This is a genomic window from Micromonospora sp. B11E3, from assembly GCF_039871625.1.
Taxonomy (GTDB): Bacteria; Actinomycetota; Actinomycetes; order Mycobacteriales; family Micromonosporaceae; genus Micromonospora.
In genome coordinates, this window is the sequence record NZ_JBDPMC010000001.1 from 1 (window position 1) to 57,397 (window position 57,397).

General features: G+C 74.0%; 49 protein-coding genes and 1 tRNA gene (1 of these 50 cut by a window edge). 20 read left to right on the top strand and 30 right to left on the bottom strand.

Annotated elements, in window-relative coordinates:
• Positions 1-189 (bottom strand): hypothetical protein (locus ABGB16_RS00005; protein WP_347665829.1); only part of this gene is annotated, 189 nt, incomplete at its 3' end.
• Between the two features lie 218 nt (positions 190-407).
• On the opposite strand from ABGB16_RS00005, the gene ABGB16_RS00010 reads away from it, so the two are divergent.
• Entirely contained in the window at positions 408-1,754 is a 1,347-nt protein-coding gene (locus ABGB16_RS00010) for an aspartate aminotransferase family protein (RefSeq protein ID WP_347665830.1), read from the top strand.
• A gap of 48 nt (positions 1,755-1,802) precedes the next feature.
• Here the strand turns inward: ABGB16_RS00010 and ABGB16_RS00015 are convergent, their stop codons facing one another.
• Positions 1,803-2,168, bottom strand: coding sequence for a DUF3499 domain-containing protein (locus ABGB16_RS00015; RefSeq protein WP_347665831.1), 366 nt, complete (start codon positions 2,166-2,168; stop codon positions 1,803-1,805).
• 174 nt (positions 2,169-2,342) lie between these two features.
• On the opposite strand from ABGB16_RS00015, the gene ABGB16_RS00020 reads away from it, so the two are divergent.
• Positions 2,343-2,792, top strand: a complete 450-nt coding sequence (locus tag ABGB16_RS00020) for a metallopeptidase family protein (protein ID WP_145775288.1) — start codon at positions 2,343-2,345, stop codon at positions 2,790-2,792.
• Positions 2,793-2,836: 44 nt separating this feature from the next.
• Here ABGB16_RS00020 and ABGB16_RS00025 read toward each other — a convergent pair whose 3' ends face one another.
• Positions 2,837-3,094: a WhiB family transcriptional regulator gene (locus ABGB16_RS00025; RefSeq protein ID WP_007074725.1), complete on the bottom strand. Its 258-nt coding sequence runs from the start codon at positions 3,092-3,094 to the stop codon at positions 2,837-2,839.
• Between the two features lie 741 nt (positions 3,095-3,835).
• On the opposite strand from ABGB16_RS00025, the gene ABGB16_RS00030 reads away from it, so the two are divergent.
• Positions 3,836-4,057: a hypothetical protein gene (locus tag ABGB16_RS00030; protein WP_347665832.1), complete on the top strand. Its 222-nt coding sequence runs from the start codon at positions 3,836-3,838 to the stop codon at positions 4,055-4,057.
• Positions 4,058-4,151: 94 nt separating this feature from the next.
• On the opposite strand, the gene ABGB16_RS00035 is transcribed toward ABGB16_RS00030, so the two are convergent.
• Together ABGB16_RS00035 and ABGB16_RS00040 are read right to left on the bottom strand one after the other, a co-directional pair.
• Complete coding sequence (locus ABGB16_RS00035; RefSeq protein WP_347665833.1) at positions 4,152-6,713, bottom strand: bifunctional FO biosynthesis protein CofGH; 2,562 nt, start codon at positions 6,711-6,713, stop codon at positions 4,152-4,154.
• Between the two features lie 175 nt (positions 6,714-6,888).
• Positions 6,889-7,845: a hypothetical protein gene (locus ABGB16_RS00040; protein WP_347665834.1), complete on the bottom strand. Its 957-nt coding sequence runs from the start codon at positions 7,843-7,845 to the stop codon at positions 6,889-6,891.
• A gap of 101 nt (positions 7,846-7,946) precedes the next feature.
• On the opposite strand from ABGB16_RS00040, the gene cofD reads away from it, so the two are divergent.
• Together cofD and ABGB16_RS00050 are read left to right on the top strand one after the other, a co-directional pair.
• The gene (gene cofD / locus ABGB16_RS00045) at positions 7,947-8,900 is read left to right on the top strand and encodes a 2-phospho-L-lactate transferase (RefSeq protein WP_347665835.1); all 954 of its coding nucleotides are present in this window, start codon (positions 7,947-7,949) and stop codon (positions 8,898-8,900) included.
• Positions 8,897-9,985 carry a coenzyme F420-0:L-glutamate ligase gene (locus tag ABGB16_RS00050; protein WP_347665836.1) on the top strand — a complete coding sequence of 363 codons (1,089 nt, stop codon included), beginning with the start codon at positions 8,897-8,899 and terminating at the stop codon, positions 9,983-9,985. The genes cofD and ABGB16_RS00050 overlap by 4 nt, the downstream gene beginning before the upstream one ends.
• 12 nt (positions 9,986-9,997) lie before the next feature.
• Here the strand turns inward: ABGB16_RS00050 and ABGB16_RS00055 are convergent, their stop codons facing one another.
• The 4 genes from ABGB16_RS00055 to ABGB16_RS00070 all read right to left on the bottom strand — a co-directional run bounded on the left by ABGB16_RS00055 (position 9,998) and on the right by ABGB16_RS00070 (position 14,767).
• Positions 9,998-11,002 carry a winged helix-turn-helix domain-containing protein gene (locus tag ABGB16_RS00055; protein ID WP_347665837.1) on the bottom strand — a complete coding sequence of 335 codons (1,005 nt, stop codon included), beginning with the start codon at positions 11,000-11,002 and terminating at the stop codon, positions 9,998-10,000.
• A gap of 337 nt (positions 11,003-11,339) precedes the next feature.
• Positions 11,340-12,374, bottom strand: a complete 1,035-nt coding sequence (locus ABGB16_RS00060) for a hypothetical protein (RefSeq protein WP_347665838.1) — start codon at positions 12,372-12,374, stop codon at positions 11,340-11,342.
• A 92-nt stretch (positions 12,375-12,466) separates the two neighbouring features.
• Positions 12,467-13,558, bottom strand: coding sequence for a sugar phosphate nucleotidyltransferase (locus ABGB16_RS00065; RefSeq protein WP_347665839.1), 1,092 nt, complete (start codon positions 13,556-13,558; stop codon positions 12,467-12,469).
• Between the two features lie 63 nt (positions 13,559-13,621).
• Positions 13,622-14,767 (bottom strand): glycosyltransferase family 1 protein, encoded by a 1,146-nt coding sequence (locus ABGB16_RS00070; RefSeq protein WP_347665840.1) that lies wholly within the window; start codon positions 14,765-14,767, stop codon positions 13,622-13,624.
• A gap of 151 nt (positions 14,768-14,918) precedes the next feature.
• Here ABGB16_RS00070 and ABGB16_RS00075 point away from each other — a divergent pair, with 151 nt between their 5' ends.
• Positions 14,919-15,608 (top strand): TIGR03089 family protein, encoded by a 690-nt coding sequence (locus ABGB16_RS00075; RefSeq protein WP_347665841.1) that lies wholly within the window; start codon positions 14,919-14,921, stop codon positions 15,606-15,608.
• Between the two features lie 30 nt (positions 15,609-15,638).
• Here ABGB16_RS00075 and ABGB16_RS00080 read toward each other — a convergent pair whose 3' ends face one another.
• Both ABGB16_RS00080 and ABGB16_RS00085 read right to left on the bottom strand, forming a co-directional pair.
• On the bottom strand, positions 15,639-17,627 hold the full coding sequence (locus ABGB16_RS00080; RefSeq protein WP_347665842.1) for an acetoacetate--CoA ligase: 1,989 nt from the start codon (positions 17,625-17,627) through the stop codon (positions 15,639-15,641).
• Between the two features lie 172 nt (positions 17,628-17,799).
• The gene (locus ABGB16_RS00085) at positions 17,800-18,324 is read right to left on the bottom strand and encodes a hotdog domain-containing protein (RefSeq protein WP_347665843.1); all 525 of its coding nucleotides are present in this window, start codon (positions 18,322-18,324) and stop codon (positions 17,800-17,802) included.
• Positions 18,325-18,347: 23 nt separating this feature from the next.
• Between ABGB16_RS00085 and ABGB16_RS00090 the strand changes: the two genes are divergently transcribed.
• The gene (locus ABGB16_RS00090) at positions 18,348-19,016 is read left to right on the top strand and encodes a hypothetical protein (RefSeq protein ID WP_347665844.1); all 669 of its coding nucleotides are present in this window, start codon (positions 18,348-18,350) and stop codon (positions 19,014-19,016) included.
• Positions 19,017-19,068: 52 nt separating this feature from the next.
• Here the strand turns inward: ABGB16_RS00090 and ABGB16_RS00095 are convergent, their stop codons facing one another.
• A complete protein-coding gene (locus ABGB16_RS00095) occupies positions 19,069-20,232 on the bottom strand; it encodes an acyl-CoA dehydrogenase family protein (RefSeq protein WP_347665845.1) in 1,164 nt (387 codons plus the stop codon).
• A 250-nt stretch (positions 20,233-20,482) separates the two neighbouring features.
• On the opposite strand from ABGB16_RS00095, the gene ABGB16_RS00100 reads away from it, so the two are divergent.
• Together ABGB16_RS00100 and ABGB16_RS00105 are read left to right on the top strand one after the other, a co-directional pair.
• Positions 20,483-21,910 carry a UDP-glucose/GDP-mannose dehydrogenase family protein gene (locus tag ABGB16_RS00100; protein ID WP_347665846.1) on the top strand — a complete coding sequence of 476 codons (1,428 nt, stop codon included), beginning with the start codon at positions 20,483-20,485 and terminating at the stop codon, positions 21,908-21,910.
• A 188-nt stretch (positions 21,911-22,098) separates the two neighbouring features.
• Complete coding sequence (locus ABGB16_RS00105; RefSeq protein ID WP_347665847.1) at positions 22,099-27,042, top strand: permease; 4,944 nt, start codon at positions 22,099-22,101, stop codon at positions 27,040-27,042.
• Between the two features lie 8 nt (positions 27,043-27,050).
• On the opposite strand, the gene purE is transcribed toward ABGB16_RS00105, so the two are convergent.
• From purE to mca, 8 genes are all read right to left on the bottom strand, one after another.
• Positions 27,051-27,542, bottom strand: a complete 492-nt coding sequence (gene purE, locus ABGB16_RS00110) for a 5-(carboxyamino)imidazole ribonucleotide mutase (RefSeq protein ID WP_347665848.1) — start codon at positions 27,540-27,542, stop codon at positions 27,051-27,053.
• On the bottom strand, positions 27,539-28,699 hold the full coding sequence (locus ABGB16_RS00115; protein WP_347665849.1) for a 5-(carboxyamino)imidazole ribonucleotide synthase: 1,161 nt from the start codon (positions 28,697-28,699) through the stop codon (positions 27,539-27,541). The genes purE and ABGB16_RS00115 overlap by 4 nt, the downstream gene beginning before the upstream one ends.
• Positions 28,700-29,374: 675 nt before the next feature.
• Entirely contained in the window at positions 29,375-31,441 is a 2,067-nt protein-coding gene (locus ABGB16_RS00120) for a thioredoxin domain-containing protein (RefSeq protein WP_347665850.1), read from the bottom strand.
• 118 nt (positions 31,442-31,559) lie between these two features.
• Complete coding sequence (locus ABGB16_RS00125) at positions 31,560-33,857, bottom strand: N-6 DNA methylase (RefSeq protein ID WP_347665851.1); 2,298 nt, start codon at positions 33,855-33,857, stop codon at positions 31,560-31,562.
• Positions 33,858-33,908: 51 nt separating this feature from the next.
• Entirely contained in the window at positions 33,909-34,625 is a 717-nt protein-coding gene (locus ABGB16_RS00130; protein ID WP_347665852.1) for a hypothetical protein, read from the bottom strand.
• A 248-nt stretch (positions 34,626-34,873) separates the two neighbouring features.
• Complete coding sequence (locus tag ABGB16_RS00135) at positions 34,874-37,402, bottom strand: bifunctional diguanylate cyclase/phosphodiesterase (protein WP_347665853.1); 2,529 nt, start codon at positions 37,400-37,402, stop codon at positions 34,874-34,876.
• A gap of 177 nt (positions 37,403-37,579) precedes the next feature.
• Positions 37,580-37,873, bottom strand: coding sequence for a hypothetical protein (locus ABGB16_RS00140; RefSeq protein ID WP_347665854.1), 294 nt, complete (start codon positions 37,871-37,873; stop codon positions 37,580-37,582).
• Positions 37,874-37,921: 48 nt separating this feature from the next.
• A complete protein-coding gene (gene mca, locus ABGB16_RS00145; protein ID WP_347665855.1) occupies positions 37,922-38,803 on the bottom strand; it encodes a mycothiol conjugate amidase Mca in 882 nt (293 codons plus the stop codon).
• Between the two features lie 206 nt (positions 38,804-39,009).
• Here mca and ABGB16_RS00150 point away from each other — a divergent pair, with 206 nt between their 5' ends.
• The 3 genes from ABGB16_RS00150 (at position 39,010) to ABGB16_RS00160 (ending at position 41,585) form a co-directional block, all read left to right on the top strand.
• Positions 39,010-39,444 (top strand): DUF4307 domain-containing protein, encoded by a 435-nt coding sequence (locus ABGB16_RS00150; RefSeq protein WP_347665856.1) that lies wholly within the window; start codon positions 39,010-39,012, stop codon positions 39,442-39,444.
• A gap of 178 nt (positions 39,445-39,622) precedes the next feature.
• Entirely contained in the window at positions 39,623-40,123 is a 501-nt protein-coding gene (gene greA / locus ABGB16_RS00155) for a transcription elongation factor GreA (RefSeq protein ID WP_347665857.1), read from the top strand.
• Between the two features lie 97 nt (positions 40,124-40,220).
• Complete coding sequence (locus ABGB16_RS00160; protein ID WP_347665858.1) at positions 40,221-41,585, top strand: acyltransferase; 1,365 nt, start codon at positions 40,221-40,223, stop codon at positions 41,583-41,585.
• Here ABGB16_RS00160 and ilvA read toward each other — a convergent pair.
• From ilvA to ABGB16_RS00175, 3 genes are all read right to left on the bottom strand, one after another.
• Positions 41,558-42,778 carry a threonine ammonia-lyase gene (ilvA, locus tag ABGB16_RS00165; protein ID WP_347665859.1) on the bottom strand — a complete coding sequence of 407 codons (1,221 nt, stop codon included), beginning with the start codon at positions 42,776-42,778 and terminating at the stop codon, positions 41,558-41,560. The two genes, ABGB16_RS00160 and ilvA, sit on opposite strands and share 28 nt — an antisense overlap.
• A 114-nt stretch (positions 42,779-42,892) precedes the next feature.
• The gene (locus ABGB16_RS00170; protein ID WP_347665860.1) at positions 42,893-44,302 is read right to left on the bottom strand and encodes an amidase; all 1,410 of its coding nucleotides are present in this window, start codon (positions 44,300-44,302) and stop codon (positions 42,893-42,895) included.
• A gap of 17 nt (positions 44,303-44,319) precedes the next feature.
• Positions 44,320-45,462 carry a cystathionine gamma-synthase gene (locus tag ABGB16_RS00175; RefSeq protein ID WP_347665861.1) on the bottom strand — a complete coding sequence of 381 codons (1,143 nt, stop codon included), beginning with the start codon at positions 45,460-45,462 and terminating at the stop codon, positions 44,320-44,322.
• Positions 45,463-45,557: 95 nt separating this feature from the next.
• On the opposite strand from ABGB16_RS00175, the gene ABGB16_RS00180 reads away from it, so the two are divergent.
• Together ABGB16_RS00180 and msrA are read left to right on the top strand one after the other, a co-directional pair.
• On the top strand, positions 45,558-45,968 hold the full coding sequence (locus tag ABGB16_RS00180; RefSeq protein ID WP_347665862.1) for an HIT family protein: 411 nt from the start codon (positions 45,558-45,560) through the stop codon (positions 45,966-45,968).
• Positions 45,969-46,110: 142 nt separating this feature from the next.
• A complete protein-coding gene (gene msrA, locus ABGB16_RS00185) occupies positions 46,111-46,770 on the top strand; it encodes a peptide-methionine (S)-S-oxide reductase MsrA (RefSeq protein WP_347665863.1) in 660 nt (219 codons plus the stop codon).
• A 37-nt stretch (positions 46,771-46,807) separates the two neighbouring features.
• On the opposite strand, the gene ABGB16_RS00190 is transcribed toward msrA, so the two are convergent.
• Positions 46,808-47,080 carry a hypothetical protein gene (locus ABGB16_RS00190; RefSeq protein ID WP_347665864.1) on the bottom strand — a complete coding sequence of 91 codons (273 nt, stop codon included), beginning with the start codon at positions 47,078-47,080 and terminating at the stop codon, positions 46,808-46,810.
• A gap of 465 nt (positions 47,081-47,545) precedes the next feature.
• Here ABGB16_RS00190 and ABGB16_RS00195 point away from each other — a divergent pair, with 465 nt between their 5' ends.
• Both ABGB16_RS00195 and ABGB16_RS00200 read left to right on the top strand, forming a co-directional pair.
• Complete coding sequence (locus ABGB16_RS00195) at positions 47,546-48,475, top strand: ribonuclease Z (protein WP_347665865.1); 930 nt, start codon at positions 47,546-47,548, stop codon at positions 48,473-48,475.
• Positions 48,472-48,999, top strand: a complete 528-nt coding sequence (locus ABGB16_RS00200; RefSeq protein WP_347665866.1) for a GNAT family N-acetyltransferase — start codon at positions 48,472-48,474, stop codon at positions 48,997-48,999. Before ABGB16_RS00195 ends, ABGB16_RS00200 begins: the two co-directional genes overlap by 4 nt.
• A 44-nt stretch (positions 49,000-49,043) precedes the next feature.
• Here ABGB16_RS00200 and ABGB16_RS00205 read toward each other — a convergent pair whose 3' ends face one another.
• Positions 49,044-50,414, bottom strand: coding sequence for a cystathionine beta-synthase (locus ABGB16_RS00205; RefSeq protein WP_347665867.1), 1,371 nt, complete (start codon positions 50,412-50,414; stop codon positions 49,044-49,046).
• A 76-nt stretch (positions 50,415-50,490) separates the two neighbouring features.
• Positions 50,491-50,847, bottom strand: a complete 357-nt coding sequence (locus ABGB16_RS00210; RefSeq protein WP_347665868.1) for a YkvA family protein — start codon at positions 50,845-50,847, stop codon at positions 50,491-50,493.
• A 129-nt stretch (positions 50,848-50,976) separates the two neighbouring features.
• Here ABGB16_RS00210 and ABGB16_RS00215 point away from each other — a divergent pair, with 129 nt between their 5' ends.
• The 3 genes from ABGB16_RS00215 to ABGB16_RS00225 all read left to right on the top strand — a co-directional run bounded on the left by ABGB16_RS00215 (position 50,977) and on the right by ABGB16_RS00225 (position 54,326).
• Positions 50,977-52,029 carry an SGNH/GDSL hydrolase family protein gene (locus ABGB16_RS00215; RefSeq protein ID WP_347665869.1) on the top strand — a complete coding sequence of 351 codons (1,053 nt, stop codon included), beginning with the start codon at positions 50,977-50,979 and terminating at the stop codon, positions 52,027-52,029.
• Positions 52,026-52,856 (top strand): SGNH/GDSL hydrolase family protein, encoded by an 831-nt coding sequence (locus tag ABGB16_RS00220; protein WP_347665870.1) that lies wholly within the window; start codon positions 52,026-52,028, stop codon positions 52,854-52,856. The genes ABGB16_RS00215 and ABGB16_RS00220 overlap by 4 nt, the downstream gene beginning before the upstream one ends.
• Positions 52,857-53,063: 207 nt before the next feature.
• The gene (locus tag ABGB16_RS00225) at positions 53,064-54,326 is read left to right on the top strand and encodes an acetyl-CoA C-acetyltransferase (protein ID WP_347665871.1); all 1,263 of its coding nucleotides are present in this window, start codon (positions 53,064-53,066) and stop codon (positions 54,324-54,326) included.
• Between the two features lie 174 nt (positions 54,327-54,500).
• On the opposite strand, the gene ABGB16_RS00230 is transcribed toward ABGB16_RS00225, so the two are convergent.
• From ABGB16_RS00230 to ABGB16_RS00245, 4 genes are all read right to left on the bottom strand, one after another.
• A complete protein-coding gene (locus ABGB16_RS00230) occupies positions 54,501-54,821 on the bottom strand; it encodes a hypothetical protein (protein ID WP_347666041.1) in 321 nt (106 codons plus the stop codon).
• Positions 54,822-55,001: 180 nt separating this feature from the next.
• Entirely contained in the window at positions 55,002-55,802 is an 801-nt protein-coding gene (locus ABGB16_RS00235; protein WP_347665872.1) for a Bax inhibitor-1/YccA family protein, read from the bottom strand.
• 257 nt (positions 55,803-56,059) lie between these two features.
• Complete coding sequence (locus tag ABGB16_RS00240) at positions 56,060-56,872, bottom strand: Bax inhibitor-1/YccA family protein (protein ID WP_347665873.1); 813 nt, start codon at positions 56,870-56,872, stop codon at positions 56,060-56,062.
• A gap of 106 nt (positions 56,873-56,978) precedes the next feature.
• Positions 56,979-57,062, bottom strand: a tRNA-Leu gene (locus tag ABGB16_RS00245).
• Positions 57,063-57,199: 137 nt separating this feature from the next.
• On the opposite strand from ABGB16_RS00245, the gene ABGB16_RS00250 reads away from it, so the two are divergent.
• Positions 57,200-57,397, top strand: partial view of a hypothetical protein gene (locus ABGB16_RS00250; protein ID WP_347665874.1) — the beginning only. It continues 1,665 nt past the right edge of the window; only the first 198 of its 1,863 coding nucleotides appear in the window; it begins with the start codon at positions 57,200-57,202; the stop codon falls past the right edge of the window.

The window sequence follows — 57,397 nt, forward strand, 5'->3', positions numbered from 1 at the left end:
GCGCAGAGCCAAGCCGGCGCGCAGAGCCAAGCCGGCGCGCAGAGCCAAGCCGGCGCGCAGAGCCAAGCCGGCGCGCAGAGCCAAGCCGGCGCGCAGAGCCAAGCCGGCGCGCAGAGCCAAGCCGGCGCGCAGAGCCAAGCCGGCGGGGCGATAGCACAGACGGGGCAGCTCCACAGCGTCCGCGCCCACCCACTGCGCCCCGCCGCGACCCGCCGGACGGCAGGGCCTCCACACGGCTGGCCGTCGATGCGAAATCCGTTGCCATCGCCGTAAGCACTCGCTGATTCCGTCGCTGTAGGCGGCATACGCCACCGATACCACTTGATTTTCCCCTTACGGCTGTGCGATAACCGTGGGCAGAGCGGCCGATGTCACCCCTGACCGGCCCGAGACCCGATGGGGCTGACATGGCCAACGCCACCGACCACCTCTGGATGCACTTCACCCGGATGGCCAGCTACTCGGCCGGCGAGGTGCCGACAATCGTCCGCGGCGAGGGCGCGTACGTCTGGGACGCCCGGGGCCGCCGCTACCTGGACGGGCTCGCCGGGCTCTTCGTCGTCAACGCCGGCCACGGCCGCACGGAACTGGCCGAGGCGGCCGCCAAGCAGGGCGCCGAGCTGGCGTACTTCCCGCTCTGGTCGTACGCCCACCCGAAGGCCATCGAGCTGGCCGAGAAGGTGGCGTCGTTGGCCCCGGGCGACCTGAACCGGGTCTTCTTCACCACCGGGGGCTCGGAGGCCGTCGAGTCGGCGTGGAAGCTGGCCCGGGCGTACTTCAAGCGCGTCGGCAAGCCCACGAAGTTCAAGGTGGTCAGCCGGTACATCGCATACCACGGCACCTCCATGGGGGCGCTGTCGATCACCGGGCTGCCGGCCATCAAGACCGACTTCGAGCCGCTGGTGCCGGGCGCGGTGAAGGTGCCGAACACGAACTTCTACCGGGCGCCGGAGCACGGTGACTCCCCCGAGGCGTTCGGCCGCTGGGCCGCCGACGAGATCGGCCGGGCCATCGAGCGGGAGGGGCCGGACACCGTCGCGGCGGTGTTCCTGGAGCCGGTGCAGAACTCCGGCGGCTGCTTCCCGCCGCCGCCCGGCTACTTCGAGCGGGTACGCGAGATCTGCGACGCGTACGACGTGCTGCTCGTCTCTGACGAGGTGATCTGCTCGTGGGGCCGGCTCGGCGAGTACTTCGGCGCCACCCGGTACGGCTACCAGCCGGACATCATCACCACCGCCAAGGGCATCACCTCCGGGTACGCCCCGCTCGGCGCGATGATCGCCAGCGACCGGCTGATCGAGCCGTTCCTCACCGAGACGGGCATGTTCGCCCACGGGGTGACCTTCGGCGGCCACCCGGTCTCCTGCGCCGTGGCCCTGGCCAACCTGGAGGTGTTCGCCCGGGAGGACCTGCTCGGGCACGTCCGCGCCAACGAGGACGCGTTCCGGGCCACCCTGGAGAAGCTGCGCGACCTGCCGATCGTCGGCGACGTCCGGGGCGACGGGTACTTCTACGGCATCGAGCTGGTCAGGGACAGGGCGACGCGGCAGACGTTCAACGAGGCCGAGTCCGAGCGGCTGCTGCGCGGGTTCCTCTCCACGGCCCTGTTCCAGGCCGGGCTGTACTGCCGGGCCGACGACCGGGGCGACCCCGTGGTGCAGCTCGCCCCGCCGCTGGTCGCCGAGCAGCAGCAGTTCGACGAGATGGAGCAGATCCTGCGCGCGGTGCTCACCGAGGCGTGGGCCCGGCTGTAGCGACGGGCCACCCTCTTCGCCCGCTACCTGGGCCACTGACCCCGCGGGTCAGTGGCTGGGGGGAATGACGCGCAGGTGGCCCCGGCGGCCCGTCTGCGGGTTCTGCGGGGCGGCCTCGTCGTCCGGGGGGCGCGGGGGCGCGGGGCGGGCGGCCTCGCGGACCGCCTCGGCGAGCGCGACCAGGTCGTCGGTGGTGGGCGGCGGGGGCTCGAACTCGCCCTCGTGGCGCACCACGTTCCAGCCCCGGGGGGCCGTCAGGCTGCGGGCGTGCGGCTCGCAGAGGTCGTACGTGTGCGGCTCGGCGAAGGCCGCGAGCGGCCCGACGACCGCCGTTGACTCGTTATAGACATAGGTCAACGTGGCGACCGCTTGCCGGGGGCAGCCGTTTCGGGAGCAGCGCCGTGGTGACCTCACGGCGGGAGGGTATCTCCAATACCGGGTCCGGCGCACCGGTTCGCGTTGCGACACGCCCATCGCGGAGATCACAATTCGCAGCATCCGACGGAAGCGGGGCGGTCCGGCCCGCCCGGCACGCCGCAGGGCGGGCACAGCCGCTGCCCGGGCGGCGACGGGGCTACCCTGTGCTGCATGACGAGTCCGGAACACCGCCGCCCCGGCGCAGGCCGGCGCGCCCACCGTGACCGGCACGGGCGGGGCCTGCGCGGGCGGCTGGTCCCGGCGACCGTGCCGCTGGCCCGGACCAAGGCCGAGGTCTTCGACGACCTGGTGCTGGACACCGTCGAGTCGCTGGAGCGGCGGTTCGCCAAGGAGTTGGCCGGCGTCGAGTTCGCGGTGGAGGACGTGCCGCCGGACCTGAACGTCTACGACTCCGACGTGCTGGAGGACGGCGAGGTGCCGCTGGCCCGGCTCCTGCCCGGGCGGCCCGGCCGGCAGGAGGTGCCGCCGCGGATCGTGCTCTACCGGCGGCCGCTGGAGTTCCGCGCCATGGATCGGGAGGATCTGGCCGACCTGGTCCACGACGTGATCATCGAACAGGTGGCGAACCTGCTCGGGGTCGACCCGGACGAGCTGGCCTGAGCCGCCGGGCCCGGGCGGCCCCCACCGCCCAGACCCGGCAACGCTCAGGCGGCCCGCCGCTTGAGCTTGCGGCGCTCCCGCTCCGAGAGCCCGCCCCAGATCCCAAACCGCTCGTCGTGGCCGAGAGCGTATTCCAGGCATTCGGTCTTGACCTCGCACCGCGAGCAGATCCGCTTCGCCTCGCGGGTCGAGCCGCCCTTCTCGGGGAAGAACGCCTCCGGATCGGTCTGGGAGCAGAGTGCCTGCTCCTGCCACTCCGGCGCGTTTCCGAGCAGGTCGGCCACCTCGAGCTGGCCGTCCATCTAAAGATGCCTCCTTGTCGCGCACCGGCGTCGTCGCCGCTGCAACCCCCCACGCGAAAGGCGTGCTTGTCCGTCCGGTCCGAATTTGTTGCGTTCGGTGCGAACAACCCCATTCAAATTACACGCGCGTAATGCGTGCGGCGTCAAGCCAAACTTGATAATGGAGTCGCCCTCCCGACACGCCACGGACGACCACTCCGGCCGCCCGGCCTCGCAACCTGCCATATCGATTCAGACCCCGGACGAGTAACGCCCTCCTCGGCGAGTTGCCCGACTTTTCTGCCGTGGCGGGCCACCGACCGACGCCGCCGGACGCGCCGGCGACGGCCCCGACGGAGGCGCCCACCACCATGCTGATCTTGGTGGGACAGGTTAACGCGACTTGGCCGTGATCGCCCGTCAGGCCGGAGACGGGGGCGATCGTCCGGCTCACATTGTGGACGGAACGCTGCGGGCGAGCCGATCCGCGGGCACGCCTCGACGCGTACGCGGCGCTGGTCGCCGCGTGGTCCGGCGGCCCGGCCGCAGGCGACGGACGCCACGCCGGCGGCTGTGCTCCCGTCCCACCAGACGGTATGAGCCCGCGGGGCGAGCCCTGGACGGGACGCGCCGCGGAGGGCCACGTGCCGCACCCGGCGCACCCGCCCAGCCGGGTGATCCGGGGCGTCACCTGAGCGACCGGGCCGGGCCCCGATCCGTGGCCGTGCGCGCACCGTCCGGCGTGGAGGCGACCACCCCGTCGTGACCGCCGGCACGCGGATCGACGGTCCGACCCCGTCGCCGTGGAGCACCGCGAGCCGGTCCGGGGCCATGGCCGCCGGCACCCACGTGGCCGGGCGGCGCGGCGCGGAGAAAACTGTTCGGATTCACGATCCCGGTCGCGAATTCGAATCCGGTACGTCGTCTGACGAACACGAAGAAGTTCGGTCCGCCGACGGACAGTTGCGGCGCCTGACGAATTGACACCCATCGTCAGAAGGTCCGGAAAACGGACCCACCCCGCTGGAGGCGGCCCCGTCTCGACTCGCTGCCGGCGAGAAGCGGAAAGGCCCGACGGTTACGGGCGCGCGTCGCCGTACGCGGTCGTGCGCCTGCGGGCGGGCCGCCCGGCCGCCGCCGCGATCGCCCGCAACTGCTCCTCGGTCCGCGCCGAGCCGTTGCCCGAGCCGGCCATCCGGGAGATCGTCTCCTCCATCAGGGTGCCCCCGAGGTCGTTGCAGCCGCCGCCGAGCATCGCCACCGTGCCGGCGTCGCCCAGCTTCACCCACGAACACTGGATGTTGTCGATCCGCCCGTGCAGCAGCAGCCGGGCCATCGCGTGCACCACCCGGTTCTCCCGCCACGTCGGCCCCGGCCGGGCGATGCCGGCGAGGTAGATCGGGGCGTTGGTGTGCACGAACGGCAGCGCCACGAACTCGGTGAACCCGCCCGTGCGGTCCTGCACCCCCGCCAGCACCCGGAAGTGGGCCAGCCACTGCCCCGGGTGGTCGACGTGGCCGTACATCATCGTGGAGCTGGACCGGATGCCCAGCTCGTGGGCCGTGCCGACCACCTCGACCCAGGCGGCGGCCGGCAGCTTGCCCTTGGTGAGCACCCAGCGCACCTCGTCGTCGAGGATCTCCGCCGCCGTGCCCGGGATGGTGTCCAGACCGGCCTCGCGCAGCGCCGTCAGCCACTCCCGCACCGACACCCCGGCCTTCGCCGCCGCCGTCGCGATCTCCATCGGGGAGAACGCGTGCACGTGCATCCCCGGCACCCGGGCCTTGATCGCCCGGATCAGGTCGGCGTACCCGGTGACCGGCAGCTTCGGGTCGATGCCGCCCTGCAGGCAGACCTCCGTGGCGCCGGCCGCCCACGCCTCCTCGGCCCGGTCGGCGACCTGGTCGACGGAGAGCCGGTACGCGTCGGCGTCCCGCTCGCGCTGCGCGAAGGCGCAGAACCGGCAGCCGACGTAACAGACGTTGCTGAAGTTGATGTTGCGGTTCACCACGTAGGTGACGTCGTCGCCGACGGCGTCGCGGCGGACGTCGTCGGCGATCCGGCAGAGCTGGTCCAGCGCGGGCCCGTCGGCGGCGAACAGGGCCAACGCCGCGTCGGTGTGCCGCGGTTCGAGCAGGGCCGCCGGATCGTCGGCGGCCAGGCGCAGCCCGGTACGCAGGTCCCGGTCGCCGGCGCCGACGGTCGACCCGGCCGCCGCCACCGCCGTGGCGGGCCCGGATGGCCGCGCGCCCACCCGGCTGGCATCGACCTGGGCGGCGACCTCGGACCAGTCACCGTAGACACTGTCGAAGTCGCCGCGGCGGTCCCCGGTGCGTCCGGTGGTGTCGATGGTGGCGTGCAGGTCCGTCCGGCCGCCGAAGACCTCCTCGGGCTCCTGCCAGGGACGACCCACCGGACGGGCCGCCTCGACCGCGAGGCCCGTCGCCGGGTCGGCGAGCGCCGTGACGTGCGGCAGTACGCGCGGATCCAGCCACGGGTCGCCGGCCCGGACGTACTCGGGGTAGATCGTCAGCCGCTCGCGCAGGGTGAAACCGGCCTTCTCCGTGTGCCGGGCCAGCTCGTCCAGCCGCGGCCAGGGGCGCTCCGGGTTGACGTGGTCCGGGGTCACCGGCGAGACCCCGCCCCAGTCGTCGATGCCGGCGCGCAACAGCAGGCCGTACTCGCCGGCGATGAGGTTCGGCGGGGCCTGGATGCGGGCCTTCGGGCCGAGCAGCACGCGGGCCACCGCCACGGTCGCGGCGAGGTCGTGCAGCTCGGCGTCGGGCATGCCGCGCATCGCGGTGTCCGGCTTCGCACGGAAGTTCTGCACGATCACCTCCTGGAGGTGGCCGTACCCGCGCTGGGCCCGCCGGATCGCGAAGAGCGCGTCGACCCGCTCGGCGAGGGTCTCCCCGATGCCGATCAGGATGCCGGTGGTGAACGGCACCCCGACCCGGCCGGCGTCGTCCAGCACCCGCAGCCGGACGGCCGGCTCCTTGTCGGGCGAGCCGAAGTGCGGGCCGCCCGGGGTCGACCAGAGCCGCGTCGCCGTGGTCTCCAGCATCATCCCCATGCTCGGCGCGACGGGCTTGAGCCGTTGCAGCTCCGACCAGGAGAGCACCCCCGGGTTGAGGTGCGGCAGCAGCCCCGTCTCCTCCAGCACGGCCACCGCGCAGGCGCGCAGGTAGTCCAGCGTTGAGTCGTAGCCGCGCGCGTCCAGCCACTCCCGGGCCGCCGGCCAGCGCTCCTCGGGCCGGTCGCCGAGGGTGAACAGCGCCTCCTTGCAGCCCTGGGCGGCGCCCTCGCGGGCGATCGCCAGCACCTCGTCCCGGTCGAGGAACGCGGCCGGGAGCCGGTGCGGCACGGTGGCGAAGGTGCAGTAGTGGCAGCGGTCGCGGCAGAGCCGGGTCAACGGGACGAAGACCTTCTTGGAGAAGGTGACCACGCCGGGGCGCCCGGCCTCGCGCAGGCCGGCGTCGCGGATGTCGCCGGCCACCCGGAGCAGCTCGTCCAGGGCGGCGCCCCGGGCGGTCAGAAGGGCGGCGGCCTCGTCGACGTCCAGCGCCCGGCCGGACGCGGCCCGGCGCAGCGCCCGTTCCACGGCCGCCGCGGTGGGGTGGGACTCGGTGCGATCAAGCATTCGCCCAGCCTATGCGCTGCGCCGCCCGTCCCGGCCCGCCGGTGTTCCGGCGCGGAACGGACCTCGAGTGGACGGGCGGCGCGCGACAGGCCTGGGGTGGACGGGCGGCGCGCGACGGACCTGGAGTGGACGGGCGGCGCGCGACAGGCCTGGGGTGGACGGGCGGCGGCGCGGGTCAGTGCGGCTGGTTCGGGTCGTCCCGGTTGAAGCGCTGGGTCCGGTCGCTGTCGTCGGCCTGCTGACCGGCGCCCCGGCCCGGCTCGGGGAACTGGCCCGGTTCTCCGAACTGGCGCGGGATGGCCTGGGTCGGCTCGGCCGACGGCGGCTGCCCGAACGGCGGCGCGGGCTGCGCCGGCACGAACGGGGGCACGGACTGCGGCGCCGGGGACGGCGGGGCCGACTGCGGCGCGACCGGGTACGGGGGCGCCGACGCCACGTTCGGCTGGCCGTACTGGCCGGCGGCCGGGCCGGGCCGGCCGACGACCGGGTACCCGCCGGGCTGGGGCGGGACGGACCAGCCGGCCGGCTGCCCGGCGGGCCAGCCGCCCTGCTGGCCCGGCTGACCGGCTTGCTGCTGCGGCCAGCCCGGCTGCGGCTGGCCGTACACGCCGGGCTGCGGCTTCGGTTTGGGGGTGTGGTAGAGCGTGCTCCAGACCTTGAACACGACGAACCCGGCCGCGGCGAAGATCGCGAGCATGGCCAGGCGGGTCAACAGGCCGAGGAACGCGTCGAGCACCTCCCCGTCCGCCAGCCGGCCGACGGTCGAGACCAGGAAGGTCAGCCCGCCGAAGAGCGCGCCGAAGGCGTACTCGCCGAGCGCCACCTGGGTGATCAGCTTCGCCCGCGGCGTCACCGGGGCCAGGTGCGTGACGAGCAGCACGGCCAGCACGGGCAGGACGCTCGCCTCGATGCCGGCGAACGTGGAGAAGGTGATCGCCGCCCGGCCGTCGAAGCTGCTGTACTCGGTCGGCGCCAGCAGCCGGATCAGGCCGGTGAAGAGCAGCACGGCGTTCGCGCCGAGCAGGACGAGCGCGATCAGTTCGCGCAGGGGCCCGGTGAGCTGGGCCGCAGGCGTGGCAGCGTGGGACGCGGGCGCCGCGTCGGGCGACGCGGGCTCGGCGGGGCTGGTCACGAACTCCCCCTTGGTGGCGTTGTCGGACGGTTTGCCGACGTGAGCCTAGTCTCCCGGGCCACCGCCGCCCCGACGGCGTCGGGTGGGGAAGGATGGACGCCATGCGCATCGTGGTTCTGGCCGGCGGCATCGGGGGCGCCCGGTTCCTGCTCGGCGTCCGGGCGTACGCCCGGGAGGTGGGGGCCGAGGTGACCGCGGTGGTCAACGTCGGCGACGACCTGTACCTGCACGGGCTCAAGGTCTGCCCCGACCTGGACAGTGTCATGTACACCCTGGGCGGCGGGGCCGACCCGGAGCGGGGCTGGGGCCGGGTCGGGGAGACCTGGACGGTGAAGTCGGAGCTGGCGGCGTACGGCGCGGAGCCGAGCTGGTTCGGCCTGGGCGACCGGGACCTCGCCACCCACCTGGTGCGCACCACCATGCTGAGCGGCGGTTATCCGCTGTCGGCGGTCACCGAGGCGCTGGCCACCCGCTGGCAGCCCGGCGTACGCCTGCTGCCGGCGACCGACGACCGGCTGGAGACGCACGTGGTGGTGAGCGACCCGGGCGGCGGCGACCAGCGGGCGATCCACTTCCAGGAGTGGTGGGTGCGGCACCGGGCCGAGATACCCACCCACCGGTTCGTCTTCGTCGGCGCGGAGAGCGCGAAGCCGGCCCCCGGGGTGCTGGACGCGGTCGGCGCGGCCGACGTGGTGCTGCTGGCCCCGAGCAACCCGGTGGTCAGCATCGCGCCGATACTGGCCGTGCCCGGGCTGCGGGAGGCGGTCGGGGACGGGTCGGCCCCGGTCGTGGGGATCTCCCCGATCATCGGCGGCGCGGCGGTACGCGGCATGGCCGACCGGTGCCTGGCCGTGCTCGGGGTGGAGTGCAGCGCCGCCGGGGTGGGCGGGCTCTACGGCGGCCGGGCGGCCGGTGGGTTGCTGGACGGCTGGCTGGTGGCGCCCGAGGACGAGGAGACGGTGGTGCCGGACGTGACCGTACGGGCGGTGCCGCTGCGGATGACGGACGAGGCGGCGACGGCGGCGATGGTCCGCGCCGCGTTGGAGCTGACATGAGGCTGGAGATCCGGCCGGTGCTGGGCATCGGCGACGTGACCGAGGGTGACGACCTGGCGGCCCTGATCGCCACCGCCGCGCCGTGGCTGCGTGACGGCGACGTGCTGGTGGTGACCAGCAAGATCGTGTCGAAGGCGGAGGGTCGGCTGGTCGACGTGCCGGCCGACGGCCCGGAGCGGCTCGTCGCCCGCGACGAGGTGCTGGCCGCCGAGACCGCCCGGGTGGTGGCCACCCGGGGTGCGACCCGGATCGTGCAGACCCACCACGGTTTCGTGCTGGCCTCCGCCGGCATCGACGCCTCGAACGTGGACAAGACCCGTCTCGTGCTGCTGCCCAAGGACCCGGACGCCTCGGCCCGGGCCCTGCGGGCCACGCTGCGCGAGCGTCACGACCTGGACGTCGCGGTGATCGTCAGCGACACCATGGGCCGGCCGTGGCGCAACGGGCTGACCGACGTCGCGCTCGGGGTGGCCGGCATGCCGGCGATCCGCGACCACCGGGGCGAGGTCGACCCGTACGGCAACGAGCTGCAGCTCACCCAGATGGCCGTGGTGGACGAGCTGGCCGGCGCGGGCGAGCTGGTCAAGGGCAAGTGCGACCAGGTGCCGGTGGCGGTGGTGCGCGGCTACCTCACGGCCGCCGGCCCGGAGGACGGCCACGGCGCGGCCGTCCTCGTGCGTGACGCGGAGCTGGACCTGTTCTCGCTCGGCACGGCCGAGGCGCGGGCGGCCGAGCTGGCCGCCGGCGCGGTGCTGCCCGACGGGCCGGGCGACGCCCCGGCCGATCCGGCGGCGGTGCGCCGGGCGATCGCCGCCGTGGCCGATGTGATCGCCCCCGGCACGGTCCTCACCCACGTCACCGACGACGAGGTACGCGCCACGCTGGTCGTCACGGTTCCCGGCTGGCCGGAGCGGGCCACGGGCCTGATCCTCGGCGAGCCGGCCGCCCCGGTCGACCCCGCCGACCTGGTACGTCTCGGCGCCGACCTGCAGCGGCTGCGCACCGCGCTGGCCGCCGAGGGTGTTCCGTCGGCGCTGCTGCCGCCGCCCGCCGGCAGCACGGCCAGCGCCTGCCTGGCGATCTGACACCCGGGCGGATCAGGCGGCGTCGAGGACGGCGCGGCCGAGCGGCGTGAGCGTGTGCAGGACCCGGTTGCGTTCCCGCCGGCTGACCAGCAGCCCGGCGCCGCGCAGCACGGTGGCGTGCTGGCTGGCGGCGGCCGGCGAGATGCCCAGCCGGCGGGCCACCTCGCCCGTGGTGCAGCCACCGTCGGCGGCCTCCAGCACGGCGGCCCGGGTCCGGCCGAGCAGTGCGGCCAGCGCCTCCCGGCCGGCCGGCCCCGCGCGGCCGCCGCCGTCGCCCTGCGGCGGGCCGAGGCCGCCCAGCCGGTCCACGGGGTAGACCAGCACCTGCGGCAGGGCCGGATCGAGCAGCGCCACCGGGGTACGCGCGCAGAAGAAGGACGGCACGAGCAGCAGGCCCCGCCCGGCCAGGTGCAACTCCCGGCTGTCCGGGTAGCCGTCGACCTCCAGCGCCCCCGCCTCCCAGCGGGCGTGCGGGCGGAGGCTGGACAGCAGCCCCTCCACGCCCCCGTCCAGCAGGGCCCGCGCGCGGCGCGTCCGGTCCGCCTCCACGGCCGCCTGGATGCGCGGCCAGTACGGCGTCAGCGCCAGCGTCCGGTACTGCTCCATCGACTCGGTCAGCCGGCGCAGCATCTCGGTCTCGCCCCGGGCCAGCCCGGACGCGCAGCCGGGCAGCGTGTGCTCCTCCGCCAGCACGGCCAGGTCACGGCGCAGCCGCGGGACCGGGGTGCTCCGGATCGCCTCCAGGCCGGCCTCCGGGCCCTGCGCGCTCTGCTGGGGGGTGAGGAAGTCGGGGAAGTATCCCCGGCTCGGGTTCAGCGCGAAGAGCAGCCGGAGCTGGTCCCGGTCGACCTGCTGGTGCAGGTCCCGCGTGACCTCCCGGCGCCAGCCGGCGGTCAGCGGATCGTGGCTGTGCAGGCGGAGCAGGTGGACGCTGAGGACGAGTTCCCAGAACGGGTCGGCCCCCGGGGCCACCCGGGTGCGGAGAAGGTCGTCGGCAGAAAAGTGGATCTTCAGCATGGAGCGCTCCCGTGCCGGCGGACAGAGGGCGTGCCACTGACCGTTCGCACTGTACCTGGCTGGCGAAAATCTCCACTTTTCAGCGTGGGCTGAAAAACCTCGACGGCCGGGGCGGTCTTCGGCAAGCTCAGGGGTGCCCCGCGCCGGGTCGCCATCCTCGGCGCCCGTCCCGCGGTGCCCGAGGGGCCCGGGAAGGGTCCGGCGGGCGGGTGGCACCACGAGGGTCTGCGGCTCCATTCCGCAGAGGTGCCGCCCGCCGCCAGCGGGGTAGGGAAGGGCGCTGCTCAACGCCTGCGGCAGAGCGGGACTCCCTCCTCACGGCCCGCGGCAGGGCCGCTCAGCCGAGCCAGAGCGCCACCCGGTGGTCCTCGTCCGTGACGTACCAGCAGCGGCCGTCCACCTCGGCCAGCCCCTCCACGTGGTGGAACGGCGCCAGGTCGGCCACCAACTCGGCCGGCACGAGATGCCCCGACGCCTTCTCCGGCCAGAACCGGACGTGCCGCGACGTCACCTCGCCGCCCTGCGGGTGCTCGTCGAGCAGCACCGAGCCCTTGCCCAGCGCGTCGATCGAGCCGACGATGGCGGCGTACCCGCCGGTCGCCAGCGGCGCCACCGCCCGGAAGCCGGTGAGGGTGCCCGATGGGGTGACCCCGGTCAGGGCGTACGCCCCGACAGCGCGCGGCCAGCCGCCCCCGGTGAACATCTCCGGCACCCCGGTCAGCTCCACCAGGATCGGCTCGCCGGCGGCGGTCACCGGGAACCGGAGGCCGAGCAGCACCGTGCCGTGCGGGGTGAACGCGGCGGCCTCGACGTTGACCGGCAGGTCCCCCTCGGCCAGCCGGCTCACCCAACTCTTGGCCCGGGCGGCGCCCCGGGCCACCGTCTCGACGATGAACCGCTGCCGCACCCGCTCCCCCGGCGGTAGGGTGCTCAGCTCGGCCCCGGCCAGCGCGTCGTTGATCGCCCGGTGCAGCCGGAACCGGTTGCGCACCACCCGCACCGGCAGTCGTCCCCCGACGGCGTCGTCCTCGCGGAACCGGGCCACGAACGCCCGGCGTGGACGCAGCGGGCCGCGCTTCGAGCCGAAGTGCGAGCCGAAGACGTACACCCAGCCGTCGTGGTGGGCCAGCGCCTCGCCGTCCTCGGTGCGGCCGTTCTCCGCGCCGGCGTCGGCGTCGACGTGCTGGGCGGTCCACTCGCCGTCCTCGCGTTCCAGCAGCAGGGCCAGGCACTGTTCGACCGGCCCCTCGTCCAGCACGGTCCAGAAGCCGCGCCGGGCCCGGTGGGCGGCGAGCAGAGCCGGCGAGCGTACGGGCAGCAGGTCGCTGGCCTCGTTGCCGGCGACGACGAACTCGACCAGTCGCAGCGTCACCCGGCCAGCGTACGGAGCCGGTGCACCTGGAGTGGGCGGCGGGAAGGGTCCCCTGTTGACGCTGTGCGCCGACAAGGGACCCTTCCTTCCAATCAGATGTAGCCCTCCTCGCCGCGGCTCTTCAGCTCGTCGACCAGGGCTTTGACGTCCTGGGCCCGGTCGCGCGGGCAGACCAGCAGCGCGTCGGCGGTGTCCACCACGATCAGGTCGCGCACGCCGAGCACGGCGACCAGCCGGCCGGACTGCGGCACCACCACCAGGTTGCTGACGTCCCGCAGCAGCACGCCCGGCTTGGCGTCCGCGCCGAGGACCACGTTGCCGTCCGGGTCGGCCGGGAGCACCTCGCCGAGGGTGTGGAAGTCGCCGACGTCGTTCCAGCCGAAGTTGCCGGGCACCGTCGCCACCCGGCCGGCCGCGGCCGCCCCCTCCATCACCGCGTAGTCGACGGAGATCTTCGGCAGGGTCGGCCAGACCGTGCCGAGGACCTCGTCCTGCTCGCGGCCGCCCCAGGCGGCGGCGATCGCGGTCACCCCGGCGTGCAGGGCCGGCTGCTGCCGGGCCAGCTCGGCCAGGAACACGTCGACCCGCCAGACGAACATGCTGGCGTTCCAGAGATGGTGCCCGGATCGCAGGTACGTCTCGGCCACCTCGGCGACCGGCTTCTCCTTGAACTCCAGCACCGGGCGCAGCGGCCCGTCGCCGACCGGCTCACCGGTGTGCAGGTAGCCGTAGCCGGTCTCCGCCCGCGTCGGGGTGATCCCCACCGTCATGAGCAGCCCCTGCTCGGCGCCGCGCACCGCCTCGCGGACCGTCGCCACCCAGGCGTCGGCGTCGCGGATCAGGTGGTCCGCGGCGAAGGAGCCCATCACCGCCTCCGGCTCGCGCAGCGCGATCACCGCCGCGGCGAGCGCGATGGCGGCGCAGGAGTCCCGGGGTGAGGGTTCGACCAGGATGTTCTCCTCCGGCAGGCCGGCCAGTTGCCGCGCCACCGCCGCGACGTGCGCGGCTCCGGTGACCACCAGGGTGCGGTCCGGTGTGGTCAGCGGCCCCAGCCGGTCCACCGTCGCCTGGAGCAGCGACGCGGGGGTTCCGGTGAGCGGGTGGAGGAACTTGGGATGGCCCGCGCGGGACAACGGCCACAACCTTGTGCCGCTGCCGCCCGCCGGGATGACGGCGTAGAGCATCAGCACATCATGCCCGAACCACCACGGTACGGACGGGGGTCCGCCCGTACCCGGGGCGGAGCGTCAGGCGCGGGCGCGCCCCCACGCCGCGAGGTGCACCTCGGCGCTGGACTCCCACGTGAACTCCTTGGCCCGGTCGAAGCCGGCCTTCGCCAGCGTCAGCCGACGGTGCTCGTCGTCGAGCAGCGCCGCCAGGTCGGCGGCGATCTGGGCCGGGTCCTCGCTGGTGTAGGCCACCGCGTCGCCGCCGACCTCCGGCAGCGACAGCCGCGGGGTGGTCAGCACCGGGGCGGCGCAGGCCATCGCCTCCAGGATCGGCAGCCCGAAGCCCTCGCCGTACGAGGGGTAGGCGGCGACCAGGGCGCCGCCGAGGAAGCCGGGCAGGTCGGCGTAGCGGAGGTAGCCGGGGCGCAGCAGCCGCAGGTGGGACGGGACCTCGGCGACCGCGCGGTCGATGTCGTCGTCGTGGCCCTGGCCACCCGCGACGACCAGCGCGGGCGGGTCGGCCCGGTCGGCCACCGCCCGGGCCCAGCCGCGGATCAGGTTGGGTACGTTCTTGCGCGGCTCCTTGGCCCCGAGGAAGGCGACGTAGCTGCTGTCGCCCAGCCCCAGCCGGGCCCGGACGCGGGCCTTCTCCTCCTCGCCGGGGGCGTGGAAGGCGGCGTGGTCGACCCCGTGGTACGCGACGTCGATGCGGGTCGGGTCGGCGTCGAGCAGCCGGATCAGCTCGTCCCGGGTGGCCTTGCTCGGCACGATCACCCGGTCGGCCCGGCGCAGCGACGTCTTGATCGCGCTGCGGAAGAACGTCCGCCGGGACTTGTCGTAGTGCTCCGGCTCGGTGAAGAACGTCGCGTCGTGCACGGTCACGGTGACCGGGCAGCCGGCCCGCAGCGGGCAGGTGTAGAAGGGCGAGTGCAGCACCTGCGCGCCGACCTGCTGGGCCAGCATTGGCAGGCCGGTCTGCTCCCAGGCGAGCCGGGCGGGGCGGTGGGCCACCGCGGCCGGCGCGGCGATCACCTCCGCGTTCGGCAGCATCCGGGCGTAGCGCTCCTGGTCGGTGCGCAGGCTCACCACGACCAGGTCCACCCCCTGGCCGCACACCTTGCCGAGGGCGCCGAGCAGACCGTCGACGTATCGACCGACACCGCCTCGGTCGGCGGGGACACTCGTGGCGTCGATGAGCACGCGGGGCGGGCGACCGGCGGTCACGGGGCGACTCCTTGCGATGGTGGATCTGTGGGGAACAACACTCCGGGCAAGACTACGCCCGTGCCGGCCCGGGACGCTGACTGCGACCCGACCGTACGTCGACTTGTCGCCGTCATCGGGTGCGGGCGCCGGGGGCGTATCGTTCGCGTCGATGGCTGACAACATTGCCCGGGTGTTCGCCGACGCGATCGCACCCGATCCCGCCCGCCCCCTGCTGACCTGGTACGACGACGCCACGGGCGAACGCACCGAGCTCTCCGGCGCCACGCTGGCCAACTGGGTGGCCAAGACCGCGAACCTGCTGGTGGACGAGGTGTCCGCCGGCCCCGGCGAGGCGGCCGGGGTGCTGCTGCCGCCGCACTGGCAGACCGCCGCGGTGCTGCTGGGCTGCTGGTCGGCGAGGCTGGCCGTGGCCGACCGGCCGGGCCCGGTGGAGGTGCTGTTCGCCGCCGCCGACCGGGCGGCCGAGGCGGACGCGTGGCCGGCCGGGGAGCGGTACGCCCTGGCGCTCGCCCCGTTCGCCCTGCCGCTGCGGGAGGTGCCGCCCGGCTTCGCCGACTACGTGGTCGAGGTGCGGCGGCACGGGGACTACTTCAGCCCGTACGCCCAGGGCGGGCCGCAGGACGCGGAGCTGCTGGCCCGCGCGGCCGCCCGCGCGGCGGAGCTGGGGATGAGCGCCGGCGACCGCCTGCTGCTCGACGCGACGGTCCACCCCGACCCGGTCGACTGGCTGCTGGCGCCCCTGACGATCGGCGCGACGATCGTGCTCTGCGGCAACCTCGACCGCGCCCGCCTTGAGTCACGGGCAACCTCGGAAAAGACCACCCGCACCCTGACCTGACCGTCACCCCGCTCCCGCCCCCGCCTCGACTCAGGCCGGGGCTGGGTCGGCCGTGTGGGACCGGCGCTGGGCGAAGGCGGCAAAGGCGGTCAGGGACTCGGGGTTGGCCAGGGCGCCCTTGGCCGCCGCGTCGTCGACCGGGGTGCCGGTGAGGATCTTCTTCACCGGCACCTCCAGCTTCTTGGCCGACAGGGTGCGCGGCACGGCGCGGACCTGGTGGATCTCGTCGGGTACGTGCCGGGGCGACAGCGCCGTACGCAGCTCCCGGCAGATCTTCGCGCGCAGCGCGTCGTCCAGCTCCAGGCCCTCGGCGAGCACCACGAACAGCAGCAGCTCGCCCGCGCCGCCCTCCGCGTCCTCCAGGTGCACCACGACGGAGTCGACGACCTCGTCCAGGCCCTCCACGACCGAGTAGAACTCGGCCGTGCCCAGCCGGACCCCGCCCCGGTTCAGGGTGGCGTCGGAGCGGCCGGTGATCACGCAGCCGCCCCGGGAGTTGACCGTGATCCAGTCGCCGTGCCGCCAGACGCCCGGGTAGACGTCGAAGTACGCCTCCCGGTAGCGCACGCCGTCCGGGTCGTTCCAGAAGCCGACCGGCATGCTCGGCATCGGCGCGGTGATCACCAGCTCGCCGAGCTCGCCGACGACGGGGGTGCCGTCGGCGGAGCGGGCCTCCACCTTCGCGCCGAGCGCCCGGCAGGCGATCTCCCCGGCGTGCACCGGCAGCAGCGGCACGCCGCCCACGAACCCGGTGCAGACGTCCGTGCCGCCGGAGAGCGACTGGAGCTGCACGTGGTCACCGACGGTCTCGTACACCCAGGTGAAGCCCTCGGCGGGCAGCGGCGCGCCGGTCGAGCCGACCCCACGCAGCGCGGACAGGTCGGCGATCTCCCTCGGCACCAGGCCCGCCTTGCGGCAGGCCAGCAGGAACGGCGCGGAGGTGCCGAGGTACGTGGTGCCGGTCTCCTCGGCCAGCCGCCACAACGCGCCCAGGTCGGGGTGGCCCGGGTTGCCGTCGAAGAGCACGATCGCCGCGCCGACCGCCGGCCCGGAGACCAGGAAGTTCCACATCATCCAGCCGGTGGTGGTGAACCAGAAGAACCGGTCGCCGTGGCCGAGGTCGTGGTGCAGGGCGAGCATCTTCAGGTGCTCCAGCAGGATGCCCCCGTGGCCGTGCACGATCGGCTTGGGCAGCCCGGTGGTCCCGGAGGAGTACAGCACGTAGAGCGGGTGGTCGAACGGCACCGGCGCGAACGTCAGCGGCTCGTCGGTCTCGGCGGCCAACTCGTCCCAGGCGATGGCACCCTGGGGCGCGGCGCCTTCCGGGTCGAGGTACGGGATGGCGACGGTGTGCTCCAGCGACGGCAGGGCGGCACGGATGGCGGCCACCTCGCCGCGGCGGTCCACCGGCTTGTCGCCGTACCGGTAGCCGTCGACGGCCACCAGGACCTTCGGCTCGGTCTGCCGCCACCGGTCGGTGACGCTGCGGGTGCCGAACTCCGGGGCGCAGGAGGAGAAGATCGCGCCGAGGCTGGCGGTGGCCAGCAGCAGCACGTACGTCTCCGGGATGTTCGGCGCGTACGCGGCGACCCGGTCGCCGGGGCCGACGCCCAGCCGGCGCAGCCCGGCGGCCACCCGGCGGACCCGCTCGCGCAGCTGCGCCGCGGTCAGCGTCTCGGGCGCGCGGGTCTGGCCGTGGGCGATCACCACCGGGTCGTCGTCGCCCAGCCCCGGCATCCGCAGCACGTTCTCCGCGTAGTTGAGGGTGGTCCCGGGGAACCACCGGGTGCCCGGCATGGCCGGGTCGGTCAGCGTGGCCGTCGGCGGGGTGTGCGCGACGACGCCGAACCAGTCCCAGATCGACCGCCAGAACGCGTCGAGGTCGGTGACCGACCAGCGCCACAGCGCGTCGTAGTCGGGGAAGTCCAGCCCGCGGTGCTCGCCCAGCCAGCGCAGGTAGTCACCGATCCGGGACCGCTCCCGTACGTCCGCCGGCGGCGTCCACAGCACGTCACCCACTGATCCACCCTCCCTGTGGCCCCGCACGACACTGTGCAATCGGGCCGTGGCGCCATCTTGCCCTATCTCGCAGCGCCATTCTCCGCACCAGGTACCGGCGTCGGGGCGTGCCCGCCCCACACCCCGCGCCCCCTGCCTGTGTGGGACACCCGGCGTCGGGCGGGCGCGGGCGTCAGACGGGGCCCGCGCGGTGGGCCTGGATCGCCCGGCGGCGCGCCAGCCGGTGGGCGCGGCGGATCTCCGCCTCCCGGAAGCGGCGCTCGTCCTCCAGCGTCTCGGGCAGCACCGGACGCACCGGGCGCGGCGCGCCGCCGACGTCCACCCCCACGAAGACCAGGTACGCCGTGGCCACCCGGACCGGCTCGTCCTCGGCCGAGTCCCAGCGCTCGGCCACCACCCGGACGCCGACCTCCATCGAGGTGTGCCCGGTCCAGTTGACCTGGGCGTGCGCGTGCACCAGGTCGCCGACCCGGACCGCCTCGGAGAAGACGATCTCGTCGATCGCGGCGGTCACCGCGGTGCCGCCGCTGTGCCGGGCCGCCGCCGCGCCCGCCACGTCGTCGACGAACTTCATCAACACCCCTCCGTGCACGGTCCCGTACAGATTGACGTCGACGGCGGTCATGATCCGGCTGAGCGTCACCCGGGAGTACGACGTGGGCTTGCCTGTCGGGGGCGAGGAGGGGTGATCTGTCATGCCGGAAACGGTACGGTGCGCGGATGCGACATCTCTGGAGCTTCCTCGCCGGGTTGGTGGTGGCGCCCGTCACCTGGGTGCTGGTCACCCTCGGTCAGGACGGGTCGGCGCGCACGATCACCCGCTGGGTGGAGATCGGCACGTTCAACACGGCCAACCTGATCGAGCCGGCCGTCTACCTGGCCGTCGCGGGCATCCTGCTCGGCCTGCTCGGCACCCTGCGTGTCTCGCCGCTCGGCCCACTGGTCGCCGGGCTGCTGCTGGTCGCCCCGTACGTCGGGATGTTCGTCGCGCCGTTCACGGTGCGCGACCGGATCCCGGAGGACTGGAAGGTCCTGGGCGACCCACTGCCGTTGGCCCTGCCGGTGCAGAACGGCACCCTCTTCCTGATCGGCGCGCTGCTGCTGATTGCGACGTTCAGCCGGCAGCGCTGGCGGCGCTGGCCCGGCCCGGCGGCCGAGCCCGCGACGGTGCCGGCCGACCGGCCGGACGACGTCGGCCTGCCGCTCACCGACTGGCCGCCGGCCGGTGGCGGCGGCCAGGACCGGGACACCGCCCCGCTCACCCTCGGCTACCCGGACCCGACCCCGACCGAGCCGCTGCCCCGCCGTACGGGTGGGGAGTCGCCGTGGTCCCAGCCGCCGCGTCCGCCGGGCGGGTCGGACGACGCGACCACCACCGAGATCAAGTGAGCGACGGCGGGCGGGCCGGCCTCCGACCCGCCCGCCGTTCGGCGGGTCCCCGTCAGCCGCGCAGCAGCTGGCGGGCCATCACGATGCGCTGGACCTGGTTGGTGCCCTCGTAGATCTGGGTGATCTTGGCGTCCCGCATCATCCGCTCGACCGGGTAGTCCTTGGTGTAGCCGTAGCCACCGAGCAACTGCACCGCGTCCGTGGTGATCTCCATGGCCGCGTCGGAGGCGAAGCACTTGGCCGCGGCGCCGAAGTACGTCAGGTCGGCGTCGCCCCGCTCCGACTTGCCGGCGGCGGCGTACGTGAGCTGGCGGGCCGCCTCCAGCTTCATGCCCATGTCGGCGAGCATGAACTGGACGCCCTGGAACTCGGCCACGGGCTTGCCGAACTGCCTGCGCTCCTGGACGTACCCCCTGGCGTAGTCGAGCGCGCCCTGAGCGACGCCGACAGCCTGCGCGGCGATGGTGACCCGGGTGTGGTCCAGGGTCCGCATCGCGGTCGCGAAGCCGGTCCCCTCGGCGCCGATCATCCGGTCCGCCGGGGTCCGGACGTTGTCGAGATAGACCTCCCGGGTCGGCGAGCCCTTGATGCCGAGCTTCTTCTCCGGGGCGCCGAAGCTGACGCCCGGGTCGGACTTCTCGACCACGAACGCCGAGATGCCCCTGGACCGGGCTGTGGGGTCCGTCACGGCGAAGACGGTGTAGTACTCCGAGACACCCGCGTTGGTGATCCACCGCTTGACGCCGTTGAGCACCCAGTGATCGCCGTCACGGACCGCCCGGGTGGTCATCGAGGCGGCGTCGCTGCCCGCCTCCGGCTCCGACAGGCAGTACGAGAACATCGCGTCGCCGCTGGCGACCGGGGTCAGGTAGCGGCGCTTGAGCTCCTCGGAGCCGGCCAGCAGCAGCGGCATGGTGCCGAGCTTGTTGACCGCCGGGATCAGCGAGGACGCGGTGCAGGCCCGGGCCACCTCCTCGATCACGATGGCCGTGGCCAGGGCGTCCGCCCCCGCGCCGCCGTACTCGACGGGGATGTGCGGGGCGTGGAAGTCGGCCGACCGCAGCGCGTCGTACGACGACTTCGGGAACTCACCGGTCTCGTCCGCCTCGGCGGCGTGCGGGGCCACCTTCGCCGCACAGACCTCACGGACCGCCTCCCGGACCGCCTCGTGCTCCTCGGGTAACCGGTAGACGTCGAACGGCTGTTCTGCGGCCATGTCGGCCCCTCCCCTTCACCGCTATCATGCGCAGTCTGGAGCGTCTCGGAACCGCCGGCCGCGCAGACCTGAAGGATAGCGACCATGGCTCGGGAGATCCTTACCGCCGCGTAGGCTCGGCATGATAGGGCGGCGGCACGGTTCGACGCCCGCAAAGCGACAGAATTCCCCTTCGGTGTCCGGCCCGGCCCGGCGCCGCGGCCGAACGCGACGCAACGAAGCGCCGCCAACGCGAGCGGAGAAGACAGGCGTGACGATCCCGTACCCGAACACCCAACCGATGCCGGCCATCGCCGCGGTCACGCCGCCCTCGGGCGCGGCCCGACCCCGGGTCACCTTCCTCGGCACCGGGTACCTCGGTGCGACGTACGCCATCTGCTACGCCGAGCTGGGCTACGAGGTGCTCGGCTTCGACGTCGACGCGGACAAGATCGCCAAGCTGAACGCCGGCGAGGTCCCGATCCACGAGCCCGGCCTGGACGAGCTGCTGCGGCGCAACCTGTCGGCCGGTCGGCTGCGCTTCAGCACCGACATCGCCGAGGTCGCCGAGTTCGGCGACGTGCACTTCATCTGCGTCGGCACCCCCCAGCGGGCCGACGGGATGGGCGCCGACCTGTCGTACGTCGAGGCCGCGGTGACCAGCCTCGCCCAGCACCTGACCCGCAAGTGCCTGATCGTCGGCAAGTCGACCGTCCCGGTCGGCACCGCCGAGTGGGTGGAGCAGCTCGTCAGCAAGCACAGCCCGACCGACCTGGGCGTGGAGGTGGCCTGGAGCCCCGAGTTCCTCCAGGAGGGCTTCGCGGTCGACGACGTGCTGCGCCCCAACCGGATCGTGGTCGGCGTCAAGAGCGAGTGGGCCAACGGCATGCTCTACGCCGCCCACAAGGGCGTCTTCGACCTCGCCGCCACGGAGGACCGCGAGGTTCCGCTGGTGGTCACCGACTTCGCCACCGCCGAGCTGGTCAAGGTCGCCGCGAACGCCTTCCTGGCCACCAAGATCTCCTTCATCAACGCCATGGCCGAGGTCTGCGAGGCCGCCGGCGGCGACGTCACCCAGCTGGCCCGGGCCATCGGGTACGACCCCCGCATCGGCAACCGGTTCCTCCAGGCCGGCCTCGGCTTCGGTGGCGCCTGCCTGCCGAAGGACATCCGCGCCTTCCAGGCCCGGGCGCAGGAACTGGGCGCGGGCGAGGCGCTGCGCTTCCTGCACGAGGTCGACCTGATCAACCAGCGCCGCCGGGCCCGGGTCGTCCAGCTCGCCGCCGAACTCCTCGGCCGCCGCTCCGGGCCGGCGGGGCCGGACCTCTCCGGCACCCGGATCGCCGTGCTCGGCGCCACCTTCAAGCCCAACACCGACGACGTACGCGACGCCCCGGCGCTCGCCGTCGCCGGGCTGCTCGGCAAGGCCGGCGCGGACGTGCACGTGTTCGACCCGGAGGGCACCGAGAACGCCCGCCGGGTGGCCCCCGAGCTGACGTACGAGCCGAGCATGGCCGACGCGGTGACCGGCGCCGACCTGGTCTGCGTGCTCACCGAGTGGGCGGACTTCCGCAACGCCGACCCGGTCGCCCTCGGCGAGCTGGTCGCCGGCCGCCGCGTGGTCGACGGCCGCAACTGCCTCGACTCCACACTGTGGACGCAGGCGGGCTGGGAGTACCGGGGCATGGGACGTCCCTGACCCTGGTCGACACCGGCGCGGCCGGTCGCGGAGTTCCTCCGCGGCCGGCCGCGCGCCCTTTTCTGGGCCGCCGTGCGCCGCCGGGCTGCTTTTCGTTCCCGCCGAACCGCCGACAGGTGTCGAAATCCGCGCCGGCTCGCGGCATGCTGCGACAGTGGAAGTCCACAGTGCGCGGGTGGAGGGGTGTCGTGCAGAGCTTTGAGTGCTCCTCGTGCGGGCGGGAGATCAAGCCGGCCGCGCGCTGCCCGCACTGCGGGGCGGAGCAGCCCGAGTGGGCCGCGCACGTGGCGGACATCGAGCGCTCGATCGCGGAGATGAAGGCCCGCGAGGCGGCCATCCTCGCCGAGCAGCGGCAGATCGCCGCCAAGATGCAGGCCGCGCTCTTCCAGCGGGACATCCTGACGCACGCGGGTGAGGAGCGGGCCCGGCAGGCCGCCCGTCCCCGTCGCGTGCTGCGCCGCCGGCCCGGCCGCCGGCCGTCGGACGTTACGGCCGGCGAGCCGCCCCGGGTGCCCCGGCAGGGCACCCCGGCGTCCGGGCCGGGGGAGCCGCCCGAGCACCCGCCGTCGACACCCCGCTGGCTGGACGCCGACAACCCGGAGCACCCGCCGGAGGCGTCCTCCCGGGAGGTGCAGAACATCCCCCTCGGGCTGGGTGCGCTGCTGCTCGGTGTGGCCGCGGTGGTGTTCGCCGCGGTGGCCACCAGCTCGATGGACGCCCTGACCCGGCTGGGCATCCTGATTGTCGCGACCGTGCTGCTGCTGCTCGCCCCGCCCGTGCTGGCCCGCCGCGGGCTGACCTCGACCGCCGAGACGGTCTCCGCCGTCGGCCTGCTGCTGGTGCCGCTGGCCGGGTACGCGCTGTGGGCCGTGGAGCGGATCGGCGGGGGCGTCTCCGGGGCCGTCTTCGCTGGGATCATCTTCGCGGCCACCGCCGCCGTCGGGTACGGCTACGCCCTCTGGACGGGGCTGCGGGCGCCCCGGTTCGCCGTGGTGCTGGCCGCGCAGCCGGTGCTGCCCCTGCTGGCGTACGACCTGGTCACCGGCCCGGCCGGCTGGGCGCTGGTGCTGGCCGTGGTCGCCGTGGTCGATTTGGGGCTGGCCCGCTCCGCGGTGACCGTGGAGCGGCCGGTGCGCCGGGACCTGCCGGCCGCTCCGCCGGCGACCGCCCCGCCGCCCCGCCGCCCCACCGAGGACGACCAGCCCGCCGAGGACGACCGCCCCGCCGAGATCGGCCGCCCGGAGGGCGCGCCGGAGGAGTCCGGCGAGGTGCTGGGCCCCGCCGGCGAGGAGCCGGCCGGCGGCCGGGCGGCCCTGCCGGTGCCGGCGCTGCGGGAGCTGACCTGGCTGCTGCACGGGGCGGCGGTGGCGCTGGCCCTCGCGTACGCGGTGACCGCGCTGCTGCGCGCCGACACGGTGCCGGCCGCCGCCGCGGCTGGCACCGTACTGCTGCTCGCCGCGCTGGTGGGGCTGGCCGGCGCGCTCGTGCTGCGTCGGCCGCCGCTGCCCGACGTGGCGGCCGGCATCGTCACCCTCGCGGTGATCGGTGCGCTGGGTCGCGTCGCCTCGGTGGCCTTCCCCGGCCGGGCGCTGCTGCTGATCGCGGCCGTCATCACGCTCACGGGGCTGGCCGTACGGGCCGTGCCGGAGGCGGCCCGGCGCGGGCCGCAGCTCGCCTCGGCGGCGGCGTTGACGGTCGCCGGGCTGGTCGTGGCCGGCGGCGCGCTGCGCGCCGGGATCGCCCCGGTCCGGGCCGCCACGCCGGCCTGGTCGGCGGACCTCGACCGGTACCCGGCCGTGCTGGCCGACGCGGTCGGCCCGGCCGCCTGGCAGCTCGCCGCCAGCGCCCTGCTGCTCGCCGTCGCCGCGGTGCTCGCCCTCCCGCCGGAGATCCGCCGCGAGTTCGCGGTGGCCGGGGCGGCGCTCACCGCGCTCGCCGTCCCCGCGTCGTTCGGCCTGGGTTGGGCGGTGGCGCCGTGGCCGATGGTGCTGACCGCGATCGGCATCGGGGTGGCCGGCCTCACCGCGCCTACGGTGCGGGCGGCCACCGCGCACGCGGTCGCCGCCGCCGTGGTGGGACTGCTCGGCGCGGGCGCCGGGCTCGCCCGGCCGGCGCTGACCGCCGCCGTGCTCCTCGCCCTCTTCGTGGCCGGCGCGTTGATCGCGGTGGCCCCCCGGGTCCGGATCATGCCGGCCGCGGCGGAGGTCGTCTCCTCGTGGGCGGCCGGCGGAGCCGCGTTCGCGCTGCCCGGCTCGGTCGCCGCGTTCGTCGCCGCGACGGTGCCGGCCGGTCCGGCACCGACCCCGGCGAGCCTGCGCGAGGTCACCGTGCCGGTGCTGGCCGCGACGTTCCTGGCGGTCTGCGTCACCCTGGGGTACGCCGCGCTGGTGCAGGTCTCGCAGCGGCACATCCCGGTGCCGCTGGCGGTGGGCACCGGGCTCGGCGCGCTGGTGGTGACCGCCGCCGCGTTCGGCGCGCCGGGGGCCACCGTCGCGGACGCCTGGGTGGGCGCGCTGTTGCTCGTGGCGGGCGTGCTGCTGTTCCTGGCCCCGTCGATCGACGCGGGACGCCGCTCCGACCTGGCGCTGGACGGCTCCGACCTGGCCGCCGCCGCGGTCACCGCGGCGCTGATCGCCACCCTGCTCCGGATCGCGGCGGTACTCGCCCCCGGCGGGCAGCTCGTGGTGGCCGCCGCCCTGGTGGCGGTGGTCGCCGTCGCCGCCCGCGCGCTGCCGGAGGAGTGGCGGCGCGGGCCGATCCTCGGGCTGGTCGTCGGCGGCACCCTGATCGGCCTGCTGGCAGGGTGGAGCGCGCTGCGCGGCGGTTGGGGCGTGCTGGCCACGCCGGGCCCCATCTGGGCCGGCGACCTGACCGGCTGGCCGGCCGCGCCGACCGGCGGGTCCGCCTGGCAGGCGCCGGTCGCCCTGGCCCTGCTGGGCATCGCCGCCGGGGTGCTCCTGCCGTTCCCCTGGCGGTATCACGTGTCCGGCGTCGCCGCCGTCCTCGCCACGATCGGCGCGCCCGCCGCCTTCGACCTTCCGTGGTGGTCGCCGGTGCTGGTCGGGGCGGCGGTCGCCACGGTCTTCGGAGTCGCGGCCGCGGCCTCGGTCGACCCGCGCGCCGGGCTGTCCCGGGTCACCGTGGCCGGGGCCGTCGCCCTGCACGCGGCCGGCGCCGGGCTGGTCCGCCCATGGACGACGGCGCTGGCGCTGGGCAGCGTCGTGCTCATCGGCGCGACCGTGGCGGCCCTGGCCCGGGAGTCCGGCGCGCGGATGGTGGAAGACGTCGAGGCCGACGGGCTGCCGCCGCACCTGGCGCAGCTCGGCGGCATCGCCGCCGGGGCGGCGCTGCTGGCCCTGCCCGGTGCGGTGGCCGCCCTGGCCGTCGAGTTCGGCCGGTCGCCCCAGGTGGTGCTGACCGCCGCGTTGGCCGCGTCCAGCCTCGGCCTCGCCGCGATCGCCGCGGTCCGCCGGCAGGTACCGCAGTATCTGCCGTACGCCAGCGCGGCCGTGGTGGGCGGCGCGACGGTGAGCGCGGTCGCCGCCATCGTCGTGGGCCTGCCCTCCGGGGTGTACGCGGCCGCCGCCGCGCTGCTCGGGGTCCTCGCCGAGCTGATCCGTGGCGCCACCGTGCCGCCCAGCGGGGCGGCGCAGCCGGTGCGCCGGTGGTCGATCCTGCTCGACGGGGCTCTGCGCCAGCTGCCCGACGACGGCACGGCGCGGCGCTGGCGGGTCAGCCCGGCGGCCGGGGCGCTGGCCGCCGCCGCCGTGCCGACGGCCCTGGCCCTCGCCTCGCTCGCCCCCGCGTTGAAGGTGGCCCTCCTCGACCCGTACCGGTCGCTGAGCCGGGTCTGGGACGGGCCTGCGCCGGAGCTGCGCATCCCGCCCGCCGACGCGGTCGACCCCACGCACGTGTTGACGGCCCTGCTCCTCACGGTGACCGCGGCGCTCGCCGCGACCGGGTTCAGCGGCGGCCAGCGGTCCCGGGCCGTGCCGATCGTGCTGCCCGGCGCCGCGGTCACCCTGCTGATCACCCCCACCGCCCTCGGCCAGGGCTGGCCGGAGAGCGTGCTGGCCGCCCTGTCGGTGTTCACGATCTCGATGCTCGGCCTGGCGCTCACCCCGCCCCCGCCGCTGGCGGAGCGGGCCCAGTCGCTGCGCACCGCCCGGATACTGGTCTTCGTCATCGGGCTGGCCGGGGGCGGAGCCGGCCTGCTCGGCAGCCTCGCCACGCGGGAGCTGACCCTGTTCGCCCTGGGCGGCGCGGTCGGCGTGGGCACGGTCGCCGCGCTGTACGGCACCACGCAGCGTGCCCGCATCCTGGGGTGGCTCTTCGCCTCGCTGATGGCGCAGCTGTTCGTGCTGGTCGCCGCACTGGTGGCCGGGCTGGACGCCGTCTGGTCCGCGTTCGGGGTGCTGGCGGTGGGGGCGGCCCTGCAGGTCTTCGCGGCGACCCTGCCCCGGCTGCGCCGCCCCGAGGCACAGCGCGAGGCGGCCACGGTCGAGTGGAGTGGGTACGCCGCCGCGCTGATCGCCCTGGCGCTGGCCTTCGACTCGCCCCGGCACATCGCGGCGCTGCTCGCCGCCTGGGGCGCGGTGCTCGGGCTGGCCGCCACCCGGCCGGGTCGACGGCCCGTCGAGCGCCGCATCCTGTTCTGGGCCGTGGTGGGCTGCGAGATCGTCGCGTGGTGGATCCTGATGCGGGTCGCCGACGTGGCGCTGCCCGAGGCGTACACGCTGCCGTTCGCGGCGCTGGCCCTGCTGGTCGGGGTGCTGGAGCTGCGGCACCGGCCGGACCTGTCGAGCTGGGTGGCGTACGGGCCGGCGCTGGTCGCCGCGTTCGTGCCGACCCTGGCGATCGTGCTGGCCACCGACACCAGCATGCTGCGGCAGGTGCTGCTGCTGCTCGGCGCGGTGGCGGTGCTCATCTTCGGCACCACCAGTCAGCAGCAGGCCCCGGTGATCGTCGGCGCGGCGGTGACCGCGATCACGGCCGTGCACGCCCTGTTCAGCCTCGGTCCGTGGCTGGCGCTGATCCCGGTCGGGCTGGTGCTGCTGGTGCTCGGCGCGAGCAACGAACGCCGCCGCCGGGCCCAGGAACGCCTCCAGACGGCCCTGCGCGGAATGAGATGAAAGGAGGGTCAGCCGAGGGAGGCGTGCAGGGCGGCTTCCTTCTCGGCGACCAGCTTCTCCAGGCTCTCCTGGTACGCGACCATCCGGGCGCGCAGGTGCTCGTCGGCGGCGGCCAGGATGCGCACGGCCAGTAGCCCGGCGTTGCGGGCGTTGCCGATCGACACCGTGGCCACCGGCACGCCGGCGGGCATCTGCACGATCGACAGCAGCGAGTCCATCCCGTCGAGGTGCTTCAGCGGCACCGGCACGCCGATCACCGGGAGCGGGGTGACCGAGGCGACCATGCCGGGCAGGTGGGCGGCGCCGCCGGCCCCCGCGATGATCACCTTGAGGCCACGGTCGGCGGCCGTACGGCCGTACTCGATCATCTTGCCGGGCGTGCGGTGGGCCGAGACCACCCCGACCTCGTACGCGACCCCGAACTCGTCCAGCGCCTCGCCGGCGGCCTTCATCGTCGGCCAGTCGGAGTCGCTGCCCATGATCAGCCCGACCGTGGTCATGAACGTCCCTCCCGAAGCCAGCGGGCGGCCCGCGCGGCCCGCGCCCGTACGTCGTCCAGGTCGTCGCCCAGCACCGTCACGTGCCCGATCTTGCGGCCGGGGCGCACCTGCTTGCCGTACAGGTGGACCTTGGCACCCGGCTCGGCCGCGAAGAGGTGGTGCAGTCGTTCGTCGATCGACATCCCGCCCGGCTCGCCGCCGAGCACGTTGGCCATCACCACCACCGGGGCGGCCAGCGAGGTGTCCCCCATCGGGTAGTCGAGCACCGCCCGCAGGTGCTGCTCGAACTGGGAGGTCCGGGCCCCCTCGATCGTCCAGTGCCCGGAGTTGTGCGGCCGCATGGCCAGCTCGTTCACGACCAGCCCGTCGGGGGTCTCGAACAGTTCCACGGCGAGCAGGCCCACCACGCCGAGGGCGGTGGCCAGGTCGATGGCGAGCTGTTGCGCGGCGACCGCCCGCTCCTCGGGCAGGCCGGGCGCCGGGGCGAGCACCTCGACGCAGATGCCCTCGACCTGCACGGTCTCGACGACCGGGTACGCCGCCACCTGACCGAACGGCGAACGGGCCACCTGCACCGCCAACTCGCGGCGCAACGCCACCCGCTCCTCGACGATCAGCCGGGTCCCCCCGGCGAGCAGGGCGGCGGCCAGCTCGGCGGCCTGAGCCGCGTCGGCGACCATCCAGACGCCCCGCCCGTCGTAGCCGCCCCGCGCCGCCTTGAGCACCACCGGCCAGCCGTGCGCCTCGCCGAAGGCGACCAGGTCGGCGGGCTCGGCGACGCGCCGCCACGCCGGATTCGGCGCGCCCAGCTCGCCGAGCCGCTCCCGCATGACCTGCTTGTCCTGGGCGTGCAGCAGCGCGTCGGCCGGCGGGAACAGCTTCACCCCCTCGGCGGCGAGCGTGCGGACGTGCTCGTTCGGCACGTGTTCGTGGTCGAACGTGACCACGTCACAGCCCTTGGCGAAGGTGCGCAGGGCGGCGAGGTCGGTGTGGTCGCCGTACTGGACGTCGGCGGCGACCAGGGCCGCACCGTCGTCCGGGGACTGCGCGAGCACACGCAGCGACTGACCGAGGGCGATCACGGCCTGGTGGGTCATCCGGGCAAGCTGCCCGCCCCCCACCATGCCGACAACAGGCAGACCGGTTCGCGTATCCATCTCGACGCCAGCCTAGCCGCGGGCCCCGGCCGCGCCCGGCCGAGGTCGGCGTATCGGTGGTTGCGGTCACGGGGAGCCGCGCGTGCCCGGCTCCCGACGTGGTCGGCGCGCGCCGGCGCGGGGTGCCGGCACCTGGACGCCGGCCCTGTGGAGCTGCCCCGTCTGTGCGCCCACAACGGTGGGGCCGCGCCCGTGTGCGCGGTCGGGCGCCTGTGTGTGTGGCTCGGGACCACCTGCGTGGGTCTCCGGGACTGCCAGCGTGGTCCGGGACTGTCTGCGTGGTGCGGGACTGCCTGCGTGGTCCGGGACTGCCTGCGTAGTGCCGGGACCGGCTGCGTTGCTCCGGGACCCGCCTGTGTGGCTCCGGGACCCGCCTGTGTGGCCCGGGAGGAGCCGCGCAGCCCGGGAGGAGCCGCGCAGCCCGGGAGGAGCCGCGCGGCCCGGGAGGAGCCGCGCAGCCCGGGAGGAGCCGCGCGGCCCGGGAGAGGCTGCGTGGTTCGGGGAGGAGCCGCGCGGCCCGGGAGAGGCTGCGTGGTTCGGGGAGGGGCCGCGTGGCCCGGGCGCCGCGCTTCCGTCCGCAGCCCCGGGGCGGCACACGTCGGGAAGGATGTGCCCCGTTCCTGCGGGCAGCTCCACAGGGCGCCGAAGAGCCTGTGCCCGGCAGGCCCGCCTTTCCTACAGTTGGGCGAGCAGGTCGTCGACCGTGGTGACCGGCTGCTGGCAGGCGAAGCCGCGGCAGACGTACGCGGTCGGGCGGCCGTCGCGCATCGGGCGGTCGGCGAGCAGGGGCACCCCGGGCTGGTCGGGCCGGCCCGCGACCAGCACCGCGCCGGGCGGGGCGTGCCGGTACGCGGCGGTGACGAGCGGGTCACCGGCCGGGTCGTCGGTCACCACGGCGATCTCGTGCGGCCCGGCCAGCAGCGCCTCGCCGGTCGTGGCCGCGTACCCGGTGAACCGGGCGTGCCGGGCGACGATCGGCGCGACCGTGGCGAGGGCGGCCTCGGCCGCCTCCCGGTAGCGGGTCTCGCCGGTCAGCGCCGCGTACGTCACCAGCGCCGCGACGATGGCCGACCGGCCGGACGGGGTGGCGTTGTCGGTCGGGTCGGCCGGCCGGGTGACCAGCCGCTCCGCGTCGTCGGCGGTGTCGTAGAAGCCGCCGTCCGGGGCGGCGAACCGGGCCAGCGCGACGTCGAGGAGCTGGCCGGCCAGGTCCAGCCAGCGCCCCTCGCCGGTGAGCTGGTGCATCGCGCAGAACGCCTCGGCCACGCAGCCGTAGTCCTCGAGCACGCCGGCCGGCTCGCCCACCACGCCGTCCCGGGAGACCCGGCGCAGCCGGCCGTCGACGAGGTGCACCCGGGCCAGGTGCTCGGCGGCGGTCCGCATGGCGCCGTCGGCGACGATGGTGACGCCCTCCAGCAGGTTCGCGTCCTCGTCCGCGCCGGCCGCGCCCCCGACGGAGGCATGGCCGGCCGCCGCCCCGAGCGTCTCGACGAGACGGACGAACTCGGCGATGGCGGTGATCGCCAGGCCGTTCCAGGCGGCCACCACCTTGTCGTCGCGGGCCGGCTGGGGCCGGGTGTCCCGGACGGCCAGCAGCCGCCGTACGACGTCCTGCCAGCGGGCGCGCACCGCCGGGTCGGCGGCGTCGACGTCCCGGGCCAGCCGCAGCACGCTCGTGCCGTGCTCGAAGCTGCCGGACTCGGTCACGCCGAACAGGTCGGCCGCCCAGCGGCCGTCCTCCTCGCCCAGGGCCTCGACGAGCTGGGCCGGCGTCCAGACGTAGGTGAGCCCCTCGACGCCCTCGGTGTCCGCGTCGAGCGCGGAGGCGAAGCCCTCGCCGGGCCGGTGCAGCTCGTCGGCGAGGAACCGGGCCACGTCCCGGGCCACCCGCCTGGCGAGGGGGTCGCCGGTGAGCCGCCAGAGCTGGGTGTAGAACCGCAGCAGCAGGGCGTTGTCGTAGAGCATCTTCTCGAAGTGCGGCACCGTCCAGTGCGCGTCCACCGAGTACCGGGCGAAGCCGCCCGCGAGCTGGTCGTAGATGCCGCCCCGGGCCATCGCCTCGGCGGTGTGCCGGGCGATCTCCAGGCTCTCCGCCGAGCCGGTGCGCTGGTGGTGGCGCAGCAGGAAGAGCAGGTTCATGTGCGGCGGGAACTTCGGGGCCCCGCCGAAGCCGGCGTTCCTGTCGTCGTACTCCCCGGCGAGCTGGGCCGCCGCGGCGTCGAGCAGCTCGGCGGTGAGCGGGGCGGACGGCCCCCCGACCGCCTGCGCGCCGCCGATCGCCTCGACCACCGCGGCCCCCTGCCGCAGCACCGCCTCCCGCTGCTCCCGCCACGCGGTGCGGACCGACCCCAGCAGCCGGACGAAGTTCGGCTTCGGGAAGTACGTGCCGCAGAAGAACGGGGTGCCGTCGGGGGTCGCGAAGACCGTCATCGGCCAGCCGCCCTGCCCGGTCATCGCCTGGGTGGCCGTCATGTAGACCGCGTCGACGTCGGGCCGCTCCTCGCGGTCCACCTTGATCGCCACGTAGCCCTCGTTGAGCAGCGCGCCGACCGCCTCGTCCTCGAACGACTCGTGCGCCATCACGTGGCACCAGTGGCAGGCCGCGTAGCCGACCGAGATCATCACCGGCACGTCGCGCCGCTTCGCCTCGGCGAACGCCTCGTCGCACCACGGCCACCAGTCCACCGGGTTGTCGGCGTGCTGGAGCAGGTACGGGCTGGTGGCGCTCGCGAGTCGGTTCACCCGACGACCATAACCACCCGATGTCGAACCGGGAGGGCTCGGTCCGTCGTCGGTGTGATCCCCCGAGCCGGTCCGAACACTGGCACAGGCCTTAACGGCAGGCGACCTGCCGGATCGATCAGGGCAGCGACAGAGCATCCGTGATCAGCCGAGACGCGAGCGTCTCCCGAAGACGGATAGCCGTACGCGCGAGTTGGTCGTGGAGCCGGGCCTCCTCCTGGAAAATCCCGAGCATCCGACCAATCCTCTGTTGGACCACGATCGGAGGAAGCACGACCGGCAGCTCGCCTAATGTCCGAGCCTGGATGTTCGGCACAGCCGTCCCGGAGCCCTGGCGCCTGATCCAGTTTCGCACCTGCGGCAAGGAGAGGTAATGACCGAGGAACTCCGGCAGGATGTCGTCGCCCGGACGCAGCCGCAGCAGGCCTGAGCCAAAGAGCCAGCCTCGTTGCTCAGGCCACACAAGCCCGTGGCGGCCCAGTTCTCCCGTCCTTACGCAAAGGATGTCACCCGGCATGAGGCCATACCGGTGAACCATACGGAGACGAGGGGGTATCACACGTTCCAACCCATCGTCCAGGATCCACCCACCCCGCAGATCGCGTGGATTGACGACGGGCACTCCTCCGGGATCCGCGGCAGCCCGTCCGAGGTGGGGACCGACTTGGATCTCGACCAACTGATGGAGGGGTACCACCTGCCAACTCGCAGGCACATCTCCCACCAAGGTATGGCGAGTTGGCAGGCCGCGTCCACGGCTGGCCTCCAGCACCGCTGATGCTCCAGTCGCCTCATCACCCACCTCTCGAACCGCGTTGCGCAGGTTCCTCAACTCAGCCAGAAGTGACGGCAACTCCTCCGATCGCAACTCCGGCGCTTCGTCGAGCGGTTCCACATAGAGAGGCGGATGCAAGGAGTAATCGCGCTCACGGATTTCGGAGACGGGAACGGAACGCACTCCTGACTCTGGAAGCAGTTGCGCCGGATCTGCCTGCCACCACCGAGCGAAAATTGAGACCAAATTCGTGAGGTCATCATCGCTGAGCACCCGAGAAACCCGAGCCATCTTGATCCCTGCCTGGGACGCATCGATGAACAAGACGTCGCTACGATGACGGCGCCGCTTGTCAAAGATCCAGAGCGTGGCAGACACCGTGGTACCAGCGAACAGGTGAGTGGGCAGTGCGACGATACTCGCCACCACCCCGTCCTCAACCATCTTTGCGCGCATCTCTCTTTCGCGCTGACTGGCGGAGAAGCAAGCATTGTTTGCCATCAGCACCGCCGCCCGGCCACCTTCGTTGAGCGCACAAAGAACGTACTGCAACCATGCGAAGTTGGCGTTGCGCGGTGACGGTTTGCCATATCGCCAAGATTGGTGGCGTATTGTTTCTTCATCGATCGGCATATTGAAAGGCGGATTGCAGACCACGAGATCGAATTCGCCCAGACGGGGCCCGAACGAACTGAGCGCCGGCCCGACAACCACGTTTGCATCCACACCGTGCACGGCAAGATGCATTTCGGCCAAGCGACCCGCCTCCGCTGCGGCTGCCACACCCTCGACCCGCGGCGGTGGGCGTCTCCTTCCGGCTCCAACCTGCTCGGCCACCGCAGCGGCCAGAAATTCGCCGGTGCGGCAGTACGGGTCGTAGAGGGAATCTCCCCCACCCGTAACCGCCAGCAGCCGCCCGGCCAGTCGAGTAATCGATGGCGGCGTCAGCAACTCTTCCGATCCCCGCGCCGTCCGTCCTGCGAACACCTCCAGCGCCCGGCTGAAGGCGTCTCGAAGTTGCTGCACTCCGTCCGCCCGGCGTGACGCCTGATCGATGAGCCTCGTCATGTTTCGCACGGCGTCTGTCTCACGGCTAGCTAGAACGACCGGGCGGAACGCGTTCAGCGAGTTCACCAGGGAAGCATCGACCACCGACCAGAGTGCGTCGAGAAACGCGTCATCCTCCTGTTCGCTGGTCCGGACCAGCCGCTCCCATCTGTCTGGATGCCGTGCAGCCGTGTAAATAAGCTTCAGCGACAGATCGCGGTACTGCTCGATCGTGACCCGACCACGAAGGGGATCCATATTCGCCGGATCGAGCAACTGATCCCCGAGTAAACCTGGCGGACCACCCGCTTCGACTGCCGTCGCCCCGACCCTCGCCGCGAGGTTGCGACGGAAACGATCGGCGTAGCTTGCGCCCTCGAGTTCGCCTGCCAGTCGCCCGTTGCGGGGTATGCGCCTAGAACCGAGCCACTCGGCGATGTCTCCAGCACTAAACCGGTCGACCCCGTCCACCGAGTCGACCGGGGCGGGAAAGTCGGAGTGCCGGCGTTCCCAGTTCGCCACAGCCGGCCGGTGCACTCCGGTCAGCCGGGCAATGTCCGCCCGGCTGACCAGCATCTCACCCTCGTCCGACATTCGTCGATCACCCCCCGTGAAGTCGTCGCAGGTCAAGATTCGGTGCCACGCCTACCTCTTGGGCAGCACCGGTCGCCGGGCGAGCACAGCGGGGACGTCGTCCCTCAGCGCCACGCCTGCGGCCAGTTCAAGACGCAGGAATCCCAGCAAACGGTAGAGCGTGGCGTGATCGGCGGCCAGGTCGCGGTGGTGGATCGGCTCGTGATGGCTAATCCGGTTTCTGAGCAGTCGCATGGTGTTGAGGCTCTCGTGCAGGTTGCGGCGGCGGCCCGTGAAGCGGGGAAACGCCCGATGCAGTGTCGGCACCCAGAGATGGCGGTCGTAGGACGAGCTTACGAGCGCGACCCAGAAACCGAACGCCAGCCGCGTCACCACGTCGTCCGACGTCGGCTGCCGGCCGCTGCGGCGGCCGCACTCCGCCGTAGCCTCCGCGACCAACCGCAGACTGTTCACCCCGAGAGGTGCGGCAGCCCACCAGTCAGCCCGCCCGTACCGATCGCTCAGCTGGTCGTGCAGGGCGTTGCGGACCGCCACCTCGAGGGACTTCAAAGGCAGGTAGAAGGCCTGCGACACCTCTACGTTCCACCAGTACAGTCGCTCGGCCAGGGTGGCGTCGCCCCCGGCAGCCCGCACATACTCCCCCAGGCGGGCGGCGGAGAAGAAGTTCACCATCCACTCAGGTAGGCCGTTCACATCGTCGGAAGGCTGGCCGCCGCTCAGCTCGGCATCGTCCGGCTGCTGGCTGTCGTCGGGCATGCCGTGGTGCATGCGAACACACTCCTGGGCGCGAGAGATTGCAGAAGGGGGAAGCCGTTGGTACTGTGGCCCGGTAAGCCCCGGGCCGCCTCTGCGCAGCATGCCACCCGGGGCATTGCCTTATGCGAAGGCAGATGAGAGCCGCCGACCGGCGCAGCGTTCGTCTGCACATCGACAACCTCAGCATGGATCACCTTACGGCCCCACTGCCCGAATCGTCAATTCGTAGGTGACTACAAGCGAATCCGTTAAGGGTTACGTCAGGAGGCGCCGTCGATGCGCAACGGGAAGACGTTGCCCTGGGCGGTGTCGAGCAGCGAGCCGAGCACCGCGCCGACCTTGTCGGCGGGCATCGGCTTGAAGAAGTGGTACCCCTGGGCGGCGGTGCAGCCCAGCTCGGCCAGGGCCAGCCGCTGTTCGGCGGTCTCCACGCCCTCGGCGACAACCCGCAGGCCCAGTTCGTGGGCGAGGCCGACGGTGGTCCGGACGATCGCCGCCGCCTCCGGCGACTCGGCCATCCGCATCACGAAGGAGCGGTCGACCTTCAGCTCGTCCACCGCGATCCGGGTCAGGAACGCCAGCGAGGAGAAGCCGGTGCCGAAGTCGTCCACCGCGAGCTGCACGCCCATCGACCGGAGCGTGGCGAGCACCTCGTCGATGACCTCCAGCTCGCTCATCACCACGGTCTCGGTGATCTCCAGCACCAGCCGGTGCGGCGGGACCTGGTGCCGGCGCAGGGCGTCGCCGACCTCGGCGGGCAGCCTGGGGTCGAGCAGGCTGCGGGCCGAGACGTTCACCGAGATCGGCACGTCCAGCCCCGCCCGGCCCCACTCGGCCGCCACCGCGAGCGCCTTGTCCAGCACGTACCGGGTGAACGTGCCGAGCTGCTCGCTGTTCTCCACCGGGCGGATGAAGTCGCCCGGGCTGAGCCAGCCCCGGCGGGGGTGCCGCCAGCGGATCAGCGCCTCCACCCCGGTCGGCGCGCCGGTGGCCAGGTCCACCGCCGGCTGGAGGGCCAGCACGAGCTGATCGTCGGCCGCCAGCGCCTCCCGCAGCTCCGCCAGCAGCGCCAACTGGTCGGTGCTCGCGACGTCCTGCGAGCTGTCGTACGCGGCGACGCTGCTGCCGCCTTCCTTGGCCTGGTACATCGCGATGTCGGCCCGGCGTAGCAACTCGGTCAGGTCGGCGGTCCCGGCGTCGGCGACGACCACCCCCACGGAGATCTCGACGGACATCCGCACCCCGGCCACCTCGGTGGGCGCGGCCAGGCGCTCGGTGATCTCCCGTGCCCGGCGCAGCGTGTACGTCGCCGGCGCGGTGCGCCCGCCGACGACCGGGACCGCGGTGAGCAGCAGGGCGAACTCGTCGCCGCCGAGGCGGCCCAGCAGGTCCCCGGGGCGGGTCAGCGCGCTCAGCCGGTTGGCGGTGAGCCGGAGCAGCTGGTCTCCGGCGGCGTGCCCGAGGGTGTCGTTGACCTCCTTGAACTGGTTGATGTCGAGCAGCAGCAGCGCCACCGGTTGGTCGTGGGCGCGCTGCCGCAGGGCCTGGTCGCCCCTGCTGAGCAGGGCGGCCCGGTTGAGCAGGCCGGTGAGCGGGTCGTGCACCGCCTCGTACGACGACTTGGCGGTGACCAGCCGCAGCTCGCGGTGGGTGGCGGCGTCGTGCAGGGCGGCGGCGAGCGCGTCGGAGAACGCGGCCAGCGCGTCGCGCTCCCGGCCGCACGGCGCCGCGCGCGGGAAGCGCACCCGCAGCTCGCCCACCCGGGTCGCGCCGACGGTGAGCGGGCGGACCAGCTCCTGCTCCCCCGGCTCGGAGCGGGCGGGCGGGGCGATCTCCCGGTCCACCACCCGGCCAGCGCTGTCGCCCCGGTAACGCCGCCACCGGCCGTCGCCCCGGGCCACGTTCACGTCGACGAGCTCGGCGCCGAAGAGGGTCAGCGCGCCGGCCACCGCGGCGGTGGCGACGCCCCGCTCGTCGAGCTGGTTGAGCGCGGCGGTGGCGTCGGCGAATGCCTGCCAGGCGCGCCGCTCCTCATCGGCCCGCAGCCGGTGCCGGTACGTCTGCTGGAGCAGCCAGAGCGCGGGCGGAAGCAGCAGCAGCCAGCGGGCGTCGATCTCCAGCAACGCCACCACGACCAGCCCGACGACCACGTTGCCGACGAACATCAGCAGCTTGCCGCGGAGCGTGGCGAGCAGCGGCGGGCCCATCGACACGCCGTGCCGCAGCGCCACGGTGACACCGCCGAGCCAGGCGGAGCTCAGCAGGTACGTGACCGAGCCGGCCACCAGGGCGAGGGCGAGCCCGGGGGTGGGCGCCGCCAGCAGCGGCGCGCCGAGGGACGCGGCGACGGCCACGGCGAGGGCGGTGGCGGCGGTCAGCGAGGCGACGATCCGGGCGGTCTCCACCGGCGGGCGGCGGTCGGCCGCCAGGGACAGCGCCGTCCAGGCCAGCCCGGCGCCGAGCAGCACGGCGGCGGGGAGCCAGCCGGCGGGCAACAGGTGCAGACAGACGATGAGGGCCGCCTCGCCCCAGGTGATGCTGGCCATCCCGGAGCTGACGCGGAACCGGAGCCGGGCGAGGTGGGCCACCGCGAAGGCGGCGACGGCGATGCCGAACCGGACGGCCCCCGGGAGCGGATCGTCGGCCGGCAGCCGGGCCGGGATCGCCAGGCCGACCGCGGCGGTCACCAACGCGGTCAGCACCAGGGCGGCGGTCAGCAGAAGCACCCGGCGCGGGGTGCCGCGCACCCCGAGCCGGCCGGGCGTTTCGCCGGCCCCGCCGGAGGTCACCGACCTCTCCCGTCCGCCGGGCGTCGCGCGGCACGGTGGGCAGCCGTCGCTGACCCGGTCATCGGCGCCCCCTCCCGCGCACTGTTCGGGAACTTAACGTCCCCGGCGGAAGGCTAAGCCAAAGCTGGTGACCGCAACAGGGGGCGACGACCGGCTTCGGCGTGAATCATGCCCGGATCACCCGTTCCGCCGCTGCTGGCGGCCCTGCTCCCCGCTCCCGCGTGAGTCCTGCGTCTCCGTCCCGTCTGTCGGATCGACGACTGTGGCGTCGACCCGGTCCACGTCGGCGGGGGTCGACTGCGCGGGGAAGCGGTCGGGCAGCCGGCGCAGCCGGGCGTTCATGTTACGGATCAGCAGCACGGTGGCGGTGGCCAGGAGCACGATGAGGAAGAGGCCCATCGGGCCGGCCAGGCCACCCGTGCGGGTGTCACCGAAGTTGTTCTGTGCGAGCACCTGGGCAGCGGTCAGCATGGCGTTCCTCCGGAGTACGGCTGGTCACCAGGGTAGCCCCGCGCCGGGTCAGCGGGCATGGGCCGTCTCGCGTACCCCGGCGAACAGGTCGGACTCGGGCAGCGGACTGTCGACCAGCGAGCGGACGAGTTGGAAGTCCTCCGTCGGCCAGGCGCGCTGCTGGAGCTCCATCGGCACCTGGAACCAGAAGCCGTCCGGGTCGATCTGGGTGGCGTGGGCGCGCAGGGCGTCGTCGCGGACCGGGAAGTACTCCGCGCACTCGACCCGGGTGGTGATCCGGGGGCCCTTGTCCGGGCGCTCCTCCCAGCGCTCGAGCCACTGCTCGTACGGCGAGGTCATACCGGCGGCGAGGATGGCCTCGTGCAGCGCCAGGATCTTGCCGCGGGAGAAGCCGATGTCGTAGTAGAGCTTGAGCGGCTGCCAGGGCTCGCCCAGGTCGGGGTGGCGCTCCGGGTCACCGGCGGCCTCGAAGGCGGCGACGGTCACCTTGTGGGTCATGATGTGGTCGGGGTGGGGGTAGCCGCCCTCCTCGTCGTACGTGGTGATCACGTGCGGCCGGAACTGGCGGATCAGCCGCACCAGCGGGGCGGCGGCGACCTCGACGCCCTGGAGCGCGAAGCAGCCCTCGGGCAGCGGCGGCAGCGGGTCGCCCTCGGGCAGTCCGGAGTCGACGAAGCCGAGCCAGGCCTGCTCGACGCCGAGGATCGCACGGGCGGCGTCCATCTCGGCGCGGCGGATCTCGCCGATGTTGGCCCAGACCTCCGGACGGTCCATCTTCGGGTTGAGCACGCTGCCGCGCTCGCCGCCGGTGCACGTCACGACCAGCACGTCCACCCCTTCGGCGACGTACTTCGCCATGGTCGCCGCACCTTTGCTCGACTCGTCGTCGGGATGCGCGTGGACGGCCATGAGACGCAGCTGCTCTGCCACTTGTGGCGCTCCTCGTCTGTGCCCGGCCGGCGCCGCCCGTCGGCGGGCCGACCTGTCATCCTTGACCTGCCCGGCTCGACCGCTCTGGTCAGGCCCGATCTGGTCAGGGACGACCGGCGCTCGCTCAGGGCCGGCACCGGGCTGGGAAGATGGACCCTGCCATTCTTGCCGATACCGCAGACAACAACGCCAGGAGATACCCGCCGGTGAGCGAGACGCACGCCACACTTCCACCGGGTGCGCCGGTGTTCCCGCCCGGCCGGTACGGCCGCCGCCGGGAGCCGGGCCGCCGCCGTCCGGCGCTGGCCGCGCTGCTGGTCGCGGCCGTGGTGGCGGCGCTCGGCGTGGCCTCGTACAGCCTGTACGACAAGTACGGCGACCCCGTCTACGACGCCCAACTGATCAGCTACTCCGACATCACCGACTCCCAGGTGGTGGTCGATTTCCGGGTGACCGTGCCGGCGGGCGGGTCGGCCACCTGCGCGCTGCGGGCCCGTTCGCACGACGGCGCCGAGGTGGCGCGCCAGGAGGTGACCGTGACCGCCCGGCCGGGCGAGTCCCAGGTCACCGCCCGGCACCTGCTGACCACCAGCGCCCGGCCGTTCGTCGGCGAGGTGGTGCGCTGCCGGCCGGCCGGCTGACGGGCCCGTCGGCACCGTGGATCCGGCCGGTTGACGCCCCGCCGACACCGTGAATCCGGCCGGCCGCCGCGCCCCGGCACCCGCCCTCGTGGTGATCGTCGACACCCGAGGGGTGCGGCGCACTGGTAACTTGGTAGTTCACTCGTCAGCCAGTTCCGCACGACCAAGGAGACCGCCTGTGTCCAACTCCGACAACGAGGCGTCCGCCACCTGGTTGTCCCAGGACGCGTACGACCGCCTCCAGGCAGAGCTCGACGAGCTGATCGCCAACCGGCCGGTCATCGCCGCCGAGATCAACGCCCGGCGCGAGGAGGGCGACCTGCGGGAGAACGGCGGCTACCACGCCGCCCGCGAGGAGCAGGGCAAGCAGGAGGGGCGGATCCTCTACCTGAAGGAGCTGCTGCGTACGGCCAAGGTCGGCGGGGCGCCGACCGCCGACACGGTCTCGCCCGGCATGGTCGTGACGATCTACTTCGACGACGACCCCGACGACACGGAGACCTTCCTGCTCGGCTCCCGCGAGATCGCGTCGACCACCGACCTGACCGTCTACAGCCCTGAGTCGGCGCTGGGGAAGTCGATCCTCGGCAGCCGCTCCGGGCAGACCGTCACCTACACCGCGCCGAGCGGCGCGGACATCAAGGTGACGGTGGTCGGATTCGAGCCGTTCACCGGCTGACCCCGCCCGGGTCCGCCCGCCGCGTCCCACGCGTCCGCTTTCGGGCGCGTACGTCACGAAGTTTCCTTCCGACGCGCTGCCGGCTATGGTGCCTCGGGTGCCCCTGCCTGCAGCGATGCCCGCGAAGACCTCTCCCGGACGGACGCGACGGGCGGGCCTGCGCCCGCCGACCCTGGCGGAACGGTTCTCCGCCCGGCACAACGCCCTCGGTGTGCTCCGGCTGGGACTGGCGTCCGCCGTCATCGTCGGCCACGCCCGTCCGCTGGGTGGATTCGACAAGGACCAGTTCGGCCACGAGTTGACGGCCGGCCAGACCAACATCGGCGCGCTCGCGGTCTACGGCTTCTTCGTGCTGTCCGGATTCCTGATCACCGGCAGCGGCCTGAGGTTCCCCCTCGGCCGGTACGCCTGGCACCGGTTCCTGCGGATCTTCCCCGGGCTGTGGGTGTGCCTGCTGGTGACGGCGTTCGTGATCGCGCCGCTGGTCGCCCTCTACGAACGGGGCAACCTCGACGGCTTCTGGCACCACCCGCAGGGCCCCGTGTCGTACGTCACCGCCAACCTGTTCCCCGCGTGGCAGCGGTCGACCATCTCGGGCCTGCTGTCCGAGACCCCGCTGGGCCAGGCGCTCGGCGGGCGTCCGACGTCGTTCGACACCTCGCTGTGGACCCTGCGGTACGAGCTGGCCTGCTACGCGCTGGTCGGCGCGCTGCTGGCCACCCGGGTGCTGCGCCGCGCGCCCCGGGCGGTGGTGCTGCTCGCCGCGCTCTGCTGGCTCGTCCTGCTGCGCGACACGCTGGGCGCGTCGACCCTGACGGCCGGCCTGCGCAACCGCGGCTCGCTGGGGCCGTTCCCGGTGATCGGGCAGTTCAGCGTGCACCAGTTGCTCTGTCTGGGCTTCCTGTTCCTGCTGGGCGCCTCCGCACGGCTGTACCGGCACCGCATCCCGATGCACGGCGCGCTGGCCGCCCTGGCCGGGGGCGTCCTGGCGGTCAGCCTGTGGCAGGGCGGCTTCTTCGTCCTCGGTCTGCCGGCGTACGCGTACCTGCTGTTCTACCTGGCGGTCGCGTTGCCCGGCCCGTTCCGGCGGATCGGCCGCGCCCGGGACTACTCGTACGGCATCTACATCTACGGCTGGCCGGTCCAGCAGGTCATCGCCCTGGTCGGCGGCGCACGGTACGGCCTGCCGGTGTACGTCCTGCTGTCGGTGCTGGGCACGCTGGCCCTGGCTGTCCCCTCCTGGCACCTGGTCGAGCGGCCGGCGATGCGCCTCAAGGACCGGCCCCTGCCAGCGGCGCTGCGGCGTGCCCGGCGGCCGGCGGCGCCGAGGCCGCTGGTCTGGTCCACCACCACGGTGCCGCTGCCGGCGTCGGCCCGCGAGCACGCGGCGCGCCGGGCAGCGCGACGGGAACTGGCCGACAGCCCGGCCGCCGGTCACGCCTCGCCGGCGAAGACCACCTGATAGCCGCTGGCCCGCAGCGAGCCGATCAGCGCGTCGGAGTGCTCGACCCCGCGGGTCTCCACCGACAGCGCCACCTCCACCTCGCCCAGGCGCAGGTGGGGGTGGGCGCGCTGGTGCTCCACGTCGACCACGTTCGCCCGGTGCTCGGCGATCTCCGCGAGCAGCGAGGCGAGCTGGCCGGGCCGGTCCGAGCAGCGCACGGTGAACCGCAGGTAGCGGCCGGCCGCCGCGAGCCCGTGCTCGATGACCCGCAGCATCAGCAGCGGGTCGATGTTGCCGCCGGAGAGCACCGCCACCGCCGGGGTCTCGACCCGCACGACGCCGGCCAGTAGCGCGGCCACGCCGACCGCCCCGGCCGGCTCCACCACCTGCTTGCCCCGCTCCAGCAGCACCAGCAGCGCCCGGGAGATGTCCTCCTCGGAGACGGTGACGACCTCGTCGACGAGCTTGCGCACGTGGACGAAGGTGAGCTCCCCGGGACGGCCGACCGCGATGCCGTCGGCGATCGTGCCGTACGCGGGAAGGCGCACCGGCTCGCCGGCGAGCAGCGAGGGCGGGTACGCCGCCGCGCCGGCCGCCTGCACGCCGATCACCCGCACGTCCGGGCGCAGCGCCTTCGCGGCGACGGCGATCCCGGAGACCAGGCCGCCCCCACCCACCCCGGTGACGATCGTCTTGACGTCGGGGCACTGTTCGAGGATCTCCAGCGCCACGGTGCCCTGCCCGGCGATCACGTCCGGGTGGTCGAACGGGTGGATGAACACCGCGCCCGTCCGCTCGGCGAACGCCTGGGCCGCGACCAGCGACTCGTCGACGGTGTTGCCGACCAGCTCGACCCGGGCCCCGTACCCCTTGGTGGCGGCGACCTTGGGCAGCGGCGCGCCCAACGGCATGAAGACGGTGGCCTGCGTGCCGACCAGCCCGGCGGCCAGCGCCACCCCCTGCGCGTGGTTGCCGGCGCTGGCGGCCACCACGCCGTGGGCGCGCTCCGCCGCCGACAGCCGGGAGATCCGCACGTACGCGCCGCGCACCTTGTACGACCCCGCGCGCTGCACGTTCTCGCACTTGAGCCAGGCCGGCCCGCCGAGCACGGCGCTCAGCGGACGGGAGGGCTCCAGCGGGGTGGTGCGGGTGACGCCGGCGAGCAGTTCCCGCGCGGCCCGCACGTCGGCGAGACCGACCAGTTCCGTCATGCCCCGATCGTGCCACCCAGGGGTTCCACAGCCGACGGCGACACCACAGTCCCACCGCCGACTACCTGCGGCAACGGGGGCGTCACCGTGGGCCCCGGTGCCGCTGCCCGGCGATCACGCGACGGCCGGCGACCCCGTTCCGACGCGGGGGTAGCCGGGGGCGTGCCGGGACCAGGGGGCCTGCATCTCGAACTGGCCGGCGACGCCGAGCAGCAGCAGCTCCGAGCCGGGCGGGCCGACGAGCTGCACCGCCACCGGCAGGCCGTCCGGGCGGCGGCCGACCGGCACCACGATCGCGGGCAGGCCGGCGATGTTCCAGGGGGCGGCGTACGGGGCGTACCGGATGTTGGCGCGCATGTTCGCCAGCCAGGACCGGCTCGACCAGCCGGTGGCCTCCGGGGGCGGCCCGGCCAGCGCCGGGGTGAGCAGCAGGTCGACCGAGTGGTCGGCGAAGAAGCGGATCGAGCGCTCCCGCCAGGCGGCCCGGTCGGTCTCCCGGACGTACCCCCGGCGCTGCGCCCACTCCCCGAGCGAGACGTGCCGGCGGCTGCGCCGCTGGAGCAGGCGTCGGTCCACGCCGCCGGCCCGCACGTCGGCGGCGGCCGCGGCGAACCAGGTCGCGATGGCCTGGAGGCCGAGCACGGTCGGGTACACCGGGTCGGCGGGAACGGTGTCGTGCCCGGCGGCGGCGAGCAGCCGGCCGGCGGCGGCGACCGCGTCCCGGTTCGGTGCGTCGGGCGAGACGCCGCGCACCGGGGAGCGCAGCGAGACCCCCACCCGCAGCCGCTGCGGGGGCACCAGCTTCTCCGGGCGGCGGCCGGCCAGCACCTGGAAGCCCACCGCCGCGTCGGCCACCGTGCCGGCGAGCACGCCGTGTGCGGTCAGGCCGAACCAGTCGTCCGCGCCGAGCCGGCACGGCACCACGCCCCGGCCGGGCTTGAGCCCGACCAGGCCGCAGCAGGCCGCCGGGATACGGATCGAGCCGAGGCCGTCGTTGCCGTGCGCCATCGGCACCAGTCCGGCGGCCACGGCCGCCGCCGCGCCGCCGGAGGAGCCGCCGGGGGTCCGGCTGAGGTCCCACGGGTTGCGGGTGACAGCCGAGTCGTCGTCGGTGACCGCCCACAGGCCCAGCTCCGGCATCCGGGTCACCCCGAGGATCACCGCGCCCGCGCCGCGCAGCCGCCGGACCACCTCGTCGTCGGCCTCCGCCACGGCCGTACGCACGGCGGCCGAGCCGTTCCAGGTGGGCAGGCCGGCCACCGGGGTGTTCTCCTTCACGGCGACCGGCACCCCGGCCAGGGGGAGGTTGGCCAGATCCTCCTGCTCGTCGACCTTCTCGGCCTCGGTGATCGCCTCCCCGCCGCGTACCGTCCGGAACGCGGCGAGGTCGGCGTCGGCTCGGGCGACGTGCTCCAGGTGGTCCGCCACGACCTGGGTGGCGGAGACGTCGCCACGGCGTACGCCCCGGGCGATCTGCTTCGCGGTCGCCCCCACCCAGGTCGGCATGATGTCCTGCACGGCCACCCTCCCCAGCCAAGCGGTCAGCCCAGCGCCTGCTCCAGGTCGGCGAGCAGGTCCTCGACCGTCTCGATGCCGACAGACAGTCGCACGAGATCGCCGGGAACTTCAAGCGGCGAGCCGGCGGCACTTGCGTGTGTCATGCGACCGGGGTGCTCGATGAGGGACTCCACGCCGCCGAGGGACTCGGCGAGCACGAAGAGCTTGGCGCGGTTGCAGATCTCCACGGCGTGCTCCTCGCCGCCGGCCGCCCGGAAGGAAATCATCCCGCCGAACCGGCGCATCTGCTTCGCCGCCACCTCGTGACCCGGGTGCGACGGCAGGCCGGGGTAGATGACCTGGGCGACCTTGGCGTGCCCGTCCAGGTACGCGGCGATCCGCTCGGCGTTGTCGCAGTGCCGGTCCATGCGTACGCCGAGGGTCTTGATGCCGCGCAGCGTGAGCCAGGCATCGAACGGGCCGTTGACGGCGCCCATCGCGTTCTGGTGGAAGCGCACGCCGTCGCCGAGCCCGGCGTCGGCCACCACCAGGGCGCCGCCGACCACGTCGGAGTGCCCGCCGATGTACTTGGTGGTCGAGTGGACCACCACGTCCGCGCCGTGGGCGAGCGGCTGCTGCAGGTACGGCGAGGCGAACGTGTTGTCGACGACGAGCAGTGCGTTGGCGTCGTGGGTGACGGCGGCCAGGGCGGCGATGTCGGCGATGCCGAGCAGCGGGTTGGTCGGCGTCTCCACCCAGACGATCCGCGTCGTGCCGGGCCGGATCGCGTCCCGCACCGCGGCCGGGTCCGACACCTTGGCCGGGGTGTAGTCGACGCCCCAGCGCTCGGCCACCTTGGCGAAGAGCCGGTACGTGCCGCCGTACGCGTCGTCGGGGATGACCACGTGGTCGCCCGGCTTGCAGACGGTGCGCAGCAGGGTGTCCTCGGCGGCCAGGCCGCTGGCGAAGGCGAGCCCCACGGACCCGCCCTCCAGTGCGGCGAGGCACTCCTGCAGGGCGTCCCGGGTCGGGTTGCCGGAGCGGCTGTACTCGTAGCCCTGCCGGGGCGCGCCGACCGCGTCCTGCGCGTACGTGCTGGTCTGGTAGATGGGCGGGATCACCGCGCCGGTGCGGGCCTCGGGTTCCTGACCGGCGTGGATGGCGAGTGTCTCGAAGCCGTGACTCATTCCCGAGACGTTAGTCCCCCCGTCCCGTCCGGTGGGCCCAACCAGGCCGGACGTCCGCAGGGCCCATCCAGCCGACCAGGATTACCCTGGCCCCGGTGAGCGGGTGCGTGTTCTGCGGGATCGTGGCGGGCGAGGCGCCCGCGTTCCGGGTCGTCGACGCGCCGGAGGGCGTGGCGTTCCTGGACACCCGGCCGGTGTTCCGGGGGCACGTGCTGGTCGTGCCGCGTACCCACCTGGTGACCCTGGCGGAGCTGCCCGCCGACGCCCTCGCCGGCTACTTCGGGCTGGTCCAGCGGCTCGCCGTGGCGGTCGAGTCCGGTCTGGAGGCCGGCGGGACGTTCGTGGCGATGAACAACCGGGTGTCCCAGTCCGTCCCGCACCTGCACACGCACGTCGTGCCGCGGACGAAGGGCGACGGGCTGCGCGGCTTCTTCTGGCCCCGCACCCGCTACCTCGACGACGCGGAGGCCACCTCGTACGCTGAGCGCATCGCCGCCGCCCTCTGACCGATCACGACCGTCGGCGCACCCGGAACCGCCGTGCCGCCCGAAGTTCAGCCCGCGCCCGGGGCTGAGGTGCGCCGGGGCGGGTAAGGAACGGGTGCCCGGCGGTGTTGTGCGCGGGGAGAGGTACGAGAGGAGTCGCACCGTGTTCCTTCGCCGCATGAAGGCCGAACTGCCCACCCCCGACCAGGCCCTGCCCGGCCGCTCCATCGCGATGCCGATCAGCGACCGGCACGAGGTCCTCGGCTCGTCGCTGAAGGGCCCGTTCCCGGCGGGCTCGCAGGTCGCCGTCTTCGGGATGGGCTGCTTCTGGGGCGCCGAGCGGCTGTTCTGGACGCTGCCCGGCGTGCTCACCACCTCCGTCGGCTACGCGGGCGGGATCACCCCGAACCCGACGTACGAGGAGGTCTGCTCGGGCAGGACCGGGCACGCCGAGGTGCTCCAGGTGGTCTACGACCCCGCCCGGATCGGCTACGAGGACCTGCTCAAGGTCTTCTGGGAGAACCACGACCCGACCCAGGGCATGCGCCAGGGCAACGACGTGGGCACCCAGTACCGCTCGACGATCTACGCGACCACCGACGAGCAGCTGACGATCGCCCAGTCGTCGCGGGACGCGTTCGCGCCGATCGTGGCGCGCGCCGGCAAGGGCGAGATCACCACGGAGATCGACCGGCTCGGCGACTACTACTTCGCCGAGGACTACCACCAGCAGTACCTGGCGCCGACGAAGAACCCGAACGGGTACTGCAACCACGGCCCGAACGGGCTGAGCTGTCCGGTCGGCGTGGCCCGTACCTCCTGAGCCACGCCGAACCGGCCGACGGTGGCCCGGGCCGGCGTCACTCCGCGGCGCGGAGGACGACGGTCCAGGTCGTCGTCGTGGTGCTCGCCCCGGTGGCCACCTCCGTGCCGACGGTCCCGTGCCGGCCGTTGCCGCTGCTGTCGACGAGCGCCGTGGCGCCCGCCGGCTCGTCCATGCTCCAGAACGCCACCGTCCTGGTGGCGACCGCCCGCGCCGGGGCGGCCGCCACCAGTACCCCGGCGGCGGCCAGCAGGGCGGCCATGCCGAGCCCGCCGACCGTACGCACGGCTCGTCGTCCCCTCGTCGGCATGCCCGCCGCCTCCTTCCGTCCCCCGCTCACCCTGACACGCCGGATCAAGCCCGCTCCAGGGGCCGATGGGGTGGTCCGGGACGGCCGATGAGGGCCGGGCGGAGCCCGATCGGCAGCGCCGGCCGGCCCTGCGGGGGCGGCTGTGATCGAAATCCGTTGCCGGCACCCCCGAGAAGTGGATAGCGTGGCGGTACACGGGAAAGGAGGTGGTCCAGACTTGTATGCCAGTTGGACTCGTGAGGTGGCTGTCCGCTAGCCGCTGTCCTCGACAGTGATCAAATCCGCCGCGAGGCGGGCAATCAGGCACCATCGTCGAGACCGTGTGGCAGCGGCGCGGCGAATCCACGACAGCCACCCGACCCCCGGGGTGCCGGCCCAGTCCAGCCGGCCCGTGCGCGAGCACGGAAGCCCCGGGGGTCGCTTCGTGTCGGGCGGTGGCCCGACCGTCCCGCCTCGGAGGACGCCTTGTCGATGCGCGAGCTGGTGGTGCTCGGGACGGCCAGTCAGGCGCCGACCCGGCAGCGCAACCACAACGGGTACGTGCTGCGCTGGGACGACGAGGTGATCCTCTTCGACCCGGGCGAGGGCAGCCAGCGGCAGCTGCTGCACAGCGGAGTCACCGCCACCGACCTCACCCGCATCTGCGTCACCCACTTCCACGGCGATCACTGCCTGGGCCTGCCCGGCACCATCCAGCGGCTCTCCCTGGACCGGGTGCCCCACCCGGTGGCGGTGCACTTCCCGGCCGGCGGCGCGGAGTACTTCGCCCGGCTGCGGCACGCCAGCTCCTTCCACGAGACCGCCGAGCTGCGGGTGGAGCCGATCGACGCCGACGGGCAGCGGATCGCGCTGGGCGTCGGCACGCTGGAGGCGCGCCGGCTGCGGCACCCGATCGAGACGTACGGCTACCGGCTGGTGGAGCCGGACGGCTGCCGGATGCTGCCGGAGAGGCTGGCCGCGTACGGCATCGCCGGGCCGGCCGTCGGGCACCTGCTGCGCGCCGGCCACCTGGACGTGGACGGGCGCCGCGTCACCCGGGACGAGGTGAGCGTGACCCGCCCGGGGCAGCGGTTCGCGTTCGTGATGGACACCGGGCTCTGCGACGCGGTGTACGCCCTCGCCGAGCATGCCGACCTGCTGGTCATCGAGTCGACGTTCCTGGAGTCCGAGGCCGCGCTCGCCGCCGAGGTGGGCCACCTCACGGCCGGGCAGGCCGCCCGGGTGGCGGCCGAGTCGGGGGTACGCAGACTCGTGCTCACCCACTTCTCCCAGCGGTACGCCGACGCGCGGCGCTTCGCCGACGAGGCGCGCCGGCACTTCGACGGGGATCTCGTCGTCGCCGAGGACCTGACGACCGTGCAGGTCCCGCCGCGACGGGTAGCCTCGACCCGGTGACGGTCACGCTGCGCCCCGCCGGCGAGGCGGACCTGATGGCGGTGGGGGCCCTGCACCGGCGGTCCCGGGTGTCCGCGTACTCGCCGTTCCTGCCGCCGGAGGCGCTGGCCGGGCCGAGCGGGCTGGAACTGGGCCGGTACTGGGTCGAACGCTGGAAGTGGGAGCGGGCCGACCACCGGATGACGGTCGCCGAGCGCGACGGCCGGCTCGTCGGCTTCACCTACCTGGGCCCGGACGACGCGGGCGACCCGGCCGCCGGCCTGCTCAACGCGATCCACCTGGAACCGGACGAGCTCGGGCGGGGCACCGGGCGGGCGCTGATGGTCGACGCGCTGGACGCGCTGCGGGCGCGCGGCTGGACGCGTGCCGTGCTCTGGGTCCTGGAGCGGAACTCGCCCGCCCGCCGGTTCTACGAGCGGGGCGGCTGGACGGCCACCGGCGAGCGCCGGGACGAACTGATCGGCCCCGCCGTCGTCGCCCAACTCCGCTACGCACGCGAACTGTGCGGACGGGCCCCTTCCTGACACGATGTCGGGAAGGAGCCCGGTGGCCGCGGCGGGCCTACCGCTCAGCGGGCGCCGAGGTGGGCGAGCAGGTCCTGCCGGGTCAGCACGCCCTTGGGCTTGCCGTCCACGAGCACCAGCGCCGCGTCGGACTTCTCCAGCATGGTCACGGCCTCGCTCACCGGCTGGCCGCCGCCGATCATCGGCAGCGGGTCGCCCATGTGCCGCTCGATGGTGTCGTGCAGGTGCGCCTGCCCGGTGAACAGGGCGTCGAGCAGGTCCCGCTCGGCGATCGAGCCGGCCACCTCGCCGGTGACCACGGGCGGCTCGGCCTTGAGCACCGGCAGCTGGGAGACGCCGTACTCGCGCATGTAGTCGATGGCGTCGCGCACCGTCTCCGTCGGGTGCATGTGCACCAGCTCGGGCAGCCCGCCCGGCTTCTTCGCCAGCGCCTCGGCCACGGTCGGCTCGGCGCCGGAGTTGTCCAGGAACCCGTACCGGGCCATCCACCGGTCGTTGAAGATCTTCGACAGGTAGCCCCGGCCGCCGTCGGGCAGCAGCACCACGACCACGTCGTCGGGGTCGGCCCTGCGGGCCACCTCCAGCGCGGCGACCACGGCCATCCCGCAGGAGCCGCCGACCAGCAGCCCCTCCTCGCGGGCCAGCCGCCGGGTCATCTCGAAGGACGCCTTGTCGGAGACCTCCACGATCTCGTCGGCGATGGTGCGGTCGTACGTCTCCGGCCAGAAGTCCTCGCCGACGCCCTCGACCAGGTACGGCCGGCCGGTGCCGCCCGAGTAGACCGAGCCCTCCGGGTCGGCGCCGATCACCCGGACCCGCCCGTCGGAGGCGTCCTTCAGGTAGCGCCCGATGCCCGAGATGGTGCCGCCGGTGCCCACGCCCGCGACGAAGTGGGTGATCCGGCCCTCGGTCTGCTTCCACAGCTCGGGGCCGGTGCTCTCGTAGTGCGAGCGCGGGTTGGCCGGGTTGCTGTACTGGTTCGGCTTCCACGCGCCGGGGATCTCACGGGCCAGCCGGTCGGAGACGTTGTAGTAGGACCGCGGGTCCTCCGGGGCGACGGCCGTCGGGCAGACCACCACCTCCGCGCCGTACGCGCGCAGCACGTCCTGCTTGTCCTGGCTGACCTTGTCCGGGCACACGAACACGCACCGGTAGCCCTTCAGCTGGGCCACCAGGGCCAGCCCGACGCCGGTGTTGCCGCTGGTCGGCTCGACGATGGTGCCGCCGGGCTTGAGGATGCCCACCCGCTCGGCGTCCTCGACCATCCGCAGGGCGATCCGGTCCTTCACCGAGCCGCCCGGGTTGACGTACTCCACCTTCGCCAGCACCGTCGCCTGGATGCCCTCGGTGACGTTGCGCAGCCGTACCAGCGGCGTGTTGCCGATCAACTCGACGACGTTGTCGTAGTACTGCACCTCGTTGTGCCCTTCGTTGTGGCGCCGGCGACGGCGGCCGGGCAGACGTTCATACCGACGCTCAGGGTACGTGCCGTCAGGGCACCACATGCCCCGGGATGACGGAGCGCCGGCGCGCCTCCCACTCCAGGAACCGCTCGGTCTCGGCGAGCACCGCCCCGGCCAGCCAGGTCACCACCACGGCGTCGTCGGCGAGGCCGAAGACCGCCAGCGGGATCTCCGGGAGCAGGTCGACCGGCGAGACGATGTACGCCGTCGCCGCCGTCATCAGGGCCAGCCGGAGCCCGCCGTCGTACTCGCCCCGGGTGGTGGCCCGGACCATCCGGGGCAGCGCCGCCAACCGGGCGCCCAGCGATGGCCCGCCCCGCGCCCCGGCGGTCAGCGCCCTGGCCAGCGCCGCGAACGCCGCGCTCCGTTTCAGTGTCTTTCCCATCTCCACGCCCCTTCCCGTCCGACAGCGTGCGGTGTCCCCGCAAGTGGTACCCGCGACGGTCGGATCCCAGCCGTCCGCCGCCCGGCACGACCACAGCGGCGTGTCGCACGATCGCGATAACCTCGGTTCATGGGGGTCGCTGGTTCCGCCGCACCGGTCGTTCCGCGCTGGCAGCGCGCCCGCCAGATCGCCCGCCTGGCGGCGCTCGGCACGGGCGCCACCGCCGCCGCGGCCGTGGCGACGACCGGGGTGCTGGTCGGGCAGGCCCGGCAGGCGCGCCGCACCATCCCGATGGCCGAGGCGCCCCCGCCCCGCTGCGACGGGGTGTACGGGGCGAAGCTGCCCGGCCGCCCGCTGACCATGGTCATCCTCGGCGACTCCTCCGCCGCCGGGTACGGCGTGCACCGCCGCCGGGAGACGCCCGGCGCGCTGCTGGCCACCGGCCTGTCCCGCCGGCTGCACCGGCCGGTCCGGCTGCACCGGTTCGCCGTGGTGGGCGCCATCTCCGCCGGGCTGCGCCCGCAGGTCGAGTCCGCGCTGGAGTGCGAGCCGGACGTGGCGGTCATCCTCATCGGCGGCAACGACGTCACCAACCGCACCCCGTTGGCCGTGGCGGTGCGCTACCTCGTCGACGCGGTCCACGCGCTGCGCGGCACCGGCTGCGAGGTGGTGGTCGGCACCTGCCCCGACCTGGGCGCGATCCGGCCGATCCAGCCGCCGCTGCGCTGGCTGGCCCGGCGGTGGAGCCGGCAGCTCGCGGCCGCGCAGACGGTCGCGGTGGTCGAGGCGGGCGGCTGGACGGTCTCCCTCGGCGACCTGCTCGGCCCCCGGTTCGTGGCCGAGCCGACCCGGATGTTCGCCTGGGACCGGTTCCACCCGTCCGCGGAGGGCTACGCGGTGGCCGCCGCCGCGATGCTGCCGACCGTGCTCTCCGCGCTGGGCGCCGCGCAGGAACGCCGCCCTGGTCTCGGGCGCGTCGAGGGCGTACGGTCGCTGCCTGAGGCCGCCCAGGAGGCGGCCCGGCACGCCGGCACGGAGGTCAGTGCCACGCAGGTCCACGGCCGCGACCGTGGGCCGGCGGGGCGGTGGGCGCAGCTGCGTCGGCGGGCCTTCTTCGGCGTCGGCGCGGTGCCGCAACCCGGCCCAGCCGCCGACACACCCACACTGGAGGGACGGCCATGACCGAGCGCGGCGGCAGGCACGGCCTGGGCGACCGGGGCGCCGGGGCACAACTGGCACTCCGGCTGGGCCGGGCGACGGCCCTGTCCCTGATCGCCGGGACGATCGGCGGCGTCGCCGTCCTCGCCGGCGAGGCGTTCGTCGCCCGGAACCGCCCGTACGCCCAGCCGGAGCTGGGGCTGGCCCTGCGCGCCACGGTCGGGCGGGCCGGCGCGCCACCGCTGCGGCTGGTCCTGCTCGGCGACTCGTCCGCCCTCGGGGTCGGCGTGGCCCGGCTCGGCGACACCGTCGGCGGTCAACTGGCCCACCTGCTCGCCGAGGGGCCGACCGGCCGCCGGGTGCACCTGTCCAGCGTCGGGGTGTCCGGCTCCCGCTCCACGGATCTCGCCACCCAGGTGGCCCGCGCCCTGCTCGGCCCGCGTCCCGACGTGGCGGTGGTCCTGATCGGCGCCAACGACGCCACCGGGCTGCGCCGGCCGGCGGAGGCCGCGGCGTACCTGGGCGCGGCCGTGCGGCGGCTGCGCGAGGCGGGCGTCGAGGTGGTCGTCGGCGCCTGCCCCGACCTCGGCGCGGTACGCGCCATCGCGCCCCCGCTGCGGCAGGTGGTCGGCTGGTCCGGGCGGCGGATCGCCCGCGCCCAGACGGTGGCCGTGCTCGACGCCGGGGGCACCGTGGTCGACCTGGCCGCCGAGACCGGTCCGGTGTTCCGGGCGGACGCCGGGACGTTCTGCCACGACGGCTTCCACCCCTCCGCCGACGGCTACCGGGTCTGGGCGCACGCCCTGCTCCCGGCGGTCGCCGCCGCCGCGAACGTCGCCTCCCACCAGTGACCCGCGGCCGGTCGGCCGCCCCGGGACGCGCGACGCCCGGCCGCCCCGGGATGCGCGACGCCCGGCCGCGGGCGTGCCGTTCCGGATGCCCGACCCGGCGGAGCGGGAGCAGCGGCAGCCTCGACGCCGGCGGCCCCGCTCCGGCGTGACATTTCCCGCCGGGCGGGCTGCTTCCGCGCCAAGTTACCGGCGAGTTAACGTTGGTTCATGCCGACTGAGTCGTCCCGCGACGCCGTCATCGTCGCCACCGCCCGCTCCCCCATCGGCCGGGCGCACAAGGGATCCCTGCGCGACATTCGCCCCGACGACCTCACCGCCACCATCGTCCGGGCCGCCCTGGACAAGGTGCCCCAGCTCGACCCGACGGAGATCGACGACCTCTACCTGGGCTGCGGCCTGCCCGGCGGCGAGCAGGGCTTCAACATGGCGCGGGTGGTCGCCACCCTGCTGGGCCTCGACGGCCTGCCGGGCGCCACGCTGACCCGCCTCTGCGCGTCCTCGCTCCAGACCACGCGGATGGCGATGCACGCGATCCGGGCCGGGGAGGGCGACGTCTTCATCAGCGCCGGCGTCGAGACCGTCTCCCGGTACGCGCGGGGCAACTCCGACACGCTGCCGCCGGAGGCGCAGGCGCTGGTCGGCGGCGGCTGGGAGAATCCGCGCTTCGCCGCCGCCCGGGAGCGCTCGGTACGGCGGGCGGAGGGCGGCGCGGAGGTGTGGACCGACCCCCGCGAGTCCGGCGAGCTGCCCGACATCTACCTCGCCATGGGGCAGACCGCCGAGAACCTGGCCCAGGCGTACGACGTGACCCGCGCCGACATGGACGAGTTCGGCGTACGCAGCCAGAACCTGGCGGAGAAGGCGATCGCCGACGGCTTCTGGGCCCGGGAGATCACCCCGGTCACCGCCCCGGACGGCACGGTGGTCGGCGCCGACGACGGCCCGCGGCCCGGGGTGACCCTGGAGGGCGTGGCCGGGCTCAAGCCCGTGTTCCGCCCCGACGGCCGGATCACGGCCGGCAACTGCTGCCCGCTCAACGACGGGGCGGCGGCCGTGGTGGTCATGAGCGCCCAGCGGGCGAAGGACCTCGGCCTCACGCCGCTGGCCCGGATCGTCTCCACCGGCGTCACCGCCCTGTCTCCGGAGATCATGGGGCTGGGCCCGGTCGAGGCGTCCCGGCAGGCGCTGCGGCGGGCCGGGATGACCATCGACGACGTCGACCTCGTGGAGATCAACGAGGCGTTCGCCGCCCAGGTGATCCCCTCGTACCGGCAGCTCGGCATCCCGCTCGAGAAGCTGAACGTGATGGGCGGGGCGATCGCCGTCGGCCACCCGTTCGGCATGACCGGCGCCCGGATCACCGGCACCCTGCTCAACGCCCTCGAGTGGCACGACAAGAGCATCGGCCTGGAGACGATGTGCGTCGGCGGCGGCCAGGGCATGGCGATGGTCCTCGAACGGCTCAGCTGAGCGCGGCGGGCCGGCCGACGCGGCGGGCCGGCCGACGCGGCGGGCCGGCCGACGCGGCGGGCCGGCCGACGCGGCGGGCCGGCCGCGCCCTAGATCGACTCCAGTTCCCCGACATGGCGGTGTCCGAGCGCGCCGGATGCCGCCATGTCGCGTAACTGGGGGTGGATCCCCTCGTCAGAGCGCGCTCCGGGTCGCCGTCACCTCGGCGGCGGCCCGGGCCAGCACCTCGGCGGGCGGGGCGGCGGCCACCAGGTCGGCCGCGACCACCCGGAGCTGGTCGGGCAGGACGAGGTCGTTGTCGAGACGCGGAACGACGCGCCGGGGCTCACCCTCGGCGTCCGCCGCCAGGTTGGCCACCTCCTGGACCAGCCGGTGCACCAGGTCGGCCCGGGAGACGTTGCCGCCCCCGGCGGTCGCCGCCCAGCGCGGCTGCTGCCAGTGCCCGACCTGACGGACCAGCAACTCCACCGCCCGGTCCAGTTCCACTGCGCTCACGGGCCGAGTGTAGGAGGCCGCTCGGCGCAGGCGGGGCAGGCGGGGCAGGCGGCGCAGGCGGCGCAGGCGGCGCAGGCGGCGCAGGCGGCGCAGGCGGCGCAGGCGGCGCAGGCGGCGCAGGCGGCGCAGGCGGCGCAGGCGGCGCAGGCGGCGCAGGCGGCGCAGGCGGCGCACCGCCGTTCAGCGGCGCAGGTAGCTGATCAGGCGCAGCAGCTGCCAGTAGAGGAAGACCAGCCCGGCGAGCAGCCCGAACGCGCAGTACCAGGCGTACCGGCGGGGCAGGCCGGCGCGGACCGACCGTTCCACCAGGTCGAAGTCGAGGATGAAGCTGAACGCGCCGGCGACGATCGCCACCACCGAGAAGACGTACGCCAGCCAGCCGGCCTCGGCGGTGAGGCTGTAGACCTCCAGCGCCTGCCGCCCGGTGAACAGGTAGAAGACCAGGTTGGCCACGCTGAGCGCGACGATGCCGAGCAGCGTGCCGGCCACCAGGCGGGCCATCCGGGGCGTGGCCCGCAGCACCCGGGACCGGTACAGCAGCGCCATCCCGAGGAAGACCCCGAGGGTGCCCACCACGGCCTGCACCACGATCCCGGGGTAGACGAGCTGGAAGGCCCGGCTGGCCACCCCGAGCAGCAGCCCCTGGAGCACCGCGTACCCGGCGATCAGGGCCGGGTTGGTGCTGCCGCGCAGCGAGATGGCCAGCGCCAGGACGATGCCGGCCAGGGCGGTACCGGCCAGCGCGGCGGAGATCCACACCGCCTGCGGTACGACCACCCAGGCGGCCGCCGCCGTGACGCCGGTGAGCAGCAGCAGCCCGACGGTCCGCACCACCACGTCGTCCACCGTCATCGCCTCGGCGCCGCCCGTGCCGAGCACCTGGCGTTCGAGCCGGCGGGTGTCGTCCAGCCGGGTCAGCACCGGGTTGGAACTGCGCACCGCCACCTCCTGGCCGACGTACCCCTCGCAGTCACTGTGCACCGGCGGAGTCGGCGGTGGCGGGCAAACGCCGGGGGTGGGGCGCCGGCGACGGCGCCCGCCCGCCGCCGAGCAGCCCGCGGAACAGCCGGGCGCGTGAAACGACGGCCTCCGCCGCCGCCGAGCAGCCCGCGGAACAGCCGGGCGCGTGAAACGACGGCGCCCGCCCGCCGCCGAGCAGCCCGCGGAACAGCCGGGCGCGTGAAACGACGGCGCCCGCCGCCGCACAGCGGTGGCGGGCGCCGGTCGGCGGGCGAGGGTCAGTCGTCGCCCTGGAAGTAGCTCAGCAGGCGCAGGATCTCGATGTAGAGCCAGACCAGGCTCACCAGGATGCCGAACGCGGCGGTCCAGGCGTAGCGCTGCGGCAGGCCCATCCGGACGCCCTGCTCGATCTCGTGGAAGCTGAGCACGAAGCTCAGTGACGCGACCACGATGCAGACCAGGCTGAAGCCGATGGCCAGCGGGCTGCCGTCGCGCAGGCCGGTGTTGACGCCGAACAGCGCCAGCACCAGGTTGACCAGCATCACCGCGAACAGGCCGACCATCGCCGCGGTCACGCCGCGGACGAACTTCGGGGTCGCGCGGATGGCCCGCGCCTTGTAGAGCATCGCCATCAGGAAGAAGACGCCGAAGCTGGCGACCACGGCCTGGAGCACGATGCCGTCGTAGAGCGAGTTGAACGCCTTGCTCACCAGGCCGACGAAGACGCCCTCGACGACGGAGTACGCGATGACCAGCGCGGGGTTGGCCATCCGGGAGAACGAGATGATCAGGCCGAGGACCAGGCCGACCACTGCGGCGCCCATCCAGGCGGCGCCGAGCAGCGCGTCCGGCACGAGCACCCAGGCGGCCGCGGCGGAGACGCCGAGGATGCCCAGGAGCATCACGGTCTTGACCACCACGTCGTCGATGGACATCGGCGTCACGGTGGGCGGCGCGACCTGGTAGTCGGTAGCGCCCGGGTACTGCGGATAGCCGGGCTGTCCGTACGGCCCGATCGGTGCGTACCCGGCGGCCCGTTCCCGCTCGGCCGCCTGGCCGAGTCGGGCGAGCACCGGGTTCGAGGTCTTCACTGTCTGGCCTCCCTCAGGGGGTCGTCGCACGTGTGACGTGCCCTTCAAGGGTAAACGCCCGGATCGACTCGTAGGAGATCACCAAGCTGAAGGGAAGCTGAGAGTGTGGTGCCCGGGGCGGGGGTCGAACCCGCACGCCTTGCGGCAGCCGCTTTTAAGGCGGCCGTGTCTGCCGTTCCACCACCCGGGCGGGCGCCACCGACGCGGCTCGACCGCGCTGTGTGCAGTGCCACCGTAGCGGGTCCACGCACGCCGTGTGCAGTGGCACGTAGCGGTTCCGGGACGACCCGGCGAACCCTGCTGGCCGTACCGCACTAGGGTCGAGCCGTGAGCAGCGCAGCCCCCACGGCCCCCGACGCCGCCTCTGAACAGGATGTTCGTACCGACGCTCCGGCCCCGGCCGACTCCCGGTTGGCCCGGCTGCGGGCCGCCGCCGGCAGGAACCGGGGCGACATCGTCGTCGGGTTGGCGTTCGCGGCGCTGGCCGGCTGGCTCACCCACGGGCTGTGGCCCGACCCGTCCGGC

What these genes read in the sequence shown, in the direction of transcription:
- ABGB16_RS00075 (WP_347665841.1), top strand. Translation starts at nt 14,919, where the DNA reads ATGGCTGACAACATTGCCCGGGTGTTCGCCGACGCGATCGCACCCGAT.
- purE (WP_347665848.1), bottom strand. Translation starts at nt 27,542, where the DNA reads ATGACCACGGTCGGGCTGATCATGGGCAGCGACTCCGACTGGCCGACG.
- ABGB16_RS00220 (WP_347665870.1), top strand. Translation starts at nt 52,026, where the DNA reads ATGACCGAGCGCGGCGGCAGGCACGGCCTGGGCGACCGGGGCGCCGGG.
- ABGB16_RS00035 (WP_347665833.1), bottom strand. Translation starts at nt 6,713, where the DNA reads ATGCTTGATCGCACCGAGTCCCACCCCACCGCGGCGGCCGTGGAACGG.
- ABGB16_RS00130 (WP_347665852.1), bottom strand. Translation starts at nt 34,625, where the DNA reads ATGCACCACGGCATGCCCGACGACAGCCAGCAGCCGGACGATGCCGAG.
- ABGB16_RS00055 (WP_347665837.1), bottom strand. Translation starts at nt 11,002, where the DNA reads ATGCTGAAGATCCACTTTTCTGCCGACGACCTTCTCCGCACCCGGGTG.
- ABGB16_RS00210 (WP_347665868.1), bottom strand. Translation starts at nt 50,847, where the DNA reads ATGGGAAAGACACTGAAACGGAGCGCGGCGTTCGCGGCGCTGGCCAGG.
- ABGB16_RS00190 (WP_347665864.1), bottom strand. Translation starts at nt 47,080, where the DNA reads ATGCCGACGAGGGGACGACGAGCCGTGCGTACGGTCGGCGGGCTCGGC.
- ABGB16_RS00125 (WP_347665851.1), bottom strand. Translation starts at nt 33,857, where the DNA reads ATGTCGGACGAGGGTGAGATGCTGGTCAGCCGGGCGGACATTGCCCGG.
- ABGB16_RS00010 (WP_347665830.1), top strand. Translation starts at nt 408, where the DNA reads ATGGCCAACGCCACCGACCACCTCTGGATGCACTTCACCCGGATGGCC.
- ABGB16_RS00115 (WP_347665849.1), bottom strand. Translation starts at nt 28,699, where the DNA reads ATGGATACGCGAACCGGTCTGCCTGTTGTCGGCATGGTGGGGGGCGGG.
- cofD (WP_347665835.1), top strand. Translation starts at nt 7,947, where the DNA reads ATGCGCATCGTGGTTCTGGCCGGCGGCATCGGGGGCGCCCGGTTCCTG.
- ilvA (WP_347665859.1), bottom strand. Translation starts at nt 42,778, where the DNA reads ATGACGGAACTGGTCGGTCTCGCCGACGTGCGGGCCGCGCGGGAACTG.
- ABGB16_RS00085 (WP_347665843.1), bottom strand. Translation starts at nt 18,324, where the DNA reads ATGACAGATCACCCCTCCTCGCCCCCGACAGGCAAGCCCACGTCGTAC.
- ABGB16_RS00020 (WP_145775288.1), top strand. Translation starts at nt 2,343, where the DNA reads ATGACGAGTCCGGAACACCGCCGCCCCGGCGCAGGCCGGCGCGCCCAC.
- ABGB16_RS00065 (WP_347665839.1), bottom strand. Translation starts at nt 13,558, where the DNA reads ATGCTCTACGCCGTCATCCCGGCGGGCGGCAGCGGCACAAGGTTGTGG.
- ABGB16_RS00140 (WP_347665854.1), bottom strand. Translation starts at nt 37,873, where the DNA reads ATGCTGACCGCTGCCCAGGTGCTCGCACAGAACAACTTCGGTGACACC.
- ABGB16_RS00175 (WP_347665861.1), bottom strand. Translation starts at nt 45,462, where the DNA reads ATGAGTCACGGCTTCGAGACACTCGCCATCCACGCCGGTCAGGAACCC.
- ABGB16_RS00050 (WP_347665836.1), top strand. Translation starts at nt 8,897, where the DNA reads ATGAGGCTGGAGATCCGGCCGGTGCTGGGCATCGGCGACGTGACCGAG.
- ABGB16_RS00215 (WP_347665869.1), top strand. Translation starts at nt 50,977, where the DNA reads ATGGGGGTCGCTGGTTCCGCCGCACCGGTCGTTCCGCGCTGGCAGCGC.
- ABGB16_RS00025 (WP_007074725.1), bottom strand. Translation starts at nt 3,094, where the DNA reads ATGGACGGCCAGCTCGAGGTGGCCGACCTGCTCGGAAACGCGCCGGAG.
- ABGB16_RS00225 (WP_347665871.1), top strand. Translation starts at nt 53,064, where the DNA reads ATGCCGACTGAGTCGTCCCGCGACGCCGTCATCGTCGCCACCGCCCGC.
- ABGB16_RS00090 (WP_347665844.1), top strand. Translation starts at nt 18,348, where the DNA reads ATGCGACATCTCTGGAGCTTCCTCGCCGGGTTGGTGGTGGCGCCCGTC.
- ABGB16_RS00095 (WP_347665845.1), bottom strand. Translation starts at nt 20,232, where the DNA reads ATGGCCGCAGAACAGCCGTTCGACGTCTACCGGTTACCCGAGGAGCAC.